The sequence below is a fragment of the Cytobacillus sp. FSL W8-0315 genome (genome assembly GCF_038002905.1).
GTDB lineage: Bacteria > Bacillota > Bacilli > Bacillales > Cytobacillaceae > Cytobacillus > Cytobacillus pseudoceanisediminis.
Genome location: NZ_JBBOOC010000003.1, coordinates 1 through 57671, shown reverse-complemented (window position 1 = coordinate 57671; position 57671 = coordinate 1). Strand labels below are relative to the sequence as shown.

The following is a 57671-nucleotide window of genomic DNA, read 5'->3' as shown; positions in this document are numbered from 1 at the left end:
CGGTGCATGGCAATGCTATTAATTAAATTTTCGCTTGCGGATGCATCGCCGGCTTTGATTTCGACGATTCCCATTTCCGATAGGGTTTGTGATTGCCCCAGCGTGTTCATTGCTTCTGGAGGCAGCAGTTCGGCTCCTTCGCCGCCAAACGCAATGGTTTTAAGATGCTTGTAGGCTTCGCTGACGAATTCCTTGGCCTGCGGCACCTTCTTCAGGGCTTCAGCACTTTCTTTTCCTCCTGCCACATAGATGCCGTCATACATTACTGAGTGAGAGGTCAGGAATGTTTTCACTGCTTCCAATTCTCCGCCGTCTCCTTTGATCATGCCCAGGTTTTTGCTGACAATCTCCGGCATGATTCCTGCACCTTTCAAAGCTTCCATTACGCTTTTGACTTCAGAATAGTTGAATCCATTATCAGCGAGAATGGCGACTTTCCGGGTCTTAGGTGATTTAGCTGTGTTCATTTGGCTAAGAGCAGGCGAAGAGAGCGTCACTTTGGATTCATTCGCAGCATCCGGCACTTTTACGCCAACTCCGAGGGCAATTTGCTCGGCAAGGAAGCTATCCACATTGCTGAACATGTCTACAACCTGCTGCTTCACATCCTTGTTCATCACCTTGCCCACTTCAAAGCGGAACGCCTCGATCATATGCTGCTTTTCCACTTCAGACATGCTGTTCCAGAACATTTTCGCCTGGCTGTAATGGTCTTTGAAGCTGTCGCTGCGCTCGCGCACCTTGCGTCCTTCGACTTTTTCCTGGTAATGAACATAGCCGCCCTCTTCTGCTGTGGCAGGGCTTGGATCATTATTCTGCATCGAGTTTTTATGATAGGCAACCGGCCCTTTATTAATCGTCATGCGATGGTAGCCGTCATACTGATTATTGTGGAACGGGCAGACCGGACGATTGATCGGGATCTCATGGAAGTTCGGACCGCCAAGGCGGATCAGCTGGGTGTCGGTATAGGAAAATAAACGTCCCTGCAGCAGCGGGTCATTTGAAAAATCAATGCCAGGTACGACATGTCCCGGGTGGAACGCGGCCTGCTCTGTTTCAGCAAATACATTATCCTGGTTACGGTTCAGGGTCATTTTCCCGATGATCTTAACCGGGACCATTTCCTCCGGCCATAGCTTTGTTGCATCCAGAATATCAAAGTCAAAGGAGAATTCATCTTCCTCCTCAATCATCTGAACTCCAAGCTCAAATTCAGGGTAATTCCCCATTTCGATGGCTTCCCAAAGATCACGTCGGTGGAAATCCGGATCCTTTCCGGCAAGTTTTTGGGCTTCATCAAAAACCAGGGAATGTGTGCCCAGAACAGGCTTCCAGTGAAATTTCACAAAACGTGCCTTGCCCTGCTCGTTCACAAATCGGAACGTGTGAACGCCAAAGCCCTCCATCATGCGGAAGCTGCGCGGGATGGCACGGTCTGACATTGTCCACATGATCATATGGGCTGTTTCAGTATTGTTGGCGGCAAAATCCCAGAACGTATCATGGGCCGTTGAAGCCTGCGGCATTTCGTTATGCGGCTCCGGCTTGAATGAATGAACCAGATCAGGGAATTTGATGGCATCCTGAATGAAAAACACCGGAATATTATTGCCGACTAAGTCGTAGTTGCCTTCTTCGGTATAAAACTTCGTTGCAAAGCCGCGGGCATCACGTACAGAGTCTGCCGAGCCGCGGGAGCCTGCAACTGTGGAGAAGCGAACAAAGACCGGGGTTTTCACAGATGGATCCTGCAGAAACTTTGCCCGGGTATATTCTGCCATGGGTTCATACACCTGGAAGTAGCCATGTGCGCCAAAACCGCGGGCATGGACAACCCGTTCCGGGATGCGCTCATGGTCAAAATGCGTCATTTTTTCCCTGAAGTGAAAGTCCTCCATCAAGGTCGGGCCGCGGGAACCAGCTTTTAACGAATGCTCATCCTCCGAAACCTTGACTCCCTGGTTCGTCGTAAGCTTCTTTCCTGTATTATCCATGCGAAACTCTTCAAGCTGCCTGTCCTTGCTGTGCTCATTTACACCTTTGTTTTCCGGATCTTGTTTCAAATGATTTTCCTCCTTATATATAAGAAGCAATTGCTTCTGGGCTACGATTCAAACTATGTATCTATATGTTGAAATACCCCAGAACTTAGGCGATAAACGGCAAAATAAAAGAAAGCAGCGGAAAACTGCTTTCTCTCAGGCTTGTGGGCTAATCTCTGTTTTAGGCTGATCTGCATCTCTCAGCAGCTGGATAAAGGTTCTTTTTTGCAGATGATACAGGATGAGCACCAGAATACAGCCTCCGCATGCAGCCATCAGGATCCAGACAGGCATTTTTTCAAGCAGGAAGCCAAAAAAGATAAAGCCGAGTGGTGTCATGGCACTTGCTCCTGTTTCAAGGAGTGACATAACCCTGCCCCGATAGGCATCAGGCGTGCCCTTTTGCAGTAAAACCATCACCGGAATATTGATTACCATGATAACTGATGATAACAGCAGGACCATACCAATTAAAAAAGGAAACATGATACTGTTTGAAATGCCCATTAAGCCAGGAAAATTCGGGAGGCCAAGCAGTGCAATGATGAGGGACATGGCCATTACGCCCCCAAAGATGGTTACTTCTTTTCTCTTTACCTCGGGACGGGCAGATAGAACGACCGACATAATCAGCATCCCGACGGAAAAGGCCCCTTCAATAATACCCAGCTGAAGGGAACTCATTTCCCGCACAGTCAGAACCAGATAAGGCATCGCAACGGGAAAAACCGCGAACCAAAAATTCAGCCAGATGCTAATGATAATGAGATTTTTAATGAACGGCTGATTTTTCACATATGAAACGCCCATTTTCAGATCGTAGATCATACTCTTTTCTTCTAGTCTTTCTTTTTTCTCTGCAAATAGATTGTATTGAATTAGTAAACTGGTGATGCCAGAGACTGTGAAGGCGATGATGTTGATAAGCATGAAGAATGATAAATGAAAGATGCCAAAGAAGACGCCCCCAAGAACAGGTCCCAAGATGGCGGATGATGAAGCTGCGGCCTGATTGAGTGACATCGCTTTTTGCAGAGTATCAGGACCGACCATGTTGTAAATCGCTGAAGTGACTGCCGCTGAATAAAAGGTATTCAAAATGCTTAGAACAGCTGTGGCTGTGTAGAGGAGCCAGATTTCCTGTGTGACAAAAAGATACAGCAGCAAAATGGCAAGCAGCCAGACGGCACAGGCAAAATCGGAAATAATGATGATTTTTTTGCGATTCCACCTGTCACTGAGGGCGCCCGCAACAGGGGAAAGCAGGATTCTTGGCAGTGCACTAAGAATGAGGGTTATGGCAAAGTTCAGACTGGATCCTGTTTCTGCAAGGATATATAAGCCAATGGCAAAACCGTAAATGGAGGAACCGAGCACTGCTGTCATTTTCCCTGTCAGAAACAGTGTTATATTTTTTTTAATCTGGGTTTCCATCTAATCTTCCTCCTCGGAATTAAGCAATTTGAAGCTGCAGGAGATTTCATATGAATTGCGCTTTATAGCCCCCTTTACGCTTTTTTCCATGTATTTAACCATCAGATCATACAAATCGTCCTGAAAATCCTTTAATTCATCATCTGTGAGGGAGATGCTTATTCCCATTGATCTGCTGGATCCTTTTTCCTGCCCTTTCTCTTCTTTCAAGTTGAATTGCGTCGCTTTTGAACGGTAATACTTCTCGATAATTCCCCTGTTTTCTTTCGTTTCCTCAATCTCCAGTATTTCGCCTTTATAAAGCTGCTGAATATGGTAATGAATGCTTCCTGCAGACTTCCCTAGCTCTTCAGCAACCTGTTTGGCTGTCATGGCTTTTTTAGCGAGGAGGTAAATAATTTTTATCCTTAGCGGGCTGGATATCAGCTTCTGCTGTTCCAGATTAATCTCCATCGTTTTTTTGATTAAATCCAAAGAGGATTTCACCCTTTCTAATCTATTTATTTATTTTAATTTTATTATATGTTCTAAAAATTTAGAATGATACATCTTTTTAAAATAAATAACAAAGAGGTTTCGGCAAACCATATTTCACTCGCATTGAAATATTAATCTTCACCCTCGACAATTTTGTATTTTCTGACAATATTATATAAAAAAAGCAAATGAGTATTGTCATAAATAGTAAAACAATATAGAATTTTCTTATAACCTCACAAAGAGGCAGGTGAAACGGTGGAAATCACAAAGCATTTTTTCTTTAATCTATCGCTCTTGATCGTCATCTTGTTTATTGTGCTGGTATGGGCGGAAAAAAGCTCTAAATTCCGGTTTTCCAAAGGCTGCTCTTTTATATGGCTTTTGTTCATGATCTGGATATGCTTTCAGTTTTCCTATCAGCCAAGCCCGCATTACTTTTTTGATTTACGATTGATACCTGTCATCATCGGCGGTTTATATGCGGGAATCGGCCCCGCATTGGCCGGGTCTGTGATTTTGATGAGAAGTTTTTATGGAGTAGAACCTGGGTTTTATTCTAATATTCTTTTATATTTGCCCCTCGGGATTATTCTTTGGAGACTCTATCCCTGGTTTTGGAAGCAGGTGCCGCGAAAAAGGATTCGCCTTTCGATTATCATAACCCTGATTTTAAGTGTGCTGACCGTTGTCGTTATGGAACTATCGGTGCCGCCACAGAACCGGTTTGATGCCTGGTTTGCCTACCTGGTGATTCCGCCATTGGGTGTCTTCATGATTTCATATGTATTCGAGTTTGCCAAAAGAAATCTGGATATCCGTGAAAATCTCGTAAGGGCAGAAAAGCTTGAAGCTGTGGAGCAAATGGGAGCAGCCATCTCACATGAAATCCGCAACCCCCTGACGGCTGCAATTGGATTTGTACAGCTATTACAGGAACAGCGGCTGCCGCCGCGAAAAAGGGTTGAGTATTTGGGCATCGTGAAAGCAGAACTCGAATCGGCGGAACAGGTCATTCAAAATTATTTAACCTTTTCCAAGCCTTCCTTAGATAAGATCGAAGAAATTAATGTAAAAAAAGAACTAATGCAAGTCATGAATATATTAAAACCGACCGCCAATCAGAATTCCGTAGAGATTAATGCCCATTTTGCCCTCCTCGGATCGATTAAAGGTGATCGGCAAAAATTCCACCAATGCTTTCTGAATGTAATTAAAAATTCAATCGAGGCCATGCCGCGCGGCGGGCAATTATACATAGAAACACACTATAGCAGCAGCCAGATCACCATCGAAATAAAAGACACCGGTGTCGGCATGACGTCCGATCAGCTTCAGCGTTTAGGTGAACCCTACTATTCTACAAAAGGCTCCAAAGGGACCGGTCTCGGTATGATGGTCGTGTTCAGTATTGTAAGGGCCATGGATGGCAATGTTCGCGTCAAAAGCGAAGTGGGTAAAGGCACTGTTTTCAGGTTTACATTTCCGAACTTTAAGTCGAAGATACATAATGAATAAAAAAACAGCAGCGGCAGCCTGCTGTTTTTTACTGGCTTAACATGATTCTATCTGCTTCACCTCAAGATGCTTCGTGCAGTTATACAGCTCACAGATCCACTGACTATCTTTGATCAAAAGCTTTGTGATGGATGTGTTTTTCAGCGGGGAGGACAGATCCGTGTGCGGCACAAGTTCCCTTAACAGATGGCGGATGAAGGAACCGTGGCTTACGATCAGCACGTTTTCGCCCGGGTGCTTATCTGTGATTTCCTGGAGGAACTCAAGTCCTCTATGAATGATGCTTTCTTTCGGCTCAAAACCGAGGTCCATTTCCCGCCAGTCTTTGCCCCATTTTTCAAGACGCTCTGCTTCGGTTGTGCCTTCAATCATCCCGCCGCCGACTTCCCTTATTCGGGGATCGAGGTGAAGGGGAATGGAACCGGTTTTCTCCTGGATGGCTTCCGCAGTCTGCTTTGCCCTCAGGAGATTGCTTGAATAAATCACATCCCAGCTTTCTCGGCCAAGCCGTTCTGCCAGGCGTTCCGCCTCAGCCAATCCTTCTTCATGGAGAGGAATATCCGAGCTTCCCTGTGCCCGTCCCTCCTTATTCCAGGCTGTAATCCCGTGCCTGATCAATCCGATTTTTGTCATCTGTAACACGCCCTTTCTTTTCACTTGTTTCGGTATTTAATTAAAATAGGCAATTTCCTTTTGGAGGATGCAAATAGAAGGGCAGCTTTCATAAATAGAATGTCGAAATCTGCAAATAGAATAGTGGCTCCAGCATACAGGCTTCACCCTCATCATCTGCCGAACCAGAAATATCCGCTCAGTATTAAGAAGCTGATCAAAAAGATAAATCTCTTGTGCCTTAGCGCGTATTTTCCAGCCGGTTTACTTACTCCGCCGAAAAAGAAATAAAAAAACCCGGCAGCAAAGATAAAATAGGCAGCTACCTGAAGAAACAATTCCACAAGATCCCCCCTATTATGTAAAAGGAGCGGTGCTTGCCGCTCCTGAAGCTAATCTACTTTTCTTACGTTTGAAAAAGGATACCAGACAAATTCGCTGACACCGATAATCCGCTCCTTCTCGATGTATCCGAGTCCATTACGGCTGTCCAGGCTGACAAGGCGGTTGTCGCCCATCACAAAATAGTGATCTTCCGGAACAGTTAGAGGGCCGAAGTCACCGGTCAGTTTGTTGACAATTCCTTCTGCTGCTTTGCGATTTTCCGAGAGATAGTCTTCATCCCACTGCTTGCCATTTATATACAGATGGTCATCTTTCATCTCCAATTCATCGCCGGGGAATCCTATTAATCTTTTAACATAGTTTTTTTCTTCGCCCTTGATGATGACAATATCGCCTCTGTCCAGTTCTTCAAATTTATTTACGAATATTTTTTCCTCGTCATGAAGGGTCGGATCCATGGAGGCTCCTTCCACATAGTAAGGTGAAAAAAGGAAGACCCTGATCACCATAGCGATTCCAAAGGCAATCAGAAGGGATTTCAGCCAGCTCACTATTTCATGCTTATTCAATGTGTTCCACCAAAGCCTTCTGCACCCATATACCTGTCTTTAATGAAGGTGCGGTGATGAAGTTCATGGCCGGCAATAATATAGGCGATGGCCCGGGCGGTTACTTCCGTGCCGTTTGCATTCCCTCTCCTTAGCAGTGACTCATCATCCATGCTTTTTAGTAGAGCAATCGTGTTTTGGCGTACATAGGACAGCTGCTCTACCAGTTCCCGGATGCTGAAACGGTTGAATTGCCCATTCTTCACATACTCATTATCATCATAGCCAGGCAGCTTGGCCATCTCCCCTCTGCCAATGCAAAGCAGGCGGTAGCTCATGATGCGTTCGGTATCTGTGATATGGCCGATAACTTCTTTAATGGTCCATTTTTCCGGAGCATAACGGAATTGAGCCTGATCTTCATTCAGGTCTTTTACCAGATTCATCGTTTCCTTTATTTGCACATCGAGGATCTGCAGCAGGTCCCCTTCCGGTACGGAGCTGACATATTTCTCATAATAGGGTGCATATTCATTGGATTTAGGTTTTTTTAACATCGCGTTCCCTCCCATTCTATTACCTTATTTTACTAAATATCTATTTACAGAGCCAATATTAGGTTTGAAAAAGCTCGCCCCGGACTGCTTTTATATAGCGTTTAGCTGACCGCTGCACTGCAAGGTCTGCCTCTTTTTCTATAACTCTGTGAAACGCGTTGTAGATCCGGTCAAATGATAGCGTTTTTATTCTGCCAGCCATTCGTTCTACCGTTTCAGCCGGAAGAGGGATGAGATTCGGGTAGCTGTACATGAAGCTGACCCACCCACTATCTGCGACAACCTGAATGATGTCGCCGGTGAGCAGAACGCCTTTGCCCTGGCTCCCATTTTCCCAATGAAGGACAGCACCGCCTTTAAAATGTCCGCCAAGGCGGTGGATGACCAGGCCATCTTGAACTTTGAGCGATTCTCCGCTCCAGAAAATAATATGTTCACTGTCCCTCATCACCCATTCCCTGTCGTCTTCGTGTATATAGATCGGCACATTGAATGTTTCCACCCATTCCGCCTGAGCTGAATAGTAATGAGGATGGGACAGTGCGATTGCGTCTAATCCGCCTAGATCTTTTATGGTGTCAATCGTGTGCTCATCGAGATAGGTAATACAGTCCCACATCAGATTAAAACCGTTATGCTGAATAAGATAAGCTGTCTGGCCGATGGCAAACTCCGGCACTGTTTTCATGCTGTAAAGATTGGATTCCTCCTTCTGTATTTCATTTATATAAATTTGGCTTTCCGTCATTTCATGTAATGTTGTCCATTCCTGGCCACGGGGTCCAACGTACTGGCGCTCTTCCATGCAGATCGGGCAGCTTTCAGGCTGATGGACCGAAGGCGGAAATTGCGTTCCGCACGTTTTGCATATATATTTTTCCATTAGAATTGCCTCCGTTTCTCATATTTTACATTACCCATTTTAATGCTGGAAACTTTATGCTAAATCGCCGTTCTGACTGAAAATGGCTACAACTTTAGCCTGAAAACTTATACTTCAAGCCTAAGGTAAAAACCTCAAAGTCCAGCTTTTCATAATAGCCCGCTTTCTCTTCCTCAGCCATCAATTGTACATGCAGCCGTGCCTTCGAGCACTCCACTGCCAGCCTGCGCACCATTTCCTTTCCGATGCCCTGGCTGCGATAACTTGGATCAACGATTAATCCGCAAAGATAGGCATTAATCACTCCGTCTGAAATAATGCGCCCTGTCCCGATCAGGCAATCTCCATCATAGGCACTGATCACCAGCCAGCTCTGCTCCATCGCCTTATGCAGTTTTTCTTTCGGCAGCTTCAAAAATTCATTCCAGCCGTCATTTTCATATAACTGAAATAATTGATCCTGATCCGGTAAGGCAAATTCATATTTGATCATAAAAAATCTCCTTAAGTATGTAATGCTAAACCTATTCTGGTTCAAGGCGGAAGAATCCTTTTTCTTTTAACGGTTATCCAGCATCGATACACAGACTTCTTCACTATGTTCCGTATTCCCCGTTACAAACTCATATGTGGAAGCGTCCTCTTTTTCACAAAACTGAACAACATCCCCAAACCACTTCTTTTTGCCATAGTAATAGATTATGTTCGGTTCATCTTTGAAAATGACATAATAATGGGTATGGTAAAAATCATGATTGATGTCCATCTTAGGTATGCTATAGCTGTGTTCCTGAAAATCACTTTCGTCATAGTCTGTTCCATCCAGATGCTTCTTCACCTCATGGGTTATCCACTTGTTCATGATGGGATTGCCATTATTTAATACATAAAGAAAAAGGACGGGTGAAGCCAGAATTAACAAGCCTGCTATTATCAGCAGTAATTTTTTCATATATTTGTCACTCCTAACCGTTTATATAGTGTAATTTTACACCGCAAGTAACTTGGAGTGGTAGTTTTTTCTATATGAAACTTTTTTGTCTGCCGTCCGTATTAAATAGTAAAGAACTTACTTTAGGAGAGATTCTTATGGGAAATATTTTTATTTTTTCACTGATTGCCGGACTGGCGGTTGCTATCCTGCTGATTCCGTTCAGCTATAAACCGAAGGCAAAGGCAAAGGAAAAGGAAGGCAGGAAACTGGGGACCGGAATTATGGCCTGCACCGCCGCTGTATCTGTGCTGCTTGTTTTTGCCGTGTATTATTTCACCAATCTGGACCGGAATTTGACCAGCTTATGGCTGTTTGCGGTTATCGCTTCATTAATTGGAGCTGTTCTTGCGACAGGCAGGGAACGAATGATAAAAACAGGTGTGTTTGCCGTCAGTCTGATTGCAGGGATTTTCTTTCTGACAGCTTTTCTATTCAACGCAGATGATAAATATGAAAGTGCCAAAATGAATGAAAAAACGGAGATTGAGACGTTTGATGAAAAAGAAACACCGGCAAGCGTGCCGCCGCAGTTTGCACGCAATAAGATGAAGAAGGCTTTCGGGCAGGTTCCGAATACGAGCTATTATGAGCTTGGCAGCCTGCAGATCCAGAAAGTCAATGGAGAATATGTTTATATAGCGCCTGTAGAGTTTTCGGGCTTTTTCAAATGGTGGAATGGAGATAAAACACCTGGCTATTTTACAATCAGCGCAACTGACTCCTCTGCCAATCCAAAGTTTGTGAAAAGTGATATGGTGTATACACCATCCTCTTATTTTAATAAAAATATTGAGCGCCATATTCGGATGCAGTATCCGCAGGCCATTTTTTACGGAGATGTGCAGCTGGAGGTGGATGACGACGGAAAGCCGTTTTATATCCGTTCATATGGAGAGTTTATTTCGGCGAGAAATGGCTTTGATGTTCAAGGGGTGGTCATGGTTGACCCGCTGAACGGACAGACGGAGTCCTATAAACTTGCGGATGTGCCGGCCTTTGTGGATGGAGCTGTTTCCCCTGAAACTGTCAGTCTGCAGAACAGCTATTTCGGGAATTATGTCCACGGCTTCTGGAACAGCAAATTCGGAAAGTCAGATGTTAGGCTTCCATCGGATGAAGGAACAGAAGCCAATGTGAGTCCGATTTTTGATGAAAATGGCGACATGTATTACTTCACAGATTTTACAAGTCCCAAAGAAGGCGTCGATTCGATGCTTGGCTATTCTCTGACAAATTCAAGGACGGGCGAAGCGACCTTCTTTACAGGTAATCTTGAGGAATCTTATATGGATTCGCAGGGTGCCCTCCAGATTATCGAGAAGAAATTCATCGAGAAAAAATGGAGCGGTGAAATGCCTGTTCTGTATAACTTCTACGGGGAAGCGAGCTGGCTGACGCCTGTGCTTGATGCCAACGGATTCCTGCAGAACTACTTTATTGTATCAGCTGCCAATCCGGAAATATCTGCTTACGGGACAACGCCAAATGAAGCATTGCGTTTATATAAAACCGCATTGCAGCGAGGCGGAGGCACGGTAGACGGAAGCTCAAAAGCAGAGGAGAAACAGGTGAGCGGCACTGTACTGCGGGTGTACAAGGAGAAATCCGGCGAATTCACAGTCGTATCATTCCTCCTGGATAACCGCCAGAGCTATGTGGTTTCATCTGAAACCGTGCCGATGGCCATTTATCTGAAGGAAGGCGATCAGGTGGACGTGAACTATCTGGATACAGGTGAGGCATTCCTGCCTGTGAAGGAAATGACCATTAAAGGATTGGAATAGACGCAAAAACACGATGAAGGCATCCTTCATCGTGTTTTTTATTACCATGCTATTATGTTTGCTGATTTAATGGCACTGGATAGTGTGGATTTGATGCTGACATGATCAAATGTCAAACCGAGCTGTACTGCAGTCTGGGCAATTTCCGGCCTTAAGCCGGAGATTGTCGTCTTTACGCCGATCAGGCTTAGCGCTTCTATCAGCTGGAAAAGCTGATGGGCTACCATAGTATCAATCATGACTACGCCTGAAAGGTCAAGGAACAGCTGGCTGACACCTAATTTATTGCACTGCTGAAGTGTATTTTCAAGCATGATTTTCGCTCGTGCTGTATCAATATCCCCGACAAGAGGAAGAAGTGCGATATCTTCTGTCAGGGAAATGACCGGGGAACTTAGTTCAAGGATTAAAGCCTGCTGTGCCTGCAGCCTCTTCTGGGAATGGTTATTATACTCCTCCGTGAACCAGGTTACCACCTCACCGATGGTTCTAATGATCATCCTGCGCCATAAGGCAATTTGTTTTTCATCATATTGACCCTGGCTGATTTCAACAAACTGCTCAAGCAGGTTCAAATACTGTTCCTGGGTGTTAAAGAACTCCTGCAGGATCATCTCCAGAGGCGTACGGAGGTGTTCATCATCCTGCGCCACTTTGACAATCCAGCTTTCCAGCTCACGAAAGAAAGCTTCTTCTTCTTTATGGAAGACTTCGGAGAACTGCTTGTGGAATTCGTAATTTTGCTTCTTTACTCGTTCAATCACAGCAGGGTCTTCTGATGTATATATCCCGCCGCTCTCTTCTTTGTCCACATTTTTATACCATTCTTCTGTTAAGTCCCAGGTTTTTTCAAGGAAAAATTGATATAGATCATGATTACGATGCATGCCTGTCTCCCCTAACCGAACTGTTATTTCAATATTAATATTTTAACCGATGAGAAATAAAGTGTCGATTTTAAGCTCCTAACGATTTTCCGCTAATTCCCTGCTGTTCGCATACTGATAGTCTGCTCCTGGTCTCGGAAGCATTATGCTTAAGGCGGATGCCAGAACAAGAAGAATGATGGATGCAATGAAAGAACTGTCATAGCTCCCTGTCAGATCAAATATGACACCAGGGACGAAGGAACCAAGAGCAGAACCCAGCTGATGGCTCAAATAAATCCAGCCAATCACCGCTCCGGCGGACAGATGCCTGAAATATTCCGCAGCCAGTTTCATGGTCGGTGCGACAGTGGCAAAATTGACAATCCCAAAGCTGATGGCAAACAGAATCAACAAATGAGATTGAGTGACGAAAAAGCCAAACAGGGAAGCATCATTTACGATGATGAGCAGAAGAACAATTGTCAGGGCCCGTACTCCGTAGAGAAAGGCAAGGATCCCTCTGCAATTCCACCTATCTGCAAGAAACCCGGATACGACTGTGCCGAGAATGTTGAAGCCGGCCAGCAGACTGACAGCGGCTCCGGTAACGCCAGGCGTAAATCCGCAATACTGGGCAAAGGGAATAAGATGGGTATCCATCAGGCCTGTAGTGGTGACGCCGCACACGAAAAACGGGAGCATGAGAAACAGGAATTCTTTTCGCTTTAAGAGCTGGAATATTGATAGCGTTCCTTTTGGTGCTTCCTTTTGCCTTCCCTTCTCATTATCACTCACCCTCGCTCCATAAGCCTCGATATGGAGATCAGCCGGGTTCGAACGGATAAAGAGCAGAAGAAGCGGAAAAATGAATACAATCAAAAAGCAGCCGAGCACGAGCACAGTTGTCTTCCACCCGAGCTGGTCAATTAGGAATAAGGACAGCGGGACAAGAATAAGCTGTCCTGCTGCAGTGCCTGCAGACATCAGTCCCATGGCCATACCCTTTTTATCGGCAAACCAGGTCGCCACCGCCATCGTTCCCGCAACATTGGATGCACCTCCAAAACCAACCGAGGCGATTACACCATAGATGATAATCAGCTGGACGGCATTAGTGGTGAAAAAGGTGAGAAGTGTTGAAAAACCGATCACCAAAATGCTGCAGGATAGAATATAGCGGATGCCATATTTGTCAATCAGCCTGCCAACATACGGCTGTGAAATGGCAAAAACAATATAGCTGACGAAGGCAATGAAGGATATGACACTGCGATTCGCAGAAAACTCATGCTCCCATGGCGCCATGAACGCCCCGAACGACAAACGTACACCCTGTGCAGCCAGCAACGCCAAGAACGTCAATATTAAAATAATCCACGCATAATGAACCTTAAGGCGCTTCACGATGTGAACCTTCTTTCGGGTGACAGGCACCTATACCAGTTAGCTTAAGTGGTATAGGCGCCTGTCACTTTTTTAAGAATAATCATATCATATAATTTTTATAACTTTCTAAATTTTGTCTGTTTTTCGCGGTAATTCAACAATTTACTTTTCAATCAAACGTTTGATTGAAAAGGCAGACAACCCTTCTTATACTTGATTTTTTCCCGGGAAATAGGTGCAGGAAATGTCGTCAGCTTAGGAAGGTTTTCGACAATGAATAAAGCCATTTCCTTGTTGGAAATGGCCTTTACCTTTTATACTGCCTGTTTTTGCTGTTCCTGCTTCATTAATTTCATTTCACTAATGGCTTTTTTAGCCTTATTTTCATCAAATTCATTTTCGCTCTTTGCTACAACCATCGTTGCGATTCCGTTTCCGATCAGGTTCACTATTGCTCTTCCTTCACTCATGAAGCGATCTACACCAAGAAGAAGCGCCAATCCTTCAAGAGGAATAACCTGCAGGGCGGCAAGCGTCGATGCCAATACAATAAATCCGCTGCCAGTTACTCCCGCGGCACCTTTTGAAGTCAGCATGAGTACTAATAGAATGGTAACCTGCTGGCCGATTGTCAGATCCACTCCGAACACTTGTGCAAGGAAGACAACTGCCATGGACAGGTAAATGGATGTACCGTCCAGGTTAAAGGAGTACCCTGTTGGAATGACCAGACCCACAACCGATTTGGAGCAGCCGATTCGCTCCATTTTATCCATCATTCTCGGAAGCACTGATTCTGATGAACTAGTGCCTAATACGATTAAAATTTCATCTTTGATGAACTTCAAATAATTCCATAAGCTGAATCCGTACATTTTGCAGATAATATTTAAAACAACAAAGATAAATAAGAACATCGTCACGTACACAGAAATCATCAGTTTGCCAAGCGGAACAAGTGATGCCAGTCCGAAATGCCCGATTGTATAGGCCATGGCTCCAAATGCTCCAAGCGGGGCTGCCTTCATTACATAGCCGATGATTTTAAAGAAGACCAATGATAGCTTATCCAAAAATTCAATGACGATTTTGCCCTTTTCACCAAGAGCAGCCAAACCGACACCAAATAAAATAGAGAAGAATAAAACCTGCAGGATATCCCCTTTTGCAAAGGCATCCACCATGTTGGAAGGAACAATATGTGTTACAAACTCAATCCAATTGATGCCCTCTCCGCCATTGGCTGTATACTGTGAAACATCTCCTTTTTCCAATTCATTAAAGTTCAGGCCTGCACCTGGTTTAATGACATTAACGACGATCAGACCGATCATTAAAGCAAGTGTAGTAACAACCTCAAAATAGATAAACGCTTTGCCGCCAACCTTGCCGACTTTTTTCATATCACCCATTTTGGCGATTCCAAGGACGATAGTCAGGAAAATAATCGGGGCGATGACCATTTTAACTGCGTTGATGAAGGTATCGCCTACCGGCTTCATCTCTTTTCCGACTTCCGGCCAAATCAGTCCGACCATTACACCGATAAAAATAGCCGTTAACACCTGAAAGGTTAAATTTTTATAAATCCGCTGCTTCTTCACTTTGATCTCATCTCCTTTTTTCTAACTATTCATTCTATTAGGAATGATAGCGTTTTCAGATAAAAGCGAGAAGTTTATGGTCATAACGGATGTTTTGTTCATTTTGGTCTCGGAATATAATAACTAAACTATGACATACCGATTGACAGGCCTGCCCACTCCTCCGTACTGCACATCCAGCCGGATTGCTCCGCTTTTTTCAAGGTAATCAAGATAGCGGCGGGCGGTTACTCTGGCAATGCCGATGCCGTTGGCAACTTCTTCGGCAGAGCGGGGTTCGGTCTGCTGCTGCATAAATGCAGTAATTTCATTTAAGGTGAATTCATTCAGCCCTTTTGGCAGACTGTTAGCTTCTTTCTTCGCCTGCTTTGCATAAATCAGGGCATCCAGCTGCTCCTGTGACAGTGTGCCTGATTCCTTCAGGCTCTCTCTGTAATGGCGGTATTTTTCAAGAGCCTGCTGAATTCTGTTCAGCTTAAAAGGTTTAATGATATAATCTCTTGCGCCATTTTGAAGCATCAGCTTGATGGTTTCCTTATCCTTTGCAGCGGAAACGACGATGACATCAGAATCGAGGTGCTGCTTTCTAAATTCCTGAAGGGTTTGAATGCCATCTTTTTTCGGCATAAAAATATCCAAAATAACCAGGTCAGGCTTCAGTTTTTTCGCAAGGCTGATTCCTTCCTCACCATTTCCGGCTGCCGCAATGATCGTGAATCCTTCCACACTTGCAATGAATTCTCTATTCACTTCCTGGACCATTGGGTCATCTTCAATCAGCAGCACATTGATTTCTTCTTTAACCGCCATATGCCTCTCCCTCCGCTTCCATTGGAAAAGTGATCGTAAAGGAAGCTCCTTCATCCCGGCCTGTTGAAACCTCGATCGCTCCTCCGCCTTTTTCTGTAATTTGTTTGACAAGGTAAAGCCCATAGCCTGTCCCGCCTGATTTATTGGCGGTAAATCCTTTTTCATATAGCTTCGGCAAAATCGCTTCCTCTATCCCGCTGCCGTTATCTTCCACCAGTACCGCACAAATCTCATCAGTCTGCTCAATACTGATATCTATTTTTCGATCTTCACGTTCACTATGCTCAAAAGCTCCAAACGCATTTTCAATCAGATTGCCCAGCAGCAAAACAAAGTCATGGTGGTCCAGGCGGCTTGGAAACTCCTCCAGATTGCTGTTTGGGTCGATGACCACTGTGATGCCCAATTCCTTTCCGCGCCGCACTTTGCTTAATAATAGGCCTGCAATGGCATCGTTCCTGATTTTATCGCTGAGGAAATTCGAGAGGTTTTCCTGCTCTTCAGACGCATCGAACGTCAGCTTTAAAGCTTTGTCTGCTTTCCCGAGCTGAATCAATCCGGCAATGGTGTGAAGCTTGTTCATATGTTCATGGTTCTGCACTCTCAGCGCCTCAACAAAGCTTTTTACACCGGTCAGCTCTTCGGCTAGCTTCGTGACTTCCGTGCGGTCCTGGAAAATAGCTACCGCTCCGATCATTTCGCTGTCTTTCCGGATGGGAATTCTGGTGCTTAAGATGACCTTGCCGCTTACAATGATTTGTTCATTATAAACTGCACGGCTGCGCTCCACTATTTCAGGGAGCCTGGTGTCTTTTAAAACAGATCTGATTTTTTTGCCGGCGACATCGCCAGTTACGTTAAAAATTTTCTTTGCCTTTTCATTGAAAATCGTAATGTTTTCCTGGTTATCGATCGCAATTACGCCTTCATTGATCGAATGAAAGGTGGCTGTCCTTTCCTCCAGCATCCGTTTGATTTCATGGGGCTCCAGCTGGAACATCTGCTTTTTAATATGATTGGCAAGCATCAAAGAACCGATCAGTCCAAATATGAGCGTCAGCAGGACAATAATGCTGATTTCGCCGGCCAGATCAGCGATAATTTCCGTAATCGAAGGGATCTTATTGCCGACAACGACCACACCGATTTGATTGAGGCTTTCATCTTTAATCGGGATGAATGCGCGGATAAAGGTACCGACGTCTCCCTCTGCCTTGGAAAAATAAATATGTTCGGCAAAAGCCGGTTTCTCATCCTCACCTGCAGATGGCTGGCCGATCAGTTCCCTGACCGGATGGGAATAGCGGATACGCTCCATATTCATGATTACGATATAGTCTGTTTCATTAATGATCCGGATTTCCTCTGCGACTTTATTAACCGTCTTCCAGCCCTGCGGCTGGAGGATTCCATTTTTTACATCTGACAGCTCTGCCACCGTTCTGGCTGTATTCATCGAGCGTATCCTCAGCTCTTTTTCTTCCTGCTCCTGGATGTTTGCAATAACCACCATTCCGCCAATCAATAAAGAAAAAATAACGACTGCATAAGACAGGATGGTAATCTTCCAGCGGATGGGCATCTGATTCACAAGGGACCCTCCCTTCTGTCTTTACGGATAGAATTCTTGTAAGTATGATAACATTAATAGTTTTAAAAAGGAGGATTCAAATGAAAAGCGCCACAGGCTATATTCTCCTTGCCGGTATGGTTTTGCTGCTGGCTGCCTTCTTTGGCTATCAAAGCTTTTTTCCAAGGGATGCGGTTCCCTACGATGATGACCAGGAAGGGCTCAAGGATCAAATTGTCTTCAAGTTCAGCCATGTGGTGGCTGAAAATACCCCGAAGGGCCTTGCAGCCCAAAAGTTTGCAGAGCTTGTCGCCGAAAAGTCGAATGGCCATATTAAAATAGAAGTGTTTCCAAATGGCAGTCTCTATTCCGATATTGAAGAAATTAATGCTCTTAAAGAAGGCCAGGTTCACTTTATTGCCCCCTCCACATCCAAGCTTGGCATGCTTTCACCGCAATGGGGAGTGCTGGATCTGCCTTTTGCGTTCCCTTCGCGTGAAGCTGCTATGGAAGGCCTGAACGGGCAAATCGGCGAGCAGCTGCTGAGATCCCTGCAGGGGGACGGCATAAAAGGGCTCGCCCACTGGCCAAATGGATTTAAGCAGATCACTTCAAATCAGGGTCCCATCCAAAAACCAGGGGATCTGAAAGGGCAATCCTTCCGGATTATGCAAAGTGATGTGATATCTGCCCAATTCAGCCGCCTGAAGGCAAAGGCAGTTCAGGATTCATTCAATTCCACTTATAAACTCCTGGAAGAAGGCGATGTGGATGGTGAAGAAAACACCATTTCCAACATCTACTCAAAGAAATTTTATAACCTGCAAAAGCATATGACAATCAGCAATCATGGTTATCTTGGATATGCAGTGATGATGAGCGAGAAGGTCTGGAATGAGCAGACAGAGGAAACAAAGAAGATTCTGCTCGAGGCAATGGAAGAAACAACCGCCTGGAACAGCCGGATGGCTTTTGAAATGAACGAAGAACTGCTTGAAAAAATCAGGCAGAATTCCTCCATTCAAATTCATGAGCTTACATCTGAAGAAAAACAGAAATGGCAGTCTAAGCTGGATCCTGTCTATGAAGACTTTTCACAGGAAATCGGGAAGAAACTTGTAGAAGAGATGAAGGAACTGCGGGCTAAATATCAATAAAAGGTGACAGGCACCTTTACCAATTGGTATAGGTGCCTGTCATTCTTTTATTTACAGCTTCTGTATGAATGCTACTTTAAGATAGTCTCCTTCTTTGAATTCCTTGTTGGTGCGGAAGTCTTCAGGAAGGGTGAATTCCTCAAGGATTTTGTAGCGGTCCCCTGTTTGTGTGAATGCTTTTTTGATAAAGTCTTTGAATTTTTTCATGTTGAATGTGCTGCAGTTTGATGATGCCACAATGATTCCATTCTTTTCAGTTATCTGAATGGCCTGTGCGAGCAGTTCCGGGTAATCTTTTCTGGCGCTGAATGTATGCTTTTTGGAACGGGCAAAGCTTGGAGGGTCAAGGATGACCATATCAAATTTCAGCTGCTTCCGAACGGCGTATTTGAAGTAGTTGAACACATCTTCCACAATAATATCCTGTGCCTCAAAATCAATGCCATTGACGCTGAACATTTCGATGGTTTTGCTTTTGCTGCGGTTGGCAAGGTCGACACTGGTTGTTTTCACTGCTCCCCCTAATGCGGCTGCCGCTGAAAAAGCGCCCGTATAAGAGAACGTGTTCAGTACCGTTTTTCCTTTAGCATACTTATCCCTGATTGTCTTCCGGACATGCCTCTGATCAAGGAATACACCTACCATGGCGCCATCATTGAGATAAATGGGAAAGCTGATTCCATTCTCCTTCACCATCAGCGGAAAAGATGTCCGTTCTCCTGCTGCAAAATCATCATCCTCTATATAGGTGCCTTTTACAGCAAACCGTTTCTTTTCATACAGGCCTTTTACTTCAGCACTGTTCATCAATGCCTGAATCACCGTATCCCTGAAGCTGTAAACCCCTTCACTGTACCAGCTGATCACGTAAAAGCCATCGTAATAATCAATCGTGATGCCTCCGATTCCATCTCCTTCTCCATTGAAAACCCGAAAAGCAGTTGTTTCGGGGTCACGGAAAAGAGCTTCCCGCCTTTTTAAAGCTTCTTTAAATTTATTTGCAAAAAACGCTTCGTTGAAGGTTTCCTGAGGATTACGCGAGAGAATCCAGCCTCTGCCTTTATTCTGCTTTCCATAATACCCTTTGCCGATAAACCGCCCGCTCTCATCAGTCAGTTCAATGACCGCACCCTCTTCAATCCCCTTAGGAATCCGCTGCACCGATTCCTCCGTTACCAGGGGATAGCCATCCTTAAACTCATTCTTATATTTAAAAGCTGCAATTAATTTGATAGCTTTACTCATATTTCCACCCAATCATTTTGTTAGTATAGCTATCATTGTAACATTAAAAGTGCCAGGCACCTATACCAGCTGAATGAAGCGGTATGGGTGCCTGGCACTGCCTGCTTTAGCAGAAGCTCCACTGAGGAGCAGCTGCTGCTGTTTCTTTTAGCATGGTTCCATTCCTTGTGAAGTCTGTGTGCCAGGAAAGGGCTTTTTCCAGTACGTGCGGAGTCTGTCCCCCTCTTGTGAGGGCTTCCCGGTAATATTCGCGAAGCTGGTTGCGGTACAGCGGGTGTGCGCAATTCTCGATGATCAGTTCGACGCGCTGCCTTGGAGCCAGCCCGCGCAGGTCTGCATAGCCTTGTTCTGTCACAATGACATCGACATCATGCTCGGTGTGGTCGACATGGGAGACGAATGGGACGATGCTTGAAATCTTGCCGTCTTTGGCAATTGATTTTGTCACGAAGATCGCCAGGCGTGCATTTCTGGCAAAATCACCGGATCCGCCGATGCCGTTCATCATTTTCGTTCCAAGGACATGGGTGGAGTTCACGTTTCCATAGATATCAAGCTCCAAGGCTGTATTGATCGAAATCAAGCCGAGGCGGCGGATGATTTCAGGATGGTTGGATATCTCCTGCGGACGCATGATTAAACGGTCCCTGTATCGGTCAAAGTTCTTGAAAACCTGTTTCATTTTTTCATCTGATAGAGTGATAGAACAGCAGGAAGCGAAGTTCACTTTTCCGGCATCCATCAAATCAAATACCGCATCCTGCAGCACTTCTGAATAGACTTCCAGATTCTCAAACTCAGAGTCGAGCATTCCATGAAGCACGGCATTCGCCACGGACCCAATACCTGACTGCAGCGGTGCCAGGCTTTTTGTCAGCCTGCCTGCTTCAATTTCCCCGCGGAGAAATTGACGCAGATACTGTGCCATGATGGCGGTTTCTTCATCCGGCGGCACGATCGTCGACGGAGAGTCCTGCTGATTCGTAAATACGATACCCCTCACCTTATCCAAGTCCACTTTAATTCCCGGAGCGCCGATCCGGTCGCCGGCTTTCGTCAGCGGAATCGGATTCCGTTCCCCCTGCCTGCCAGGTTCATATAAATCATGCAGGCCTTCCAGCTGCGTGGATTGGGCAAGATTGATTTCGATGATGATATGTCTGGCATTTTCAGCGAAAGATAGCGAGTTTCCTATTGAAGTAGACGGAATGATCAGCCCATCCTCCGCAATAGAAACCGCTTCCAAAATAGCGAAATCAATAGGATCCAAGACCTTCGCGCGCACAAGCTCTGCCGTGTGGGACAAATGCTGATCGATAAATAAGAAATCCCCCTGGTTAATTCCTTTTCTCATAGTCGGATCGGCCTGAAATGGCAGCCTTTTTCCCAAAATCCCTGCTTCCGCAAAAAGCTTATCCACATCAGATCCCAAAGAAGCTCCAGTATACACATTCACCTTAAAACTCTCATGCCTGGCACGATCAGCCAGCGCGAATGGCATCGCTTTCACATCGCCCGCACGTGTAAAGCCGCTTAGCCCCAGAGTCATGCCATCCTGAATCCAGGATGCTGCTTCTTCAGGTGTAACTACCCGGTCATGCAGGCGGCTGTCGCGAATCCGATCTAAATTTTTCTCCATGTTGCTCATCCCCTTTGCCATGATATATATAATCATTTTACCCGGATAAAGAGGGAGCCAGGACTTTCCCGATAATCTTACGGAAAATTCGGATAAAACAGCAAATTACAAAGCTGAAACAGAAAGAATTTTCTAAAAACCAAGCAATTTGCGGAAATAGCTGGAGTAAGACTGGCTGACAGGCACCCGGTCCCCATTTTTCATGACGAGGAGAAAGGTGGAATGCGTGTCAGGAAAGATTTCCTTGATATGATTAACATTTACAATGAAGGAGCGGTGACAGCGGATAAAACTGTCCTTCGGCAGCGAATACTCAAAATCCTGAAGCGAGTATTTATGGGTGCCTGAATTGCCGCCAGTATGTACATAGGTCTTCTTATCCTTTGCCTCAAGGTAGACTACCTCGGAAAAAGGAATCGGAATCCAGCCATCATTCGTTTTCATTGTCACAACCGATTTGCCGTCCGTCAAAGCCGGAAAAATAGCGGTTACGCAGCCTTCAAGCTTTCCTTCATGCAAAAATGGAACCGCCATGCCGTGGTACGGAACACCGAATACATCGCGATCAATAAACTCCGACACTCTTTGCTGTGTCCCTAAAGCCTTATAGGCGATGGTTCCTTCCTTCACCCTGTCACCCGGCCTGATTTTCAAATCGATGCGCTTGCTCGGCCGGTAATAAATATATTCACTTGTATTGGAAACCGCTATGGAAATCTCATCGGAAAACAGTTCTCCAATCACATCCAGCAGCGATACAACTGTAATGCTTTCCACGTTCTTTTCAGCACCTTTCCTGATGATGGCTTTTTCTTATTTTACAAGTTTTCGCAGGGGGATTCACTTAATTTCTTATCATTGCCAAAAAGGCACCGGCATAGAATAGAGAAGGTTAGGGGTAAAGGAGGATGCTGGAATGCTGATTCGCCATCAGATGGTAGAGAAAAGAGATGTCCGGTTTTGTGATGAAACCTTTAATTTGGAACAGGCGCTGCAGTTTCTAAACGAAACTGGTTACCGCTGTGTCCCTATTCTGGATGCCACACATACAAAGTTTGCCGGCAATATCTATAAGGTTGATATTTTAGAATATAAGGAGAATCATTCTTTGGATGAACCCATTACGGCCCTTGCTAAAGACCAGCAGACCGTAATTGATGAGGATGACTCTTTCATGAAAGCCTTTTTCACGCTGAAGAGATATCCTTATCTGCCGGTTGAAAATGAAAATGGGCAGTTTGTCGGTTTGCTGACACATGCGGCCGTACTGGAACTGCTGGAGGAAGCGTGGGGACTGAACCGCGGAAGCTATACCCTGACTGTGGGAAGCTATGGCACACAGGGAACACTGAAAAAGATAAGCAGCATCATCAGTAAATATAGCGATATACAGGGAGTCATTTCACTGGACTCATCCAACTTCCATGTCAGCCTGATCCGCCGTATCCTTTTTACATTGCCGAAGGATACCACAGAAGAAACCTTGGATAAAATCAAGAAAGAACTGGATGCAAATGGCTTCCGTGTGATCGGGGTCGAGTGTCATAATGGAGAATGCTGACGAGAAAAGCCGTTCCATGATGGAGCGGCTTTTTTCTTATCTGTGGTTACGATGAAAAAATTCCTGGTATCCATAAATAATCCATGCGTAGGTGGTGAAGAACAGGAAAATATAGATGCGCTTAAATTTGACCAGCTTATATAAATTAAATTTTTCATACAAATAATTAAGCGGATAGGCGAATAGAAAGTCCATGATAGCGTTGACAGCCAGATAACGCTTAAAGTTTCCGAAGGTAAAATGAAAAATCCATAAGGTCCCGATAAAAAACGGGCCCAGTATGAAGGTTAGATCATTGAGCAATTTCTTAAAGTGTCCGCCCTCAACTGTCCACCATTTAAAAGGAATGGCCAGGATGCTCATAATGAACACTAAAATTCCGGCAAAAACCGAGACGGTGGAAAATTTATTGAAGGACTTTTTAGGCAGAAAAAATATGGTCAGCCAAGGAATGACCAAATGAAGCAGCCTGATCACTGTAGTAGCTTTCATGTAAAAATCCCCTTTCTTCCATATTATGGTTCAGGGGATTTTGAATTATTCTCCAATTACTTAAACAGCTGATTCCATCTTTAACATTCCGTCCATCTTCCTGACGATTTCTTTTCCAATTTCAATGGATGCCGTCGCGGCCGGAGATGGTGCATTTAGAACATGAATGGAGCGTTTGCTCGGCACAATGAAAAAGTCATCGACTAATGAGCCATCATCCTTCAAGGCTTGCGCTCTGACACCGGCCGGCCCGGGAACAATATCATCCTTCTGGATATCCGGCATGAGCTTCTGGACATTTTTCATGAAGAGCTCCTTGGATGCTGAGCGGATCATTTCTTCCACTCCCTCTTTCATATATTTCTTTGCCAGCTTCCAGAAGCCTTTATAAGCCACAACCTCCATAAGGTCTGCCACATTGAGATCCGTCTTTTTATAGCCCTCCCGCTTAAAGCTTAGAACGGCATTTGGGCCAACATCAATGGCTCCGTTAATCATGCGGGTAAAATGGACCCCGAGGAACGGGAAGTTGGGATTTGGCACAGGATAGATCAGATTTTTGACGAGGCTGCTTTTCTCCGGTTTGAGCATGAAATACTCGCCCCTGAATGGCACTATTTTGACATCCGTTTTCAATCCGGCAAGCTTGGCGATCCTGTCTGACTGCAGGCCGCCGCAGTTTACATAGTATGCTCCCCTTATCTCTCCCATGCTGGTCTGGACGATTACTTCCTGAGCCGTTTCGTCAATGGCTAGTACTTTATGATTCAGCAGGATGTCCCCGCCTTTTGCTGTGATGATCTCAGCCATTTTTTCCGAAACCTGCTTATAGTTGACAATGCCAGCCATTGGCACATGAATTGCCTTTTTTCCATTCACGTGCGGCTCGATTTCATGGAGCTCTCCATGGTCAATCATCCGGATGCCAAGACCATTGTCTAAACCGCGCTGATATAGATCGTCCAATAGCGGGAGCTCGAAATCTTCGCTCGCGACAATGACTTTTCCGCAGATATCCACTTCAAGACCATGCTCCCGGCAAAACTCCGTCATGGATTCACTGCCTTTTTTGGCAAGCCTGGCTTTATAGCTTCCGGGTTTATAGTATATTCCGGAATGGATGACACCGCTGTTATGGCCCGTCTGGTGGGCCGCTACATGGCTTTCCTTTTCCAGGATGGCCACTTTTGCTGAAGGAAACCGGCTCAGCAGCTCCATTCCTGTTGACAGGCCAACAATGCCCCCGCCAATAATGATGTAATCATACATGATCCTCCACCCTTTCTCTTATTTATGATCAATCCCGCAGGCTTCTGCCAGTAATTCAATAATATGGACAACACGGACCTTGTCTTCAAGCCCTTCGCGTTTAACCCCGAGGCCCATCTGCAAATGGCATCCAGGGTTGGACGTGACGATGATGTCCGGCGAGATCTTTTGGACATGTTCCATTTTGGCATCAAGGATTTCCATGGATTCTTCGTAGTGGACAATATTATAAATCCCCGCCGATCCGCAGCACATATCCCCTTTCGGAAGCGGAACATATGTAATGCCTGGTATGCTTTCGAGGAGCTGAACGGGATCGTCCGCCACCTTCTGCACATTTAACAGATGGCAGGATGGCTGATAGGTCACAGCACCTGAGAGTTCCCGGCTGAAACTGATTCCGAGTTTGTTCAGTATTACACTTACATCCTTATTCTTTTGTGCGAACACCTTGGCACGCTCTGCCCATTCCGGATCATTTGCGAGAAGGTGATCATATTCAACGAGCATCGCACCGCAGCCGCCAATCGCATTAACCACATAATCAAAGTTCCCTTTTTCAAAAGCCGCAATATTTTCCTTCGCCAGTTTCCTGGATGTTCCCGTATCTCCGCTATGGTTCTGCAGCGCGCCGCAGCAGGTCTGTTCCTTGATCACAGTGACTTCACAGCCAGCATGCCTCAGCAGCTTGATGCTGAGGTCATTGATCTTGGCAAAAAACACATCCATAATGCACCCTGTAAAAAAAGCGACGCGGGCTTTCGGCTCACGCCGAAGGCTATGGCTGCCTGTTCTCAGCTGTTTATTTGGCATTTCCACAGGAGGTGCTATTTCTTCAAAAGCACGAAGCTGTTCGGGAAGAATGCCTAGCACCTTGCTTTTGCGGGCCAAGGTGTCCATACCCGTTTTTTGATAGGCCCGAAGTGAAGCTCTCATGGCTGACAGCAATTTTTTATTCGGCAATGCCTTCTGCAGAGCCAAGTTCTCCATGAATGGAGCTGGTGCTTCGGCAGCCTTTACTTCCTTAAATGATTCGAGAATTTTTCCATATTGCACATTCGTTGGGCATGCCGTCTCACAGGCGCGGCAGCCAAGGCAGAGCTCCATCGATTCTGTCATTTCATCGATGGTTATTTTTCCTTCCGCCGCCATTTGCACAAGATTGATCCGGCCCCGTGGAGAATGACTTTCTTTCCCCATGCTGGCGTATGTGGGACATGCTGGAAGACAATAGCCGCATTGGACACAGTCGAACGTTTCTTTATAGGCAAGCTGGCTAGTCATGGACTAACACCAGCTTTTGTCCTTTTGTCTCAGGAAAAATCTTGCCCGGATTCATAATGTTGTTCGGATCCCACGCTTTTTTCATTCGTTTCATCATGTCCAGTCCCGCTTCCCCAAGCTCCATCTCCATAAACGGCGCCTTCATGGTCCCGATTCCATGCTCGCCTGAGAGGGTTCCACCCAATTCAATCGCTGCTGTAAAAATCTCCTCTACTGCTTTTTCCACACGCTTCATCTCTTCTTTATCCTGCTTATCTGCAATGATATTCGGATGCAGATTTCCATCACCCGCATGGCCGAATACGACTAAGTCAATTTCATATTTTGCTTTGATTTCCTGAAGCCTTCTGAACATTTCAGGAATCTTGCTTCTTGGAATGGTAGCATCCTCGGAAATTTTCGTTGGCTTTTTCCTGACAATCGCAGGGGAAACGAGCTTTCTCGCTTTCCACAGGTTCTCGGCAGATTCCTCATCCCTAGCAATGATGGCTTTCCTTGCCCCGACGTCCAGGCACACCTGCTTCACCTGTTCGCTTTCATCCCTTATGGCAATTGGATGGCCATCAAGCTCAATCAGGATAATGGCATCCACATCTATTGGAAGACCGATCGGCTGAAACTCTTCCACCGCCCTGATGGAAGCCTGATCCATGATTTCCATTTTGGAAGGCAGGATGCCGGAAGTGAGCACAGCCGAGATCGCTTTTCCGGCATCAATAATGTCATCAAATATGACCATCATCGTCTGGGTGGCCTGGGGCCTTGGAATCAGCTGAAGGGTGGCCTCTGTGATGATGCCCAGCGTCCCCTCCGACCCAACGATCAGCTTCGTCAGGTCATAGCCTGTGACGTTTTTGACCGTCCGCCCGCCTGTTCGGATAACGTCCCCTTCTGGCGTGACGATCTCGAGGCCCAATACATAATCCTTCGTAACTCCGTACTTTAAACCGCGCGGCCCGCCGGCATTCTCAGCAAGGTTCCCTCCAATTGTAGAAACATGGGAACTGCTTGGGTCTGGCGGATACATCAGCCCATTCCGCTGCGCTTCACGGTCAATATCAGCTGTGATGACTCCGGGAGATACAATCGCAACGGTATCCTCCGGATCAATGATCAGCTTCTGTGTCCACCTGGAAAAATCAAGGACCATCCCGCCATGGACAGGGAGCGGGCCTCCACTTAGACTCGTTCCCCTGCCTCTTGGATAGACTGGTATTTTCATGTCATTGGCGAGCTTTACTATGCCTGCCACTTCCTCAGTCGAAACTGGCTGCAGGATGATCTCCGGAATATAGGCTCCAAATGAGCCATCGTATGAATAAGAAACCAGGTCTGCTTTTTCAAGCAAAACGCGATTTTCTGATCCCATGATGCTTTTCAGCCGCTCAACAATTTGTTCGGTGATCACAATGGCACCTTCTTTCCTTCCCCTTCGTTCACCTTCAATTTCTTTGTAACATTCTCAAGATGCACTCGCATCGCCTTTGCCGCTCTTTCTTCATCCTGTTCTTTAATAGCTGTAAAAATGCTCATATGCTCCTGAAAAACCTGTTCGCGCTTTGCCGGAAGACCCACATTCTTCTTAAGGGAAAAGGCAATTGCTTTTCGGTACAGATCATCGATATTTTCCATTACCTGTATCATGAAACGATTTTTCGTTGCTTCGATCAGGTGTTTATGAAAATTAACGTCTGCCAGATCGCCTAACGCTTCAGGATTCGTCAGCGTAATCTCAAATTGATCGAGCGCCAGTTTCATTTTTTCCAGATCGGCCTCATCACGACGCAAGGCAGCAATAGCTGCTGCCTGTGTCTCCATAATCCTCCGCATTTCCAATAGCTCAAAAATCTGTTCCACGGGGATATATTCAATCGCTAACGAACCAAGCATGTCTGCCATATTAACTTCTTTGACGAAGCTGCGGCCGCCTTGCCTGGATTCAATAATCCCGCTGGCAGATAATACGCTCAATGCTTCTCGAACAGGCGCACGGCTGACGCCAAACAGTTTGGCCAGCTCATTCTCGGATGGCATCGGCTCATTTGGCGGGAACTTGCCGTCTTTTATCATTTCCTTCAGCTGATCCAGCACCTGGGCCGAGATTTTTTTTCGTTCGATTTTCATGGATGTTAGCTCCTTATATGGTGATTTCGACTGAACTGCTTTTCTTTACTCTGATGATGTGGAAGAGAATCGCAAACACACAAAGCCCAAGTCCGGCAATATCTGTGATCATGCCTGGTTTAATCAGCATTAATGCCCCTGCAAACATTAGGAATCTTTCAAGTATCGTCAGCTTGGCATTCAGGTAATTTCCAAGCGAACTTGCTAGGGCGTAAATGCCCAGTGTGCTTGTGATGACCACTAATGCGACTGATAAAATGGATACCGTTTCTCCCTCTGCTGCCTGAAGCAGAATAATAGGGTTATAGGCAATCATGAACGGAATGATAAAGCCCGGAAGTGAAATTCTAAGCGCCTCCCATGATGTCTGCATCGCATTGGCGCCAGCCAGTCCCGCTGCGGTATATGATGCCAGAGCCACAGGCGGCGTAATGTTGGACAATGCACCAAACCAGAACACAAAGAAATGGGCAGCGATTGGATTAACGCCAGCCTCCACAAGTGCAGGAGCTGCCGTAACTGCAACGACGATATAAAGAGCTGTGGATGGGAGCCCCATACTTAAAACGATGCAGGTGAGCATGACGACGATTAAAATCAGCCAAAGCTGACCGCCCGTTAATTCGACAATATTATAAGCTAATGTAGATCCAATTCCTGTCATGGTGACAACGCAGATGATGATTCCGATAGCGGCACAGGCAATCCCGACTTGAATCGTCCCTCTTCCGCCTTCAATGAAAGCTTCAATTGTTTTAGAGATCGTGATTCTTGAAGATTTATCCTTTGCCAGCCAGCTCGCCACAATGACAGCACCGATTCCGGCAAATCCGGCAAATAGAGCTGTCTTTCCCATTAATAGTGTTGTGATGACAACAATGATCGGAATAAGCAGGACACCGCGTTCCTTCAGGATTTGGACGACATCCGGGATATTTTCTTTACTGATGCCTTTCAGGCCTTGCTTTTTCGCTTCAATATCAATGGCAAAAATCAGTGCGATATAGTAGAGAAAGCTTGGAATGATCGCTGCCAGGATGACCGTTGTATAAGAGATTCCAAGGAAACCGGCCATAATGAATGCGGCAGCGCCCATAATCGGCGGCATGATCATTCCGCCTGTTGAAGCAGCCGCTTCTACGGCACCGGCAAACTTAGGCTTAAGACCAATGGATTTCATCAATGGAATCGTAAAAGCTCCTGTTGTCGCGACGTTGGCCACTGCACTTCCGCTCAATGATCCTGTCAGTGCACTGGAGATGACCGCCACTTGGGCAGGGCCTCCACGCTTTCTGCCTGCAATGGAAAGGGCGAGATCATTGAAAAGCTGGGTGGCACCGCTGACAGACAGGAAGGCACCAAACAGGACGAACATGACGATGAACGTGGAGGCCGTCGAAAGTGTTAAACCCAGCACGCCCTCCGTCGTCATATAAAGACGGTACAGCAGGCGTTCCAGTGAAAAGCCGGCATGCCCGAAAATCCATGGGAAGTAGGTGCCAAACAGGGCGTATACAATAGCGCCTCCACACAGGATCGGGATAAAGATCCCAACTGCCCGTCTTGAAGCTTCCAGGAGGACGATGATCGTTATGGCTCCAAAGACATAATCAATCATAATCGGCTGGGAGCCCCGGTCCACATGAATCGTTGTGTAATTCAGGAGCAGGTAGCCAAGACCTGCAATGGCCAGCGCCGCAAATACGTAATCAGGGGCTGTAAACCTTTTTTGATTGGAAGATTTTCCGGCCGGATAATAGAAAAAAGTCATAACCAGCAGGATGCCCAGGAAAATCAGGTTTCTATAAATCTCTTGAATATTGGATAATCCATTCGAATAAATAGCAAAAACAGAAAACAAAACAGCAATGATGGCAGCCGCTTTTTTGTATGGACCCTCCAGCAGCCGCATGCCGCCGCCTGCTTCTTTATCCAGATTGGCTGGCTGTACAATGGGTTCGGTTGTTGATTTTGTCATCGATTTCCCTCCTTTATTTCGCTTCCGGCGGAATTAGATTTTCAGGTATATCAAGACCTGCTTCTTTAAAATATCTGTAAGCTCCGGCATGCAATGGAACAGATACTCCATCAAGGGCGGTTTCCAGTGTCATCTCCTTGGCAGAGCTATGTACCTCATACATTTCATCCAGATTTTCATAGAGCGTTTTGGTTAAAACATAGATTGTTTCTTCGTCCATTTCTTTTGTTGTGGATAAAAGGTTCGGCTGGGCAATGGTGTTGATATCTTCGTCAATACGCGGATATGTTCCTCCAGGAATCACATAGCGGTACCAGCTGTCAGATACTGCATTAATGGCATCCAGCTGCTCGTCAGTTACTTCCAAAATCGATGCTTTCACATTACTTGCATACATATCTGTTACAGCGGAAATCGGAATACCTGCCGGAAGGGAACCTCCATCCAATCTCCCGTCGCGCATCGCGGAAACCGTGTCACTGTAGCCAAGATACTCAGGAGAAATATCCTTTTTCGTGAGCGCAAGGCCTTCCATCATCACGACTGTAGATTGCTCCGTACCGCTTGCCTGCGGCCCTACAGAAAATTGCGTTCCTTTTATATCGTCGATAGTTCCGCTTTCGATCTTGCTGTTCATCAGCACAAAATGCTCCACATTTGGCCAGAGCATGGAGATCGTGCGCAAATCCTCATAGCGCTTGCCTTCAAAGGAGCCATCACCGGCATAGGCCTGGGACGAAATTAACCCCTGAAGAATGGCGAGCTGTGCTTCCCCTTCACGAAGCAGTTCAATATTTTCAATGGAGCCGGCTGAAGACTGGCCGCTCGCCTGGATTTTCTCTCCTTTTAAATGGCTGCTCCAAATATTAGCCATTCCAACCCCAATCGGATAATATGTACCTCCTGTTGAAGCGGTGGCAACGGATACGAACTTTTTATCCTTGTTCTCGGCCGCTGTCCGCACGCCAACAATGGCAATGAAAACAAGTGTCAGAACCGATATGATAATCTTCCACTTTTTTTGAATCATAAAATCCTCCCTTTCCATTAGAAATGTAAGCGCTTTTTCAAACTTGTATTACAAGTATACAAGATTACAGGATTAGAATTCAATTAAAATTCTGATTTTTTGTTTTATTCCGTGAAATTTTATGGGCCCTTCCCTTGATATTTCAGGGTTTTTAAATGTTAAAATAGGATATTTTACCTGGCAGAAGTACAAAAAAAAGAAAGGCCCATTTTCTGTGTTCAGAAAATGGCCTTTCTTTTATAACAGCTTACCCATATAGTATTCATCGACAAATTCACCGTTTATCAAAAGCGAATGTTTCTTAGTGCCTTCAATCTGGAATCCCGCCTTTTTGTAAAGGGAGACTCCTGCCTGATTACGGATAACAACTGTAAGTTCCAGCCTGTGGATATCGTGTTTACGCGCCCAGCGGTCAAGCTCTTCAAACAGCTTGGTGCCGATGCCCTGGCCTCTGTGTTCGCTGAGGATACCGGCAACGAGATAGGCTGAGTGCTTATTTCTCCTTGCCGCACCGCCAATTGCCATTACAAAGCCGATCAATCGGCTATCTTTTTCCGCGACGATGATGGTCGAATGATCTTCTTTTTGAATGGCTTCAATTCTTTTTCCTTGTGCCTCGGCTGAGGTCTTCCTTTCACCTGGCTCGAAAAGCATGTAGTCTGATTCGTTTTCTGCTTGTGTGATCAGGCCGGCCAGCGCCTCGGCGTCTGCTGGTTTTATATGGCGGATAATCATGGGGATTTCTCCTTTTTACTATTTTTTCATAAGCCCTTCAACAAAATCTTTCAAAACATGTACACCATGTACACAGTCATTTAATGATGTCCATTCCCGCGGATTGTGACTGATGCCATCCCTGCTGCGGACGAACAGCATGGCGGCTGGCATTTCCGTGCCGACGATCATCGTGTCATGGCCGGCTCCGCTCGGAATATAAACAGGATTAATATTGAACTTAGTCAGGGATTCTGCTATACCTGCCTGCAGACTTTCATGAATTGGAAGAGGTTTGATTTTGGCATTCAGCTTCATTTGCACATCAATACTTCGTTCCTCTGCTATTTTCACCGCTTTGGCCTTAATTTGATCAAGCAGCTGATCCCGGGTTTCTTCAAAAATATCCCTGATATCAACGGTTAGTATTACTTTCTGGGCAATGACATTGAAACCATTTGGATGCACGTTCAGCTTGCCGACAGTGGCAACAGCTGTATCACTGACCTGCTTTGGAAATTTCTCAATGGCAGCTACAAACAATGAGGCAGCCACCAGCGGATCTTTTCGTCCAGCCATCGGCGTATTTCCTGCATGTCCAGCTTCTCCTGTAAAGGTAACCTCCAGCGAGGCTGGCCCTGCAATGCCTTTTACCACTCCAACTGGCTGATTCTCTCTTTCCAGCACCTTCCCTTGCTCAATATGGACTTCCACAAAGGTCTCGATTTCACGTCTGTTTTCTCCTGCCTTTAAGCACGCTTCCGCACTGCTTCCATATTCGTTCAATACGTCGCGAAACGATTTGCCATTCTCATCCCGCAGGCTATCCATTTCTTCCGGCTTCAGTTGACCCATAAATGCCCGGCTGCCTGTTAAGCTGCTCTTGAATCTCGAACCCTCTTCATCTGAGAAAATCACAATCTCATACGGCTTCTCTGGTATGTATCCTGTTTCTTTCCATGACTCTACGACCTCCAAAGCCGAAAGAACACCCAATGGCCCATCAAAGTGCCCTCCATTTGGAACACTGTCAACATGGGAACCCGAAGCGATTGAAGGTCCTTCCGTGTTTCCTTCCAATCTGCCGAATACATTTCCTGCTCCATCTGCCGTCACAGTAAGACCAGCGTTTTTCATCCACTTGATTACTAGCTCTTTTGCTTCTTTCTCTTCGGCAGAATAGCCTAGGCGTGTCACCCCGCCGCTATCCAAGAGGCCTATCCTTGAAAGCTCATCAAGTCTTGAGGCCAATCTTTCACCGTTTACACCTGAGTGGGTTAGTTCCTGGTCATAATCTTTTATTAACTGTCCATAAAGGTTCATGCTATTCACTCTTTCTTATTTGTTTTTTTCTCTGTGAGATTAATAGATTGTTGATGGAACGCGAAGTAACCGATATATCGGAAAACCGGCCGATAAAATGGCATTTTTGACCGATATATTTTGAGGCAGTGCTAAAAAATGACAGATGCAGAGCAAAAAGCCCGGCAGATATCCGCCTGCCAGGCCGCAATTCATTAAATAATTCCCTGCATACGTAAAATAATCTCAGCAATAACTGCAGATCCGATGAAGGTTCCGAAAAACACGAAGACTGCAACAATAATGCTTCTCCAGCCCAGCTTGGAAAAATCAGCCCAGTTCTTTCCGATTGAGATGCCTGCATAAGCCAGAATTGGGGTAGCAAGAGCCAAAATATTGACCTGGGTTGTCCATTCGACAACATATTCAGATCCTGGTACTCCTGGAATGGAAACGATGATTCCGATAATCCCGATATATCCGACGCTCGGGATATTGCCTGGCAGCACTTTTTCAAGAATCAGCCCGAGCACACTGATGACAATTAATACAAGTATGCCTGGAATGGCTGCAGACGGCAGGATATCGTAGCCTACCCAGTTGCCTATCAGCGCCGAAAGACCGAATATGCCTAAAATCAGGAACCACTCTGTTATGTTTTTAAGCATGGATATCTCCCCCTTTTTCCGCAGCCTTTTTCTCTTTACGCTTCATCATGATGCTGTACAGCTTTTCAGTAAGAGGCAATCCAATGAAAATACTTGCATACAGCCCTGTAGAAAGTGAAAGCAGGTTACTGGCGCCTGCGAAGGCAACAATCTGCGCCTCCATTTCAGGGAAGGCAGCGACAAGCGATCCACTGGCAGCAGCCATCATGCTGCCGCTTCCCACCCCTGATGCCATCGCGAAAGACAGCGGATGGAGCGGGGTAATGGTGGCCAGAAATCCGGAAATCAATCCCAGGAAGGCAGCACCAAACACAGTACCGAAAATATAAATTGCCATTACTCCTCTGCCTTCTGGCGAATCAAATCCGTATTTATTCATAATCAGCCCGACGTTCGGCTCCCGGCCAATCGAGTGGGTCATGCCAATGGCTTCTCTTTTAAAGCCAAGAAAAATGGCCACTGGCAGTGCAAATAAGATCGTTCCCAAGTTACCAAGTTCCTGCAGCAATAATGATGGCCCTGCCGCAATGATTGCCTCGATTTGCGGCCCAATTGTTACGCCAATTTTCGCAATTAAAAGAGTAACCCCAAGCACGATGAGGGGCTCTGCATTTTTAGCCTGTTTTTCCTTAATAAGCGGAGTGAAATAAAGACCCAGCCCCAGGAAAAAAGCATAAAGCATAGGCAGCAGCAGAATAACCCCTGCGCCAACTTTAAAGCTGATCTGTCCAATCGCTTCGGTGGCCGCAACCAGAACCAGCACAACGGCATGCAAGCGCCAATCTTTTAAAATTTCTGTCTTTTCGTTTTTCATGTTCTCCCCCCTGGATTAAAAGATTACTAGATAGATCCGCACACGGCGGAAGAATCAAGCTTGCCCTTCCCTTGCTCCATCGCCTTTTCATAGATATCGCACACCAGCTGGCCCAAAGGAGAATCTTCGCTATAAAATTCAGCTGTGTCTTTGTATAAGTGAATATCCTTATTCATGTGCTCCAGGCTGAACAGCACATTCTCGTATGTATGCTGAAGGATATTTTCACCGAATACGGTCAGCACGCGATTATGCGCAGACCCGCTTTGAATAACTTCCGCCAGCTGAGACCGGCTGACACCTGCTTTCTCCCCCACTGCAAGGACCTCACCCAGGCCTGCAGTCGTTAAAGCAACCAGCATATTATGGCACAGCTTTGCCACCTGGCCTGATCCTGAAGGGCCGAGCAGAAAGATATCCTTTCCTATGCTCTCCAGGACTGGGCGAATGTCCGGCAAATATCTATCGTCTCCCCCAACCATTATGGTCAGCGTACCGGCATCAGCACCCTTAGGTCCCCCGCTTAACGGACAGTCATAAAAATGGATGCCTTGCTCCTTTGCAGCCTGATTCAACTCTTGGGCTGTTTTTGGGTCAATGGTGCTCATATCCAGCACGAAACTGTGAGGCTTTAAAGCAGGAAAGACTCCGCTTCCACCCATCATAACATCTCTCACAATACTTGGTCCAGGCAATGAAGAAATTACTAGATCCGCCTGTCTTGCTGCCTCGAATGGAGAAGGCTGGGGAATGGCCCCCAGCGTCTCACATTTCGCCAGTGCATCCTGACTTGGATCATAAGCAAACACCTTATACCCGTTTTTGATTAAATTTTTCACAATACCCTTTCCCATGGCCCCGCAGCCAATTACTCCTATGTTTTTCATCCTCTCCCTCCTTAAGGTTTTATATAAACTGTTTTTGTATCAAGCCAGAAATCCAATGCGGTGCTGCCCTGTTCACGCGGCCCAATGCTGGATGTTTTTTTGCCGCCAAACGGGAGCTGGTTTTCATAATGGTTGGATGGGATATTCACATGCGTGACCCCTGTTTCAATTTTCCGGACAAAATCGAATGCCTTCTGAAGGTCATTTGTAAAAATGGCGGATGACAAGCCAAATTCCGTATCATTTGCAAGCTCAATCGCCTCTTCGTAAGAATCCACTTCCATCACAGCCACAACCGGCCCGAAAATCTCTTCCTGGGCGATTGTAAAATCCTTCGTAACCTTACTGAAAACAGTCGGAGCGACGAAATAGCCATTCGCCATATCGCCATCTGTCAGCTGCTTTCCGCCATATTCGAGCACCGCTCCTTCTTCGATGGCGCTATTCACATAATGGAGATACGTATTCAATTGATGCTTATTCGCAACCGCACCGTTGTCATTTCCTTCCCGAACCCCATCGCCAACCTTTACTTGCTTCGCTTTTTCAACCAGCATCTCAATGACCTTTCGGGAAATGGACCGGGGCACAATCACGCGGCTGGTTCCCGTACAGCTTTGGCCGTTATTATAAAACCCGCTGATGACCACGCTCTGGACAGCCTCTTCCAGATTGGCATCCTCCAGAATAATTGTCGCATTCTTCCCGCCCATTTCAGCCTGCATTTTTCCGCCATGGGCTGTCACAAGCTTGCCAAGATGGATGCCGACATCGGAGGAGCCTGTAAACGAGACTGCCTTAATTTCCGGATTGGTTCCAAGCTCTTCTCCCACGACAGAACCCGGGCCCGTGATCATATTCAGCACGCCCGCTGGCATTCCAGCCTTTTCAAACAGCTCGACTACCTTCACTGCGATTAGAGACGTATCGCTTGCAGCCTTATAGATGATCGTATTTCCAGCCAGCATGGAAGGTGCAATTTTATAAATGGCGATTCCGAGCGGAAAATTAAATGGCGTAACAACAGCCACCACTCCCAGCGGCTCCTGTATCGTGCAGGCAAAGGTTTTCGGATCAATCGCAGGCACGGTTTCACCTGAAATCCGATTCGCCTCGCCGCTGAAATGCTTCAGAGCCTGAACCGTTGCATCCACTTCCTTTCGGGCTGCCCCGATCGTTTTGCCGACTTCCTTCGTAATGATTTCTGCTAATTCCTCTTTTTCCTGCTGGATGAGAAAAATCAGTTTAAAAAGGATGTCCCCCCGGCTGATTGGAGATGTATTTTTCCATTCGGGAAAAGCCCTCTTTGCACTCTCGATTGCTTTTTGCACATCAATCTCATTCGATTTCTGAAAGTAACCCAGTACCTCATCTGTATTGGCTGGATTCACACTCGGATACGTTTCCCCTGTCACTGAAGGAACCCATTCCCCGCCAATATAATTGTAAAAAGTTTCTGCACCAGCATTGACGGCCACTGTTTTCTGGCTATTAACCTCTGTACTCATCCAATCTCTCCTTATCATAACAAGTTTAGGTTATTATAATATTTTGAATATTCGATGTACATGTGCCAACAGCCAAATAATCCTTCTTTTCTTTGTGACTAGCACCAATTATGGGTTTAAAAAATCAAAGACCTGGAATGCCAGGACCACTGTAATCCAATCTTCTTTCCGGGAAAAATCCAGCTGCAGTTCACTCTCGATTTTTTTAAGCCGGTAGGCAAGGGTATTGGGATGAATATGCATCTCTTCTGCTGTTTGTTTATGGCTTTGATTATTTGCCAGAAAGGCTTGCATCGTTTTTAAGTATTCAGGCTCCATTTTTAAAAGAGAGCCTATTTTATCGGAGACAAATTTATTCAGCAAGCTGCGGTCGGTGTTGAGCCACAGTCTTTCAGCACCAAGCTCAGAATAAGTGATGTAGGTTTTGTGCTGATGGTTTTTGGCAAATGATAAAGCCTCGGCAGCTTCCTGATAAGTATCTGTCATATCTGTTAAAGCAACCTCTCTGCCCAAACCAATGACAGCTCTGCTCACTTTTCTCTGAATATCATCAGCTAGAGACTGGTCATACCGTTTTCGACCATTCACTAGAAGTGCAATGATTTGGTTTGATTTCGTAAAAACGATTGAGGTTTCACAGTATTTCATGATGATCTGCTCAATCGAGCGGATGAGTTTTTCTTTTTGAAGGATGGAGGCTGCATCCCATAAAAAACCAGACTTGCAGTCCACCATCATACAAGCGATGCTGCTTTTCTCATTCATGCGGAACTTTTCCAGAATCCTTGCATTCAGGCGTCCGCCATTGATCAAATCATGAAAGGCCTCTTCCCTTAGGTGCATTTCCTTTTCAAAAAGCGTATTCTGCCTGACAAACTCCAGTGACAAAGCCGTTGAAGCATGCTCAAGAGCAGCCTTCTGGATATTCGTCAAACGTTCAACCGGCCCATCAAGAAGGAAATATCCGAAAAGCTCGTTGGAGTTTATAATCGGAAAAGAACTGGATGGATTTATTGGTGACTCTGCAAAGATGACAGTGGAGCCCAAAATGTGACTGATGGTATCCAGGATATACGAAGTCCCCCTTCCCTCCAGCAGAATCTTCGTAAATTTCCGGTGGATATCAAGGGATTGGCTCAGTTCCTCATTTTTCCGCCTTACTTCTTCGTAAAGCTTCGAGTTCATGATGGCAATAGCCGCCTGGTCTGCCACCACCTCCAGCACTTGAAAGTCAGCTTCAGTAAACTGTACATCCTTGTCGAAGTTATCCACCACAAGCACACCGATGCAATTCTCCTTATAAACCAATGGGACAACGATACCGCTCTTTACTTCACGCCGGTAGACTCCATTAAAAAAATGAACATAATTTGTCTCAGACATACGGCTCATATGCTCCCTGAACTCAGGTCCTGATGCAATGACGCCCTTTTTAGTCAGAAATACCTGTCCCGTCAAGGATTCACCAGACTCAAACTTCACCTGGCTCATAAAGCCTGTCTCCACCCCAACCCCGCTGGAAAAATGCAATAATCCATCTTCCTTTAACGTGTATAGAATGGTCGTGTCAGCATGGTCTACTAAATCAAAGGCAGCTTGCACCAGCCTCTTTAGAATCTCCTCCAGGTCAAGAGACTGGGTTAAACTGCGGTTTATTTCCAGAAGGCTTGTGATTTTGTCCTGCATGATGGTCATGGCTGTTCTCCTATCTAATAAGTTTCGTGAAATTCACTCAAGGACATTACAATCTATATTGCTGCAAACTATCTATTTTTCAGCCAAACTCCCATCCTTATTCCTTCTTTTCCTGACTTCATCCATTTTCCCGTAAAAACTCTCCTCCAAGTCAATGCCAAAGAAGTTATAGAATTTAATCAGATAGGCCAGGCAGTCTGCGAGTTCTTTGCCAAGTTCTTCTTTTACTTGATCACTAGCTAATTGAAAGGCCAGTTCTTCATCCATTCCTTCTTCGGCATATTCGCGGACAAGGTTAAAGGCCTTGCGCAGCTCTTCAGCAACCTCCGCTACTTCGGTTGTCAGCAGCATATAGTTATTTAATAGGGAATCGCGGCTCCTGGCATAATTCTCATCGCTGATCTCCCAGCCCATCTCTTTTTGATACTCTCTCATAAAGCTTTGCAATTCTTTCAATCTATTAACACCTCTTCGATATATTCGCCAGATTTCGGGTGGTGCCTGTCAACCACTTATCTTTCTATTGTCCGGGCCAATACCGCCCCGGCAATGAGTCCCCAAACGGGTGCGCTGATATGGAGAAAGCTTATGCCTGACAAAGTGACGATGAAGGCTGCGAGCGCGCTTAGCCGGTAGCGGTTTTCAGAGAAGCCCATTTGCAGGCTGGAATGCAGGACGCCGATCAGAGCGAACCCGGCCAGCAATGAAACGAAGGCCTGCGGAAGCGATTGGATAAAGGGCACGATTTTCCAGGCAAATATGCCGAAAACAATCGTAATAGCACCTGAAACAACAGCTCCCATATACCGCTTTTCCTTAGGCCCTGAATCCGGCCCGGCACAGATGGCGCTCATCATGCCGGCGATATTGGCACACTGGCCGCCAAAGAAGCTGGTGATTATGGAGAAGGCGCCGCTTGACGAGACGATTTTACGAATAGGCGGCTTGAAATCCTCACTTTCCAGTGCCCCAATTCCTGGCGCAGCGTCATTGCTCAATATCAGCATCGCAAGCGGCAGGGCAATCGTCACAAACCCCATCCAGCTGAATTCCGGTACTTGAATAGATGGCAGGAAATAAGCAATCTCCTTAGCCGGATTTAAATCAGCTGTCAAATACAATACCGCAAAGGCAATCGCGACGGCCGCGAGCACAGGCGGGAACTTCTTCACATATCTCGTAAAAAGCAGAAAACTGATTAAAGCCGCTCCCCCGATAACAGGCATTTCCTGGATGGCCGGTACGAGCTTCACGACATAGCCGGCAACCAATCCGCCAAGCATGGATGCGATGACTTCTTTCGGCACCCAGCCAATGATTTTTGTAAACAGCCCTGAAATGCCAACCAGAAAAATCAGCAGCCCGGACATCACATACCCGCCTATCAGTTCCGGATACGAATATTGGGCAGTCACAGTCGCCAAAAAGGCCGCTCCAGTAATCGAATGCCCTCCTGTAATGGGAATCCTATATAGAAGCGGCAGGAGGATGCTGTATACACCCCCGAAAAAATAAACCGCAAACATCCAGTTAATCGTCTGCTGATCAGTAAATCCCCCTGCTGACGCAGCCTGTAAAATGATCAGGGCCGGCCCCGTCATAACCAGTGTGCTTGCAATGATTCCAGATGAAATGTTTTCCGCTGTCAGATCCCTTAAGAACGAACCCTTCTGTACTTCTTGACTGTATCCGCTATGCCTTTCCTTCGGCAAACCCATTTTTCCTGCCCCCGACTTCCGATTATTTTACTTACTATCATGATTTTAAATAAGGTAATTGTCAAACTATTTCGCATTCAGAAGTTTTGACAAAAAAAGGACCTCCTAAGAGGCCCCTAACTCATTCCGATTAAAATAAACATTTAAGACTTGCTTCAGGGATTGATCGATCTGCACCCATTCATCCAGCTTATAGGTATTCAGCACTTTTGCCAGGTTTGGCTTAATGCCAATCAATTTGATGATGCTGCCTGTCATGAAGTTGAGTGTTTTAAGCAGCTGGGTGAATTTCTCAATGCCTTTTCCTTCAATTTCCCCAACCGCCGTCAGATCAAAGAGAATTTCTTCATATTCGCCGGCAAAAACGGCTTTGAGACAGCTTTCGGAAATAACGTTTATTTTATCTGCTGTAATATCCCCAAATAAAGGAATCATGCAGAGCGTTTCCGACAGCGGAATAAACGGCCCGGACAGCTGATTTAAGCGGATCAGCACCTGCTCCAGCTCTTCTTTTTTCTCCAGAAGTTCAAAGTCTGTTGAGGACAGGCGCTGCTGCAGCTGCATCAGCTTATCCATCAAGTTTTCATTAGAGCTGTCTTTTGGCAAGAATAGCATATTGGCATAATCCTCGCTGTCCCATTGAATATGGACCTCAAATAAAGATAGCGGTGTTTCCCTGGTCTTCATATTCAGTTCCAGCTTCACAGGATCCAGCCCAGGCTCCCAGCTGTACTGAATCAGCTTTTCTATGCTTTCCTCATCGATGATTCCTTTTAAATGCCCCTCGCTCAGGTCAAAGCTTTCCCGTGCTATGCCAGAGTAGCTTACTATTTTTCCGTTCCTGTCAGCTTTTAAAAACGCAAGCGGAAGCGGCTGATCAAAATATTGCATTTTGCTGTCCTCCCGCTTCATTGTTTTGCAGCCATTCCTTTGTTTCCGGCAAATCCTTTAGAATGACCGTATGATCGGAGCAATAAGGAAGCAGGTCATACTTCCCGGCTAAGCGCCCGCCAAGAAGAACAGCCGGCTTATGCGTCAGCTTGGCAAAGGCTTCGGCATATTCCTTCAGCTTCGGCAGGTGATAGACGATGCTGACCGATAGACCGATTACACTCGGCTTCCAGTCCTTTGCCGTTTTCAGTGCATATTCCAAAGGAAGGCTCGGGCCAAAGTACTTTGTCTCCCAGCCGTGCTCTTCAAAAAGGCTGTTGACCATTTTCAGGCCAATATAATGCTGTTCCCCATCCAGGCAGAGAAACATGGCTTTTTGGTTTGATTGTCTTTTTTCCTGCCGGTATGCGAGCTTTGAGAGGACAAAATCACATGTTGCTGTTGCCAGATGTTCATCTGCCACAGTGATTTGATTCGTCTCCCATAGGTGGCCGATGTGCTGCATCGCAGGTGTAATCAGATTTTGATAAACTTCAAGGCGCGATAGCTGCGGTTGCTTTTGAATGTTCTCCCAAACTTTCGCAGAATCACCTTGAAGCAATAAGGAAGCGAGTGTTTCAGCGTGGTTCATCTTACACTCCTCCCTTAACAGGTTCACCTTTCAAAACAGCAATGGCTTCCGCCAGATAAAGATGGAATCTCTCTGCCTTTTCAGGAGAATCGTTATCTTCAGCCAGCACAGCCTGAATGATTTCGAAATTGTCGATCAGATGCCGGGTATTCATCCCATGCTTCTTTAAAATGCCATCAAGCCATACGGCATAATCAGTGAAAAAAGCAGATTGGTTCAGCTCATACGCTGTCTCGAGATGCTTCATATGATGATGGTTATCTTCGCGGCACTTCTCTTTTCCTTGTTCGCCAAACCGCTCCAGCAGGAAAGGCTCGCGTTCATAGATCTTTTCGGTTACATGGTTTACGATCTTTTCAAAGCTCACTTAGCCACCACCTTGAATTGCGAAACTTTTGGAACCACTGCTGCCAGTTCCTGATCCGGATACTTTTTCTCTAAATCATGGATTCTCTTAAAATCCTCGCTGCGAACCCAATTTAAATAATTTTCCTTTGTATCAAAGATGAGCTGCACCGTCAGTTCGCCAGGGCGCTTATCATTCTGCAGCAGCAGAAAATCGATAAACCCCTCCGCCTGATCGACCGACCGCGAGCGATTTTTATATATGCTAATGACTTCCTCCGACTTTTCGTCGGGTACGTCAAATGTTGAAAAGACTGTATACATGAACTCTCCTCCAAACTTGGGAGTTTTCTGTTTTTTTTTCAGTATAACATACTGATTGGGATTGTCATTTTGGAAGGGTTATAGGGAATGGCTGAAGTTTTTTGTTTGCTGGAGGAATAACTGAAGCTTTTTCGTCGTTATTTTGGATGATTAACTAGCATTTTCTCGCTGCTCTCCACATTTTCCTCTATAATCCGCTTGATTAGCTACCATTTTCTCTACTCTCTCCACGTTTTCGTCGTTGATCCGGTTGATTAGCTACCATTTTCTCTACTCTCTCCCCGTTTTCGTCGTTAATCCGGATGATTAACTACCATCTTCTCTCCTCTCCCCACTTTTCGTCCTTAATCCGGATGATTAACTACCATTTTCTCTACTCTCTCCACGTTTTCGTCGTTAATCCGGATTATTAGCTACCATTTCTCCTACTCTCTCCACGTTTTCGTCGTTAATCCGGTTGATTAGCTACCATTTTTCTACCTCTCTTCACGTTTTCGTCGTTAATCCGGATGATTAACTACCATCTTCTCTCCTCTCCCCACTTTTCGTCGTTAATCCGGTTGATTAGCTACCATTTTTCTACCTCTCTCCACGTTTTCGTCGTTAATCCGGTTGATTAGCTACCATTTTCTCTACTCTCTCCACGTTTTCGTCGTTGATCCGGTTGATTAGCTACCATTTTCTCTACTCTCTCCACGTTTTCGTCGTTAATCCGGATGATTAACTACCATCTTCTCTCCTCTCCCCACTTTTCGTCCTTAATCCCCCTTCTTCTCAGCCTCAAGCCCGATGCCAAGATATGTCTCTGGCTCGTTATGACTCGAGTTAATCCCGGTTAAGATAGTATTTGTAAGAATTGTTAAGTTTTTCCTGCAAACAAGATCATATTTTGCCGAATTAGGTCGGTCGAATTATTGGAAAATTAAAGAAAGAGCAGTTATTAATACCTATTTTCCTCTGTATAAATAGGTCTTGGGTGCAAATTTTCACTATTAGGGAGTAAGGAGACTGTTTATGAAATTATTAAAAATGATTGTGCAGAGAAAGATTTTGGTTGCCCTTATGACGGTGCTGATTTTGGCCATCGGCAGCTTTTCCATTATCGAATTGGATAAAGAGCTGATGCCGCCGGTAACGATGGATGGCGCTTATGTGGAGGTCAATGCCGGTGAAATGGCAGCTATTGAAGTGGAGCGATCGATAACCAACCCCCTGGAGCAGCAAATCAGGGGGATTGAGGGAGTAGAATCGGTTGACTCCACATCGGCGATTGGACGGAGCTCACTTCAAATTACGTTTGAACAGGGTCGGGGCGATGAACTTTTTAAAGAAGTAGAAACGGCTGCAAACGCCGCTAAAGGTGAGAATGCCGCGATCACGGATGTTACTTCAGGGCAGTATGGGACCACGCAAAGCTATGAATTCTATATGGATGTATCCGGCGGCAGCATGGAGGATATGACCGCTTTTGCCAAAAAGGTTCTTGAACCGCGCCTGGAAGCATTGCCGGAAGTCCGCGACGTATCGCTTGCAGGAGTTCAGGAGCACGAGGTAATCATTGAACTGGACCGCAGCAAATTGGCTGAAAAAGGGCTGGATTCTACAGCTGTGATTGGTGCGATTCAGCAGGTTAACAGCGAAGCCACACTGGGAGAACTCAGCAGGGATGCCAGCTCTCCTTCCCTCCGCTGGAATACGAAGCTCGAAAATGTGGAGGATGTACAGAATATTAAAATCCCATCACCAAATGGATTTGTTGATTTGAAAGATGTTGCAGATGTTCAATTTCAGCCGATTGAAAGCTCATCGTTCGTCTGGAAAAACGGAACAAAGGATTTCATCTTTGTCCAGGTTGGCCGTGCTGCTAATGCCACGCAAATTGAAATGGCAGCTGCGGTCCGCGATGAAGTGAAAAACATCCGCGAAGACGGGCTGGTAAAAGGCTTTGAGCTGAACGAAATGGTGGCACAGGCAGATTATGTGCAGGAATCAATTGATGGCGTGACCGGCAACATTTTAACCGGCGGCGTCATTGCCATTGCCATTCTTTTAATCTTTTTGAGGAATGTAAGGGCCACCTTTATCATCGGACTGTCGATCCCCACTTCCATCCTTCTGACGTTTACGGCGATGTGGGTTTTTGATTACAGCTTTAATATCCTGACCCTGATTGGGCTTGGCCTGGGGATCGGGATGATGGTGGATTCTTCGATTGTCATCATTGAATCCATCTATCGAAAAAAGGAACAGGGACTTGGCAGGCTTGAGTCCGTTTTGGAAGGAACGAAAGAGGTTTCATCAGCAGTTATTGCTTCGATGCTCACTACGATCGTGGTATTCCTGCCGATCGGCCTCATTGGCGGCGATGTGGGTACATTCATGATCATGCTGTCTGCAGTTGTAGCCATTACACTCATCAGTTCGGTTATTGTCTCGTTTACTTTGATCCCTTCGCTTTCAGAAAAATTGCTGAAACTGCGCAAGCCGAAGAAGGAGCGCAAAGAAGGGCCGATTATGCGCCTTTATAGCCGGATTGTGGCCTGGACCATCCGGAAAAAGCGGTACAGTTTTGCAGTCATTGCGATTTTCTTCCTGATGTTTGCCGGTTCATTAACGCTTGTGACGAAAATTCCGATGACGATTATGCCGGATATGTTTAACCGGTACACAGAGCTGATGGTTGACCTGAAAACAGGTATTTCTGTTGAAGATAAAGAAGACATCGCTCAAGGAATCAATCAGAAACTGCAGTCGATTGAAGATGTAGAGTCCAATTATGTCATGGACAGCGGCGGCATGTTCTATACGATCATCAATATGACAAAAGGCGATGACATTTCAAGAGAGCAAAAAGATGTCAATGAAGATATTATGAAGCAACTTCGCAGCCTATCGGATTCCCTTCCGGTTAAAAATGTCCAGAGTGCGATGTCGGCTGGCGGCGGATCACCGGTCCAGGTGAATATTACGGGCGAAGATTTTGCAGATCTGCAGAAGCTTACCGGTGATTTTTCTGAGGAGCTCGAAAAGATTGACGGCATCGTCGGTGTGACCAACTCAATGGAGCGTACGTCTGAGGAGCAGGTTGTTGTATTAAAAGAAGAAGCGATTGAAACGGCAGGCTTAACCCAGCTGCAAATCAGGCAGTTTATTGAGCAGGCGTTCATGGAAATGCCTGTCGGGGAAATGTCCATGAATGAAGAAAATGTGCCGCTTGCCTTGAAATGGGCTGAGAAGACAGATTCCAGGTCAGATCTTCTGGATTTAAAGGTTCCAACTGCCCAGGGCGAGAAAGCATTATCTTCCTTTATTGAATTGAAGAGTGTAGATACACCAAATGAAATTTCCCATCATGACGGGGAGCGCTTCATCTCCATTTCAGCTGATATTGAAGGCAAGGACCTTGGTGCCGTGAACCGGGATGTCCAAAAGCTGATCAATGATTTTGATGCACCTGCTGGCTATAGCGTGGCAGCTGCCGGGGATCTTGAACAGCAGCAGGAATTAATCATGGATATGGTGTTTGTTTTAGCAATTGCGATTTTCCTTGTGTACCTGGTGATGGCTGTCCAATTTAACCACCTTGGCCATCCGCTGATCGTCATGTCTGTCATTCCGATGACCATCGTCGGCGTCATTCTCGGTTTGTTTCTGACACAGATGGAGCTTAGCGTAATGTCAGGAATGGGAATTGTGATGCTGATTGGGATTGTGCTCAATAACGCCATCCTGCTGATCGACCGTACGAATCAGCTCCGCCTGGAAGGCTTCTCTGTTGAAGTGGCCCTTCTGGAAGCAGGCAAAAACCGGATCCGGCCGATATTCATGACTACCCTGACAACGGTTGGCGGAATGCTGCCCCTTGCCCTTGCATCGGGAACTTCCGGCAACTATCAGGCGCCAATGGCAACGGTCATTATTTCCGGCCTGCTGTTTGCGACCTTTATCACGCTGCTGCTGATCCCGGCGGTTTACCGCTTGTTCACAACATCCAGCCTCCGCTTTGGCTGGCTGAAGAAAAAGCAAGAAAAGAAAAGCAGCGATGTTAAAGTGATTCCTGAGACCATTAAATAACATACTTCCGCCCCCTCAAATACTGAGGGGGCTTTTGCGGATTTTCAAGCACTATGGACAAGGGCTCTTTCCTTCTGTTTTTTCCTTCATATATTAGTAGGAGAGAAAGGAGTGAATCCCATGTGCCAATATTGTGTTGAAGAATATTATTATAAGAAGAAAGTCTGCTGCAAAAAGAAGGACAAACATGAACATCACGGCTGTATGAAATGCACGAGTGATTTTAAACCTCACTGTCCCTGTAAAAAATGCTCTGATGAGCATAAAAGATGTTCCTGCCAAAAATGCTCACCGGAAATTCATCATTGTCCATGCAAGAAATGCTCATTCGAACACCTGCATTTTTGCTGCTGTAAAAAATGTTCCCATAGATATGACTATTAATCCAGTAAAACAGCGGCCAGCTTTGCTGACCGCTTACTTTATTTTTTCTGCCGCACGCTTTAAGGAAACCATTAAGAGGCGGACGCCAAGAAAAAAGATGATAAAACCGATGAAGGAATAGGTGTGCTTCCAATTGATAAGGACAAACATATTCAAAAAGCTGAATAACGGTTCAAAGATATAAGCAAACAGGATTCCAAGGCCTACCGCTGCAGCTGCATAGCTTTTCCACGTATTAAAATACTGATAAATCAGCATTCCCGATATGGGTATCACCACAAAATCTGCAGGCACTAACGGCGGAATAAAATGGAACAGCTTATCCGGATATCCCCACAAAATAAAGTTCAATCCTACAACATCAAGAAAACAGGCGAAGATTGCACATAGCAGCCCGAAAGCAAGTATTTCAAAGAACCGGCCCTTATCCACCAGCCTCCACCAAATAAAAAACGGCAAAATGCTCGCAGCCAGCAGCAGCCACCAATTAAAGCTGAACAAATCCTCATTCAGCCAATGCTCAAAAGAAACATCTCTTAACTTTTCCCTTAGGTTTTGCTCATCTTTATATGAAGGAATGCGGCTCATCTCATCACCTGCCTGCCCGAGTTGGTATCATGTTATTCATCTTTCCCCATGCAGTGAGTTACATACAGTAAGCCGATGGTTTTAGTGAAATATTGGCGGGTTAGTGGGATTCCGCAAATATTCTGCTGGCGGGCGCAATTATGGTGGGGATGGCGCAATTGTTGATTGAATCGGCATATATTTGGTGTGATGGCACAATTACAGGTGATGCATACGCATTTAATTGGGCGGAAGTTGCGGATCGGCGCATTTATTGGATGAAGCGGCGCATATCTGGCATGATGGCGCATTTACTGGTGATGTTGACGCATATTACTGGGCGAACGGCGCAATCACGTTGCGGGTCGGCGCACATATTGGATGAAGCGGCGCATTTCTGGTATGATGGCGCATTTAATGGTGATGTTGACGCATTTTACTGGGCGAACGGCGCAATCATAATGCAGAATAGCGCAATGATCCATCAAAACAACGCAATAATCAGCAGCAGCGGCGCATAAAGTTTTCACACAAAAAAGCAGCTGGCAGAGCCAGCCGCTTTCATTTCTATTGCTGTCCAGTATACATGTTAATCGCATCTCTTAAAAACTCGGCCGCACCTGGACGAATTTTATCATAATAGGCTTTAAACCTTTCATCTGCCACATACATTTCCGCAAGACCGGCGTGGGCCTCTTTGCTGTATTCACTCCAGTAGAAAGTGATCCACTGCTTGTGCAGATCGGCTGCTTTTTGTGCAAGCTCGCCTGCCGGATCGCCAGTTTGCATGGCTTCGGCTAGAGCAGTGTTCACCTCTTCAGCCAGTTTCGTTACGGCCTCATGCTCCTCCTGGGTCATGTTCATGAGTTTGGCATTGGATTTATCAACCGTCTCATCACCATATTTCTCACGGATTTCTTTTCCGTATTGTTCCTCATTATCTTCAATCATTTTCTTTTTGAATCCTTCAAACTTCTCTTTGTCTGACATGGTCGTTCTCCCTTCAGCTGACGCTATGGTTTTTTCTACATTCGTAATAAGCAGATCGAGCTGCTTTCTTTTCTCAAGGAGTTTCTCGCGGTGCTCCTTCAGTGCATCGGCAGCATCGAAAGCGGGTGCTGAGATAATTTCCTTAATTTGATCAAGGCTGATGCCAAGTTCTCTGTAAAACAGAATCTGCTGCAGTCTGTCAACTTCCTGCTGGCCATAAATCCGGTATCCTGACGAATTGGTTCTTGCCGGCTTAAGAATGCCAATTTCATCATAATACCTGAGGGTTCTCGAGCTGACCCCGGCCATCTGCGCAAGCTTCTGCACTGTGTATTCCATGCGATTGCCTCCTCTCAAGAAAAGCGGAAGCGCCTTGCACAGTAAGACGAAAATACTGGTTAGGCGCTGCAGCTAGACATTGAAAAATCTAGAAAGTACTTTCTGTTTATTACGATACACCTTTACGCAGCGTGAAGGTCAAACACTTTTTATAAAAAAATGATTAATCCAGCTTTTTAATCAGGAGAGCTGCGGTCGTCTTGGAAATTCTGCATCCTTCCAGGTCTGACTCCTTAATCAATCCCAGATCCACAGCGGATTTTATTTTCCCTTCATCAGGTCGCTTTTGAATCAGGTCGAGAAGATTCAGCTCCTCCAGTTTGCTGACAGTTGGAGCGGGGTCGAATTTTTCTGTCCTTCTAATCTGCCTCTGCAATTTGTAGCTGCCAATCTTCACTTCTCCTTTTTCATTCTGTCCCACTGCTGTATCGAAATACTGGTGGAACATGTCTTTAAGTTTATCGAGTTCGGCTTCCAAATCTTTCTTCCTGCGGTTCAGCTCATCAAAACGGACCAGCATCTCTTTTGTAATCATGTGGATCGCCTCTTTTCTTGGATGATATTTCATCTTATTTTGGAAGAGGGAGATTTATGCATAAACAAAGAACATATGTTCCTGAATACAAACACAAAAGATTTGGTGTAAAATGGAATTAAATAGGAGGGGACATGATGCTTTTAAACATTTTTTGGGGAATACTCGGACTTTATGTATTGCTATCTCTCCTGATCCTGCCGATGCAATACCGCTATTTAACCGCTATAAAAAAAGAAGAAGCCAAAAATAAGGCGAAGGGGAAAAGACAGGGAGAAATGTATGACAATATGAGAGCAGGCGAACTGGTTCTGCATGAAAACATTCAGGGAAACCCGGTTTTTTTTCTGGCTAATTTCCTGGCATCGGTTATCTATCGGATTAAGCATTGACCGGTTTCCCGGATAAGATTTAGATTTCGCGTTTATATTGAAAATTTCGCGATTAAGTACTCAAATAGCCTGGCGCGCTTCCGCCAGGCTTCTCTTTTTACTGCAATTCTTCCAGCGCAATTTTCTGATACGCTTTAAAAATGGAATCACAGAACACATCCCATTCTTCAGCCGCTTCCATGGAAGCTTCGCTGACTCCCCCGCACACCGGTCGCTGGAGCAGATCTGTCAGCTGCTCGGCAAATCGATCAATCGTTGCCTGAGATGCACCTTCCAGCACGTTCGCAACAAAATCAGCTGGCGGATACCAGTCTGTCACTCTCTGAATATCGCGGTAAATTTGCGTCAGCAGCAGATTGCGCGGGCCTTCCCACTGTTCATTGACGACAATATCGCGGAAAATGCGCGGCAGTGAGGAGAATTCCTCCATGACGCCATGGCCGGCAAAGACGGAGATGGCATCGCGCAGCACCTCTGCTCCTTCGTTTGTTGCACAGATTTTCTGCAGAAGCACAAGCTCCCTCAGGTTAAACAGCTGTTTTCTCAGTTCAATTGGCTGATCAACCGGAATACCGGCATTCAGCGGCTGATCAAGAAGCAGGAATTGATCATAGATTTTAAAAGCGCCTGCCGCTGTGCGGTGTGCAGCGTTTTCAATTTTCTTCAGTGTTCTCGCTGATAGCGGATAATCTTTTACCTTTTTGCCAAAAACAGTCCGGAAATTGCCATACAGACTGGCTTCACGTGCTGCCCGGAGCATGAATCCTGCGCAGGCAATGCCAATTTCAAGGCGGGATAGTGTCAGGACGATACCGACCGCAACGGCCACCCCTTTTCCTGCCGGGCCAACCGGATAAGCAAGAGCCCCATTATACAGGAATTCCCCTGTCGGAAGCTCGGCCGTTCCCATTTTCCACTTGATCCGGTTGATTTCATACCCATTGCGTTTTTCTTTTTCTTTATCTCCCGGAAGCCAGGACGGAACAATAAATGTCGATACTTTATCAGTGCCGGAAATTTTCGCAGTGACCACCGAATAGTCGGCATGGGCAACCGAACAGAAAAATTTATTGCCGTAGAGGCGATAGTTTTTTCCATCTGGAACAGCCTCAAGTACATTGGCAGGCAAATCCGATCCTCCCTGGATTTCTGTCATGAATTGGGCACCTATCGCAAAGTCCCCACCCAGCCCCTCTTTCGTATGCTGTAAAATTTGCTCCAGCTCTGGAATATCTTCATTCGGATATTGTTCAAGGAGTGCAATTAATCCAATCGTGCATGTCAGCGGGCAGGCGACACCGGCTTCCCCCAGCTGATGTATCAGCATCCGCTTGGCAAAACTTTCCCAGGCTGGCATTTTGCTTGAAAAGAGACCTGTACTGAACACTTCTTTTTCCAGCTGATGTGTTTCCATTGGACGGATGACACGGTCAATGCGGTGATTGAAGGCATCAAAATGAAGCAAATACGGACGGACTTCCGGCCTTGCCGCTCTTTCTGCAAGGGTGCTCCATCTGGAAGAAACAGCAGGAGAAAAATGCTGCAGCTCAATATGTATCTGTTCATATTGTGAGCCTGCATATTTCTTTAAGGCCTTTTGCAAAAATGGATCATCCTTATACCAATCCAGATTGCTGCGCTTCTCTAAAAATTCATCAAATGTGTATGAATTCTTTCCTCTTATCTGCTGGTCCTGGGAAGTTATCGTCATGGAAAAATCACTCCTTTTTTGATTGACAAATACTAATTTTCAGAATTATTATAAAACCGAGCTAACGTTAACGTCAACTAGGAGGATACATAATGACAGCAGAAAAGATTTTCACCATCAGCGAGCTTGCGACGATGTTTGACATCAGCTCAAGGACGATCCGCTATTACGAGGAAATTGGCATGCTGACTTCGGAGAACCGTGACAGCATGACTAAACAGCGCAGCTATACGAATCGTGAGCGCCGGCGGCTGAAGATGATTCTGCGCGGAAAAAAACTAGGCTTCAGCCTTCAGGAAATCAAGGAAATGATTGATCTTTATGAATTAAATCCGGAAGGTGAAGCGGAAAAAAGCAGGATTATTGCATTCGCTGACAGCAAGCTAAAGGAAATTGAAGAGCAGATCATGCAGCTGCAGATGCTGCGGGAAGACATTCTGACTTACAAAGAAAAGTATGAAAACAGCCGGGTGAAAACATAAATTATTCATTTAAAAGGGGCTGAGCTAAGTGGGAGCAACGATTCACGGAGTATTGGAGAGAAATGCAAGGAAGTTTCCTGAAAAGGACTCCTTTATTACGGCGTCGAACCGCCTTACTTACGCAGACATGAACCGTACATGCAACAGACTGGCACGATATCTTCAGGGTGAAGGTATCCGGCGGGGTGACCGGATTGCAGTGATGTCCCGCAATAATGAGCACTTCTTTTATGCTTTTTTTGCCTGCATGAAGATCGGCGCCATTCCAATGCCGATGAATGTCCGTCTGACACCGAAGGAATTGGGGGCTATTTTTCAAAACGCGAGTGCTGCAGGGGTTCTGTATGAGGATGAGCTTACTGAAACGGTGACAGCATTAAAAGAGAATTTGAATTTCTATGTTTCGATTCAGGATGCGGTTGAGGCTTCAGTTCATCTTTCTGACGGCAATCTTGATGTGCCAATTGATTCACGGGATGTCTGCGAGATTCTTTTTACATCCGGAACAACCGGTACGCCAAAGGGAGTTGTGTTTAACCATGAACGCATACTTTCGATTGCCGCCGCGGTTTCGGTTAATTTCAGCTTATCGCATTGTGATTCCATGCTTACCCTAATGCCGCTCTCCCACTCTGCTCCTTTGAATACTTTTTTCATGAGCGGGTTTTACTGCGGCGCCTCTCATGTAATTGGGGACTTTACGCCTAAAGGGTTCCTGAACTGGATTCAGCAGGAAAAGACGACCTTCTCATTTGCGGCTCCGGTTGCCTATTTGCTTGCGGCAAAGGATCCAGATTTGGCTTCTTATGATTTATCCAGCATGCGTGTTTTTGCATATGGCGGCGGTCCGCTGGCACTTGCCTCCTATCATCATGTAAAAAAAGCATTTCAGAACGAAAACTTTTATCAGGTTTACGGGTTGACGGAAGCGGGCCCGAATGGAATTTTATTATATCCGGAAGAGCATCTGGAAAAGGCGGGAAGCATCGGCAAAAATCCGACGGTTAATATGGAAATCCGGGTCGTCCGTCCGGATGGCACCGATACGGCTCCCAATGAATACGGCGAGATTCTTCTGACAGGTGACAGCCTCATGCTGGGGTATGACAATAACCCGGATGAAACAAATGCCGCGATGAAGGATGGCTGGCTCTATACTGGCGATATTGCCTATCGGGATAAGGATGGCTACTTTTACATCGTCGACCGTAAAAAAGATGTCATCATCTCGGGCGGCGTCAACATTTATCCGCGTGAAGTCGAAGAAGTACTCGCGAAGCATGACGCGGTTTTGGAATCCTGTGTGGTCGGTGTGCCGCATGAAGAATGGGGCGAAACCGTTAAGGCTGTTGTCGTGCTGAAGGGAGATGCTTCAGAAGAGGAATTGCGCGCATTTGCGGCTGAACATCTGGCTGAGTTTAAATGTCCGCGGATATATTCCTTTGTGGATGAATTGCCGCGGAATGCGAGCGGGAAGATTTTAAAGCAGCAGGTGAAATTGGTGCATGCTTAATTGTATTGGGGATCAGGAGCTTAGGAAGGCACCTGGTTCTTTTTTTATGGAGGATTTATGGCGGCCGTTTTTCTGGCTCTGGCTCCTTTTTCGGCTTCATGAGAGCTTCATGGCGACCATTTTTCTGGCTCTGGCTCCTTTTTCGGCTTCATGAGAGCTTCATGGCTACCATTCTTCTGCCTCTGGTGCCTTTTTCGGCTTCATGAAGGCTTCATGGCGACCATTCTTCTGCCTCTGGCTCCTTTTTCGGCTTCATGAGAGCTTCATGGCGACCATTTTTCTGGCTCAGATGCCTTTTTCGGCTTCATGAAGGCTTCATGACTACCATTTTTCTGCCTCTCGTGCCTTTTTCGGCTTCATCGGCGATTCATGGCGACCATTTTTCTGGCTTTGGTGCTTTTTCGGCTTCATCGGCGATCCATGGCGACCATTCTTCTGCTTTTGGTGCCTTTTCGGCTTCACGAAGGCTTCAAATTATTTAATCTCAAGGTATAACGACAAAAAGGGAAATCCATCCATGAGGAATGATCGTTAGTCCATGCTATTAACGACCAAACAAGAGATACACCATGAAATATGGAAGTTAATTCTAATCATTATCGACCAATTGAGTGATGCCTCATGAAATATGGAAGTTAATCCTAATCATTATCGACCAAACAAGAGGTGCCACATGAAATATGGGAGTTATTCCGAATCATTATCGACCAAACAAAGGTGCCACATGAAATATGGGAGTTAATCCTAATCATTATCGACCAAACAAGAGGTGCCACATGAAATATGGGAGTTAATTCTAATCATTAACGACCAAACAAGAGATGCCACATGAAATATGGGAGTTAATTCTAATCATTAACGACCAAACAAGAGATGCCACATGAAATATGGGAGTTATTCCGAATCATTATCGACCAATTGAGAGATACACCATGAAATATGGGAGTTATTCCGAATCATTATCCGCCAAATGAGGGATTCAGCAGCAATACTGAAGCCCTTCCCTCCCACTCAGTTGCCCTTTTTCGGGTTTATGATGAAAACAGGAGGAATTCCCCCTTAAAGAAAGTATCTTAATAGTATAACCAAACAATCCAGGAGGCCACATGAAATCAAGAACCGAAACCGAGATGATGAATCTGATTTTATCAACAGCCCGGGAAGATGAACGGGTGCGCGCGGTTATTCTGAATGGCTCGCGCGCGAATCCGAATGTGAGGAAGGATATTTTCCAGGATTACGATATTGTGTACATAGTTAGGGAAATGGAGTCCTTTACCTGTGATCATAGCTGGGTGGATGTATTTGGCGAGCGGGTTATGATGCAGATGCCGGAGGAGAAGGTGCTGCCGCCTGCCGATGGGCACGGACGCTTCCCCTATTTGATGCAGTTTATGGACGGGAACAGGATTGATCTGACTTTGATTCCGGCTGACGAGATGGATGAGCTGCTGGAGCCCGACAGTCTGAGTGTGCTGCTTCTTGATAAGGATGGACTGATTGGGTACCTGCCGCCAGCCAGTGACCGGGATTATCTGATCAAGAAACCGGATGCCCAGGAATTTGCAGATCTCTGCAATGAATTTTGGTGGATCACGATGAATATCAGCAAAGGGCTTTGGCGCAGGGAGCTTACTTATGCGATGTTTATGCATGAGCAGATCAACCGCAATGTGCTAATTACCATGCTCGAATGGAAGGTTGGCATCACAGACGATTTTACAAAGAGCGCAGGCAAAGCCGGCAAGTATCTGCCCGATTTTCTTCCTGACGAGGTATGGGAGCAGTTCGAATCCACCTATTCAGACGCCGATTTTCATCACATATGGGAAGCCCTTTTTACAATGTGCTCCCTTTTCAGAGAAACGGCCGTCGAGGTCGCAGAAAAGCTGGGCTTCGAATACCCGTTTGAAGATGATAAGCGTGTAACTGCTTTTTTAAAGCATGTCCGCATCCTGCCTGCCAATGCATCATCCATCTATTAAAAAAATCCCCTTCACAGGGGATTTTTCTAGTTATTCTTCAATTCCAGCTGTTCGAACGCAGACCAGTTCACCATTTTTTCAAGAAGAATGGAGATCAGGACGCCCATCAAAAGCCCGTTGGATAGGAATGGCTGAATCAAAACCGGCAATTCTGCGAATACCGCGGCCGGTGTATTCATCAAACTGATGCCGATCAGGACGGGTGCGGCTAAACGGAATATTGTGTCTGAGTTGAACACTTTTCCGCTTAAGCTGTTGAAAGCTGTCCCGAATAACTGCAGATATGCGACAAACAGCACGGCGTTCCCGACTGTTACCGGCATGCCGTCCAGCCATGACCCGAGATGCGGAATCAGGCCAATGACCGTCAGGAGCGCGCCGCCGATGAAGAATGGTGTTCTCATCAATATTCTCGTGCTTTGCAGAAATCCGATCGATGAGGTGAATGGCGTATACGGCACGAGACCAAACCCGCTTCCCATCACTGTGAAAACTGCGGTGATAAAAATCGATCCGCGGTATTCGCGTTTCCCGGATTCTTTTTTAAATAAACGGTCACTGGAGCTGATGGAAGCGACTGTGTTGCTCAGGTTCATCAGACTGGCAAAAAAGGCGACGGCCACAATTCCGATTTCGAGGTTAGGCTGTCCCAGCGGAAACAGTGTAAAGCTCACATCTCCGGACGCTGTCCCCTGCATCGCTTGACCGGCAAACAGTAGATCATAGCCTATCCATCCTGCCAGCAATCCTATTAAGATGGAAAAATTGCTGATGACGGCGTTCCCTTTTAATTTTAATAAACTCACAAAAATGACGAGTGCAAAGGAATAAAGGGTGATGGGAACATCAATGGTGCCCTGTTCACTGACCTTCATCATGCCTTTGAAAAAGATGAAAATCAGCTGGAAGGTTAATAGGAACAGGTAAACGGACATCACCATCGGGCTGAATATCGATTTTAGCAGAGAGATGCCGTTGAAGGCTGCTAGAATTAGAGTGACAGCCGAAGCGAGCAGTACGCCTGTCGCAATTCCGCCCCCGATTTCCGTATAGCTCATGCCAAGGGACGATGCCGACAGTCCAAGGTTTAAGATGACTCCCCACAATAAGCCGGAATGGCCTTCCATGAGCGGATACCGATGCCCTTTCCAGCCTTGAAAAATGGTTGCCAGCCCCGTAAAGATAAGCGAGGCTCTCAGCATCATCGCAATCGTTTCTCCCGGCAGCCCGAAGACTGTTCCAACCGAAATTGGGACCATCACTGTATTAGCAAAAATAAAAAATAGCCATTGAACAGAAGAAAATATCGTTACGGTACCAAACCGTTTATCCAAGGTATCAACACCGCTTTCTATTATTTCGTTTCTCTAAAAATAAACCAGCTATTATTATAGTACAAATCGCGAAAAATTTCTTTGGATTTTTCTTGCAGAAGGATGGAATTTGGAAGAAAGCGGAGCTGGAGCCTGGAATATCGGCGGCTGAGCGATATATTGAAAAGCTGACCGATAAAGTGAAATTTTGACCGTTATCCATTAATTGACCGAAATACTAGAGATGTTAACGGCCATGCAAAATAGAAAAAACCCGCAAAATCCATTGCGGGCGCTTCTCCATTTTTACATAAACCCCGAAAACCACAGTCCGAGCGCGGTTCCAACGTAGTTGCCGATGATATAGCCCAGCGTTCCGACGACGAGTATCGGTCCGATCAGATCCTTCCAGCCTTTGGCGATGGCCATGGCGGCAGCGGTAGTCGGGCCGCCGACATTGGCATTGCTGGCCAAAAGGATTTCTTCGAGGTCATATTTTAGCAGTTTGCCTGCTGTTAAAGATACAGTCAGGTTCACTACGACGATAATGAACACAAACACCAGCAGCAGCGGGGCATTTTCGATAATCAGCGGAATCGATGCCGGGATGCCGATCACGACAAAGAACAGGTAAATCAGGAATGTGCCGATTTCCTGGCTTCCGTTAATAGACT

General features: G+C 45.8%; 55 protein-coding genes (1 of these 55 running past the window's edge). 11 read left to right on the top strand and 44 right to left on the bottom strand.

Going from position 1 to position 57671, the window contains the following annotated elements:
• From MKY20_RS26060 to MKY20_RS26050, 3 genes are all read right to left on the bottom strand, one after another.
• Positions 1 to 2066, bottom strand: the 5' portion of a protein-coding gene (locus tag MKY20_RS26060; RefSeq protein ID WP_251156775.1) for a catalase. The gene continues 22 nt to the left of window position 1, outside the view; 2066 of the gene's 2088 nt are visible here — the first part of the coding sequence; its start codon is at positions 2064 to 2066; the stop codon falls past the left edge of the window.
• Between the two features lie 135 nt (positions 2067 to 2201).
• Positions 2202 to 3479: an MFS transporter gene (locus tag MKY20_RS26055; RefSeq protein WP_251156774.1), complete on the bottom strand. Its 1278-nt coding sequence runs from the start codon at positions 3477 to 3479 to the stop codon at positions 2202 to 2204.
• Positions 3480 to 3953 (bottom strand): ArsR/SmtB family transcription factor, encoded by a 474-nt coding sequence (locus tag MKY20_RS26050; RefSeq protein ID WP_019382628.1) that lies wholly within the window; start codon positions 3951 to 3953, stop codon positions 3480 to 3482.
• A 261-nt stretch (positions 3954 to 4214) separates the two neighbouring features.
• Between MKY20_RS26050 and MKY20_RS26045 the strand changes: the two genes are divergently transcribed.
• Positions 4215 to 5474 (top strand): sensor histidine kinase, encoded by a 1260-nt coding sequence (locus MKY20_RS26045; protein WP_009335053.1) that lies wholly within the window; start codon positions 4215 to 4217, stop codon positions 5472 to 5474.
• A gap of 36 nt (positions 5475 to 5510) precedes the next feature.
• Here MKY20_RS26045 and MKY20_RS26040 read toward each other — a convergent pair whose 3' ends face one another.
• From MKY20_RS26040 to MKY20_RS26010, 7 genes are all read right to left on the bottom strand, one after another.
• Positions 5511 to 6107, bottom strand: coding sequence for a histidine phosphatase family protein (locus MKY20_RS26040; protein WP_034297348.1), 597 nt, complete (start codon positions 6105 to 6107; stop codon positions 5511 to 5513).
• Positions 6108 to 6259: 152 nt separating this feature from the next.
• Positions 6260 to 6430 carry a hypothetical protein gene (locus MKY20_RS26035; RefSeq protein ID WP_251156773.1) on the bottom strand — a complete coding sequence of 57 codons (171 nt, stop codon included), beginning with the start codon at positions 6428 to 6430 and terminating at the stop codon, positions 6260 to 6262.
• Positions 6431 to 6478: 48 nt separating this feature from the next.
• Positions 6479 to 7000 carry a signal peptidase I gene (lepB, locus tag MKY20_RS26030; protein WP_009335055.1) on the bottom strand — a complete coding sequence of 174 codons (522 nt, stop codon included), beginning with the start codon at positions 6998 to 7000 and terminating at the stop codon, positions 6479 to 6481.
• The gene (locus tag MKY20_RS26025; protein WP_019382633.1) at positions 6997 to 7536 is read right to left on the bottom strand and encodes a DinB family protein; all 540 of its coding nucleotides are present in this window, start codon (positions 7534 to 7536) and stop codon (positions 6997 to 6999) included. Before MKY20_RS26025 ends, lepB begins: the two co-directional genes overlap by 4 nt.
• Before the next feature lie 58 nt (positions 7537 to 7594).
• Positions 7595 to 8419 (bottom strand): MBL fold metallo-hydrolase, encoded by an 825-nt coding sequence (locus MKY20_RS26020; RefSeq protein WP_251156772.1) that lies wholly within the window; start codon positions 8417 to 8419, stop codon positions 7595 to 7597.
• Positions 8420 to 8513: 94 nt separating this feature from the next.
• Positions 8514 to 8912, bottom strand: coding sequence for a GNAT family N-acetyltransferase (locus MKY20_RS26015; protein WP_217025807.1), 399 nt, complete (start codon positions 8910 to 8912; stop codon positions 8514 to 8516).
• A 66-nt stretch (positions 8913 to 8978) separates the two neighbouring features.
• A complete protein-coding gene (locus MKY20_RS26010) occupies positions 8979 to 9371 on the bottom strand; it encodes a DUF3139 domain-containing protein (protein WP_217025808.1) in 393 nt (130 codons plus the stop codon).
• A 137-nt stretch (positions 9372 to 9508) separates the two neighbouring features.
• On the opposite strand from MKY20_RS26010, the gene MKY20_RS26005 reads away from it, so the two are divergent.
• Positions 9509 to 11197, top strand: coding sequence for a hypothetical protein (locus MKY20_RS26005; RefSeq protein ID WP_251156771.1), 1689 nt, complete (start codon positions 9509 to 9511; stop codon positions 11195 to 11197).
• Positions 11198 to 11238: 41 nt separating this feature from the next.
• Here MKY20_RS26005 and MKY20_RS26000 read toward each other — a convergent pair whose 3' ends face one another.
• From MKY20_RS26000 to MKY20_RS25980, 5 genes are all read right to left on the bottom strand, one after another.
• Positions 11239 to 12084, bottom strand: coding sequence for an STAS domain-containing protein (locus MKY20_RS26000; RefSeq protein ID WP_009335061.1), 846 nt, complete (start codon positions 12082 to 12084; stop codon positions 11239 to 11241).
• Positions 12085 to 12162: 78 nt separating this feature from the next.
• Positions 12163 to 13470, bottom strand: coding sequence for an MFS transporter (locus tag MKY20_RS25995; RefSeq protein WP_256816157.1), 1308 nt, complete (start codon positions 13468 to 13470; stop codon positions 12163 to 12165).
• Between the two features lie 296 nt (positions 13471 to 13766).
• Positions 13767 to 15056 carry a C4-dicarboxylate transporter DctP gene (gene dctP / locus MKY20_RS25990; RefSeq protein WP_009335063.1) on the bottom strand — a complete coding sequence of 430 codons (1290 nt, stop codon included), beginning with the start codon at positions 15054 to 15056 and terminating at the stop codon, positions 13767 to 13769.
• A 123-nt stretch (positions 15057 to 15179) separates the two neighbouring features.
• Positions 15180 to 15866: a response regulator gene (locus tag MKY20_RS25985; RefSeq protein WP_009335064.1), complete on the bottom strand. Its 687-nt coding sequence runs from the start codon at positions 15864 to 15866 to the stop codon at positions 15180 to 15182.
• A complete protein-coding gene (locus MKY20_RS25980) occupies positions 15856 to 17448 on the bottom strand; it encodes an ATP-binding protein (protein ID WP_285855052.1) in 1593 nt (530 codons plus the stop codon). The genes MKY20_RS25985 and MKY20_RS25980 overlap by 11 nt, the downstream gene beginning before the upstream one ends.
• 89 nt (positions 17449 to 17537) lie before the next feature.
• Here MKY20_RS25980 and MKY20_RS25975 point away from each other — a divergent pair, with 89 nt between their 5' ends.
• On the top strand, positions 17538 to 18593 hold the full coding sequence (locus MKY20_RS25975) for a TRAP transporter substrate-binding protein (RefSeq protein ID WP_192908249.1): 1056 nt from the start codon (positions 17538 to 17540) through the stop codon (positions 18591 to 18593).
• A gap of 51 nt (positions 18594 to 18644) precedes the next feature.
• Here the strand turns inward: MKY20_RS25975 and MKY20_RS25970 are convergent, their stop codons facing one another.
• The 3 genes from MKY20_RS25970 to MKY20_RS25960 all read right to left on the bottom strand — a co-directional run bounded on the left by MKY20_RS25970 (position 18645) and on the right by MKY20_RS25960 (position 22254).
• Positions 18645 to 19838 carry a class I SAM-dependent rRNA methyltransferase gene (locus MKY20_RS25970; protein WP_341004284.1) on the bottom strand — a complete coding sequence of 398 codons (1194 nt, stop codon included), beginning with the start codon at positions 19836 to 19838 and terminating at the stop codon, positions 18645 to 18647.
• 106 nt (positions 19839 to 19944) lie between these two features.
• Entirely contained in the window at positions 19945 to 21477 is a 1533-nt protein-coding gene (locus MKY20_RS25965; RefSeq protein WP_251156767.1) for an acetyl-CoA hydrolase/transferase family protein, read from the bottom strand.
• Between the two features lie 132 nt (positions 21478 to 21609).
• Positions 21610 to 22254 (bottom strand): LytTR family DNA-binding domain-containing protein, encoded by a 645-nt coding sequence (locus MKY20_RS25960; RefSeq protein WP_009335069.1) that lies wholly within the window; start codon positions 22252 to 22254, stop codon positions 21610 to 21612.
• A gap of 139 nt (positions 22255 to 22393) precedes the next feature.
• On the opposite strand from MKY20_RS25960, the gene cbpA reads away from it, so the two are divergent.
• The gene (cbpA, locus tag MKY20_RS25955; RefSeq protein WP_009335070.1) at positions 22394 to 23038 is read left to right on the top strand and encodes a cyclic di-AMP binding protein CbpA; all 645 of its coding nucleotides are present in this window, start codon (positions 22394 to 22396) and stop codon (positions 23036 to 23038) included.
• A 36-nt stretch (positions 23039 to 23074) separates the two neighbouring features.
• Here cbpA and MKY20_RS25950 read toward each other — a convergent pair whose 3' ends face one another.
• The 20 genes from MKY20_RS25950 to MKY20_RS25855 form a co-directional block, all read right to left on the bottom strand.
• A complete protein-coding gene (locus MKY20_RS25950; RefSeq protein WP_251156766.1) occupies positions 23075 to 23530 on the bottom strand; it encodes a hypothetical protein in 456 nt (151 codons plus the stop codon).
• A 60-nt stretch (positions 23531 to 23590) separates the two neighbouring features.
• Entirely contained in the window at positions 23591 to 24799 is a 1209-nt protein-coding gene (lhgO, locus tag MKY20_RS25945) for an L-2-hydroxyglutarate oxidase (RefSeq protein WP_341004279.1), read from the bottom strand.
• A gap of 18 nt (positions 24800 to 24817) precedes the next feature.
• Positions 24818 to 26083 (bottom strand): (Fe-S)-binding protein, encoded by a 1266-nt coding sequence (locus MKY20_RS25940; protein WP_009335073.1) that lies wholly within the window; start codon positions 26081 to 26083, stop codon positions 24818 to 24820.
• The gene (locus MKY20_RS25935) at positions 26076 to 27491 is read right to left on the bottom strand and encodes an FAD-binding oxidoreductase (RefSeq protein ID WP_251263870.1); all 1416 of its coding nucleotides are present in this window, start codon (positions 27489 to 27491) and stop codon (positions 26076 to 26078) included. Before MKY20_RS25935 ends, MKY20_RS25940 begins: the two co-directional genes overlap by 8 nt.
• Entirely contained in the window at positions 27488 to 28207 is a 720-nt protein-coding gene (locus MKY20_RS25930) for a FadR/GntR family transcriptional regulator (protein WP_251263871.1), read from the bottom strand. Before MKY20_RS25930 ends, MKY20_RS25935 begins: the two co-directional genes overlap by 4 nt.
• A gap of 13 nt (positions 28208 to 28220) precedes the next feature.
• The gene (locus MKY20_RS25925; RefSeq protein WP_341004271.1) at positions 28221 to 30185 is read right to left on the bottom strand and encodes a TRAP transporter permease; all 1965 of its coding nucleotides are present in this window, start codon (positions 30183 to 30185) and stop codon (positions 28221 to 28223) included.
• Positions 30186 to 30198: 13 nt separating this feature from the next.
• On the bottom strand, positions 30199 to 31215 hold the full coding sequence (locus tag MKY20_RS25920; RefSeq protein ID WP_009335077.1) for a TAXI family TRAP transporter solute-binding subunit: 1017 nt from the start codon (positions 31213 to 31215) through the stop codon (positions 30199 to 30201).
• Between the two features lie 237 nt (positions 31216 to 31452).
• Positions 31453 to 31950 (bottom strand): GNAT family N-acetyltransferase, encoded by a 498-nt coding sequence (locus MKY20_RS25915; protein WP_341004268.1) that lies wholly within the window; start codon positions 31948 to 31950, stop codon positions 31453 to 31455.
• 18 nt (positions 31951 to 31968) lie between these two features.
• Positions 31969 to 33252, bottom strand: a complete 1284-nt coding sequence (locus MKY20_RS25910) for a M20 family metallo-hydrolase (protein WP_341004265.1) — start codon at positions 33250 to 33252, stop codon at positions 31969 to 31971.
• Between the two features lie 194 nt (positions 33253 to 33446).
• Positions 33447 to 33899, bottom strand: coding sequence for a hypothetical protein (locus MKY20_RS25905; protein WP_341004262.1), 453 nt, complete (start codon positions 33897 to 33899; stop codon positions 33447 to 33449).
• Positions 33892 to 34713: a DUF3100 domain-containing protein gene (locus MKY20_RS25900; protein WP_009335081.1), complete on the bottom strand. Its 822-nt coding sequence runs from the start codon at positions 34711 to 34713 to the stop codon at positions 33892 to 33894. The genes MKY20_RS25905 and MKY20_RS25900 overlap by 8 nt, the downstream gene beginning before the upstream one ends.
• Positions 34714 to 34739: 26 nt before the next feature.
• Entirely contained in the window at positions 34740 to 35600 is an 861-nt protein-coding gene (locus MKY20_RS25895; protein WP_341004257.1) for an NAD(P)-dependent oxidoreductase, read from the bottom strand.
• A gap of 11 nt (positions 35601 to 35611) precedes the next feature.
• The gene (locus tag MKY20_RS25890) at positions 35612 to 37108 is read right to left on the bottom strand and encodes an aldehyde dehydrogenase family protein (protein WP_341004256.1); all 1497 of its coding nucleotides are present in this window, start codon (positions 37106 to 37108) and stop codon (positions 35612 to 35614) included.
• 108 nt (positions 37109 to 37216) lie between these two features.
• Positions 37217 to 38803 (bottom strand): helix-turn-helix domain-containing protein, encoded by a 1587-nt coding sequence (locus tag MKY20_RS25885; RefSeq protein ID WP_341004252.1) that lies wholly within the window; start codon positions 38801 to 38803, stop codon positions 37217 to 37219.
• Between the two features lie 72 nt (positions 38804 to 38875).
• Positions 38876 to 39259, bottom strand: a complete 384-nt coding sequence (locus MKY20_RS25880; RefSeq protein WP_009335085.1) for a MazG nucleotide pyrophosphohydrolase domain-containing protein — start codon at positions 39257 to 39259, stop codon at positions 38876 to 38878.
• Positions 39260 to 39315: 56 nt separating this feature from the next.
• Positions 39316 to 40521: a benzoate/H(+) symporter BenE family transporter gene (locus MKY20_RS25875; RefSeq protein WP_019382655.1), complete on the bottom strand. Its 1206-nt coding sequence runs from the start codon at positions 40519 to 40521 to the stop codon at positions 39316 to 39318.
• A 105-nt stretch (positions 40522 to 40626) separates the two neighbouring features.
• Positions 40627 to 41412 (bottom strand): STAS domain-containing protein, encoded by a 786-nt coding sequence (locus tag MKY20_RS25870; protein ID WP_009335087.1) that lies wholly within the window; start codon positions 41410 to 41412, stop codon positions 40627 to 40629.
• Positions 41399 to 42043 (bottom strand): cobalamin B12-binding domain-containing protein, encoded by a 645-nt coding sequence (locus tag MKY20_RS25865; RefSeq protein WP_019382657.1) that lies wholly within the window; start codon positions 42041 to 42043, stop codon positions 41399 to 41401. Before MKY20_RS25865 ends, MKY20_RS25870 begins: the two co-directional genes overlap by 14 nt.
• A gap of 1 nt (position 42044) precedes the next feature.
• Positions 42045 to 42410: a hypothetical protein gene (locus MKY20_RS25860; protein ID WP_019382658.1), complete on the bottom strand. Its 366-nt coding sequence runs from the start codon at positions 42408 to 42410 to the stop codon at positions 42045 to 42047.
• Positions 42407 to 42712: an antibiotic biosynthesis monooxygenase family protein gene (locus MKY20_RS25855; protein ID WP_009335090.1), complete on the bottom strand. Its 306-nt coding sequence runs from the start codon at positions 42710 to 42712 to the stop codon at positions 42407 to 42409. Before MKY20_RS25855 ends, MKY20_RS25860 begins: the two co-directional genes overlap by 4 nt.
• Positions 42713 to 43726: 1014 nt before the next feature.
• Between MKY20_RS25855 and MKY20_RS25850 the strand changes: the two genes are divergently transcribed.
• Positions 43727 to 46786 carry an efflux RND transporter permease subunit gene (locus MKY20_RS25850; protein ID WP_341004235.1) on the top strand — a complete coding sequence of 1020 codons (3060 nt, stop codon included), beginning with the start codon at positions 43727 to 43729 and terminating at the stop codon, positions 46784 to 46786.
• Positions 46787 to 47203: 417 nt separating this feature from the next.
• Here the strand turns inward: MKY20_RS25850 and MKY20_RS25845 are convergent, their stop codons facing one another.
• Positions 47204 to 47758: a CBO0543 family protein gene (locus MKY20_RS25845; RefSeq protein ID WP_009335093.1), complete on the bottom strand. Its 555-nt coding sequence runs from the start codon at positions 47756 to 47758 to the stop codon at positions 47204 to 47206.
• A 140-nt stretch (positions 47759 to 47898) separates the two neighbouring features.
• On the opposite strand from MKY20_RS25845, the gene MKY20_RS25840 reads away from it, so the two are divergent.
• Positions 47899 to 48258, top strand: a complete 360-nt coding sequence (locus tag MKY20_RS25840; RefSeq protein ID WP_341004227.1) for a hypothetical protein — start codon at positions 47899 to 47901, stop codon at positions 48256 to 48258.
• A gap of 46 nt (positions 48259 to 48304) precedes the next feature.
• On the opposite strand, the gene MKY20_RS25835 is transcribed toward MKY20_RS25840, so the two are convergent.
• Positions 48305 to 49066, bottom strand: coding sequence for a MerR family transcriptional regulator (locus MKY20_RS25835; protein ID WP_341004223.1), 762 nt, complete (start codon positions 49064 to 49066; stop codon positions 48305 to 48307).
• Between the two features lie 163 nt (positions 49067 to 49229).
• Positions 49230 to 49601: a hypothetical protein gene (locus tag MKY20_RS25830; protein ID WP_256816142.1), complete on the bottom strand. Its 372-nt coding sequence runs from the start codon at positions 49599 to 49601 to the stop codon at positions 49230 to 49232.
• 137 nt (positions 49602 to 49738) lie between these two features.
• Between MKY20_RS25830 and MKY20_RS25825 the strand changes: the two genes are divergently transcribed.
• Positions 49739 to 49993 (top strand): DUF3949 domain-containing protein, encoded by a 255-nt coding sequence (locus tag MKY20_RS25825; protein WP_019379354.1) that lies wholly within the window; start codon positions 49739 to 49741, stop codon positions 49991 to 49993.
• A 97-nt stretch (positions 49994 to 50090) separates the two neighbouring features.
• Here MKY20_RS25825 and MKY20_RS25820 read toward each other — a convergent pair whose 3' ends face one another.
• Entirely contained in the window at positions 50091 to 51704 is a 1614-nt protein-coding gene (locus MKY20_RS25820; protein ID WP_341004211.1) for an acyl-CoA dehydrogenase family protein, read from the bottom strand.
• A 92-nt stretch (positions 51705 to 51796) separates the two neighbouring features.
• Here MKY20_RS25820 and MKY20_RS25815 point away from each other — a divergent pair, with 92 nt between their 5' ends.
• From MKY20_RS25815 to MKY20_RS25800, 4 genes are all read left to right on the top strand, one after another.
• Positions 51797 to 52186, top strand: coding sequence for a MerR family DNA-binding protein (locus MKY20_RS25815; RefSeq protein WP_256816140.1), 390 nt, complete (start codon positions 51797 to 51799; stop codon positions 52184 to 52186).
• 28 nt (positions 52187 to 52214) lie between these two features.
• A complete protein-coding gene (locus MKY20_RS25810) occupies positions 52215 to 53699 on the top strand; it encodes a class I adenylate-forming enzyme family protein (protein ID WP_341004201.1) in 1485 nt (494 codons plus the stop codon).
• Between the two features lie 317 nt (positions 53700 to 54016).
• Positions 54017 to 54181, top strand: coding sequence for a hypothetical protein (locus tag MKY20_RS25805; protein ID WP_341004196.1), 165 nt, complete (start codon positions 54017 to 54019; stop codon positions 54179 to 54181).
• 624 nt (positions 54182 to 54805) lie between these two features.
• Complete coding sequence (locus MKY20_RS25800; RefSeq protein WP_019379358.1) at positions 54806 to 55684, top strand: aminoglycoside 6-adenylyltransferase; 879 nt, start codon at positions 54806 to 54808, stop codon at positions 55682 to 55684.
• Positions 55685 to 55710: 26 nt separating this feature from the next.
• Here MKY20_RS25800 and MKY20_RS25795 read toward each other — a convergent pair whose 3' ends face one another.
• Together MKY20_RS25795 and MKY20_RS25790 are read right to left on the bottom strand one after the other, a co-directional pair.
• Entirely contained in the window at positions 55711 to 57018 is a 1308-nt protein-coding gene (locus MKY20_RS25795) for a uracil/xanthine transporter (RefSeq protein ID WP_341004188.1), read from the bottom strand.
• A gap of 285 nt (positions 57019 to 57303) precedes the next feature.
• On the bottom strand, positions 57304 to 57671 hold a 368-nt coding region (locus tag MKY20_RS25790; RefSeq protein WP_341004183.1), incomplete at its 5' end, for a DUF819 family protein.

What these genes read in the sequence shown, in the direction of transcription:
- MKY20_RS26055 (WP_251156774.1), bottom strand. Translation starts at nt 3,479, where the DNA reads ATGGAAACCCAGATTAAAAAAAATATAACACTGTTTCTGACAGGGAAA.
- MKY20_RS26040 (WP_034297348.1), bottom strand. Translation starts at nt 6,107, where the DNA reads ATGACAAAAATCGGATTGATCAGGCACGGGATTACAGCCTGGAATAAG.
- MKY20_RS26025 (WP_019382633.1), bottom strand. Translation starts at nt 7,536, where the DNA reads ATGTTAAAAAAACCTAAATCCAATGAATATGCACCCTATTATGAGAAA.
- MKY20_RS26020 (WP_251156772.1), bottom strand. Translation starts at nt 8,419, where the DNA reads ATGGAAAAATATATATGCAAAACGTGCGGAACGCAATTTCCGCCTTCG.
- MKY20_RS26015 (WP_217025807.1), bottom strand. Translation starts at nt 8,912, where the DNA reads ATGATCAAATATGAATTTGCCTTACCGGATCAGGATCAATTATTTCAG.
- MKY20_RS26010 (WP_217025808.1), bottom strand. Translation starts at nt 9,371, where the DNA reads ATGAAAAAATTACTGCTGATAATAGCAGGCTTGTTAATTCTGGCTTCA.
- MKY20_RS26005 (WP_251156771.1), top strand. Translation starts at nt 9,509, where the DNA reads ATGGGAAATATTTTTATTTTTTCACTGATTGCCGGACTGGCGGTTGCT.
- MKY20_RS26000 (WP_009335061.1), bottom strand. Translation starts at nt 12,084, where the DNA reads ATGCATCGTAATCATGATCTATATCAATTTTTCCTTGAAAAAACCTGG.
- MKY20_RS25985 (WP_009335064.1), bottom strand. Translation starts at nt 15,866, where the DNA reads ATGGCGGTTAAAGAAGAAATCAATGTGCTGCTGATTGAAGATGACCCA.
- MKY20_RS25980 (WP_285855052.1), bottom strand. Translation starts at nt 17,448, where the DNA reads ATGCCCATCCGCTGGAAGATTACCATCCTGTCTTATGCAGTCGTTATT.
- MKY20_RS25975 (WP_192908249.1), top strand. Translation starts at nt 17,538, where the DNA reads ATGAAAAGCGCCACAGGCTATATTCTCCTTGCCGGTATGGTTTTGCTG.
- MKY20_RS25970 (WP_341004284.1), bottom strand. Translation starts at nt 19,838, where the DNA reads ATGAGTAAAGCTATCAAATTAATTGCAGCTTTTAAATATAAGAATGAG.
- MKY20_RS25965 (WP_251156767.1), bottom strand. Translation starts at nt 21,477, where the DNA reads ATGGAGAAAAATTTAGATCGGATTCGCGACAGCCGCCTGCATGACCGG.
- cbpA (WP_009335070.1), top strand. Translation starts at nt 22,394, where the DNA reads ATGCTGATTCGCCATCAGATGGTAGAGAAAAGAGATGTCCGGTTTTGT.
- MKY20_RS25950 (WP_251156766.1), bottom strand. Translation starts at nt 23,530, where the DNA reads ATGAAAGCTACTACAGTGATCAGGCTGCTTCATTTGGTCATTCCTTGG.
- lhgO (WP_341004279.1), bottom strand. Translation starts at nt 24,799, where the DNA reads ATGTATGATTACATCATTATTGGCGGGGGCATTGTTGGCCTGTCAACA.
- MKY20_RS25940 (WP_009335073.1), bottom strand. Translation starts at nt 26,083, where the DNA reads ATGACTAGCCAGCTTGCCTATAAAGAAACGTTCGACTGTGTCCAATGC.
- MKY20_RS25930 (WP_251263871.1), bottom strand. Translation starts at nt 28,207, where the DNA reads ATGAAAATCGAACGAAAAAAAATCTCGGCCCAGGTGCTGGATCAGCTG.
- MKY20_RS25925 (WP_341004271.1), bottom strand. Translation starts at nt 30,185, where the DNA reads ATGACAAAATCAACAACCGAACCCATTGTACAGCCAGCCAATCTGGAT.
- MKY20_RS25920 (WP_009335077.1), bottom strand. Translation starts at nt 31,215, where the DNA reads ATGATTCAAAAAAAGTGGAAGATTATCATATCGGTTCTGACACTTGTT.
- MKY20_RS25915 (WP_341004268.1), bottom strand. Translation starts at nt 31,950, where the DNA reads ATGATTATCCGCCATATAAAACCAGCAGACGCCGAGGCGCTGGCCGGC.
- MKY20_RS25910 (WP_341004265.1), bottom strand. Translation starts at nt 33,252, where the DNA reads ATGAACCTTTATGGACAGTTAATAAAAGATTATGACCAGGAACTAACC.
- MKY20_RS25905 (WP_341004262.1), bottom strand. Translation starts at nt 33,899, where the DNA reads ATGCTTAAAAACATAACAGAGTGGTTCCTGATTTTAGGCATATTCGGT.
- MKY20_RS25900 (WP_009335081.1), bottom strand. Translation starts at nt 34,713, where the DNA reads ATGAAAAACGAAAAGACAGAAATTTTAAAAGATTGGCGCTTGCATGCC.
- MKY20_RS25895 (WP_341004257.1), bottom strand. Translation starts at nt 35,600, where the DNA reads ATGAAAAACATAGGAGTAATTGGCTGCGGGGCCATGGGAAAGGGTATT.
- MKY20_RS25890 (WP_341004256.1), bottom strand. Translation starts at nt 37,108, where the DNA reads ATGAGTACAGAGGTTAATAGCCAGAAAACAGTGGCCGTCAATGCTGGT.
- MKY20_RS25885 (WP_341004252.1), bottom strand. Translation starts at nt 38,803, where the DNA reads ATGACCATCATGCAGGACAAAATCACAAGCCTTCTGGAAATAAACCGC.
- MKY20_RS25875 (WP_019382655.1), bottom strand. Translation starts at nt 40,521, where the DNA reads ATGGGTTTGCCGAAGGAAAGGCATAGCGGATACAGTCAAGAAGTACAG.
- MKY20_RS25870 (WP_009335087.1), bottom strand. Translation starts at nt 41,412, where the DNA reads ATGCAATATTTTGATCAGCCGCTTCCGCTTGCGTTTTTAAAAGCTGAC.
- MKY20_RS25865 (WP_019382657.1), bottom strand. Translation starts at nt 42,043, where the DNA reads ATGAACCACGCTGAAACACTCGCTTCCTTATTGCTTCAAGGTGATTCT.
- MKY20_RS25855 (WP_009335090.1), bottom strand. Translation starts at nt 42,712, where the DNA reads ATGTATACAGTCTTTTCAACATTTGACGTACCCGACGAAAAGTCGGAG.
- MKY20_RS25850 (WP_341004235.1), top strand. Translation starts at nt 43,727, where the DNA reads ATGAAATTATTAAAAATGATTGTGCAGAGAAAGATTTTGGTTGCCCTT.
- MKY20_RS25845 (WP_009335093.1), bottom strand. Translation starts at nt 47,758, where the DNA reads ATGAGCCGCATTCCTTCATATAAAGATGAGCAAAACCTAAGGGAAAAG.
- MKY20_RS25840 (WP_341004227.1), top strand. Translation starts at nt 47,899, where the DNA reads ATGGTGGGGATGGCGCAATTGTTGATTGAATCGGCATATATTTGGTGT.
- MKY20_RS25835 (WP_341004223.1), bottom strand. Translation starts at nt 49,066, where the DNA reads ATGGAATACACAGTGCAGAAGCTTGCGCAGATGGCCGGGGTCAGCTCG.
- MKY20_RS25830 (WP_256816142.1), bottom strand. Translation starts at nt 49,601, where the DNA reads ATGATTACAAAAGAGATGCTGGTCCGTTTTGATGAGCTGAACCGCAGG.
- MKY20_RS25825 (WP_019379354.1), top strand. Translation starts at nt 49,739, where the DNA reads ATGCTTTTAAACATTTTTTGGGGAATACTCGGACTTTATGTATTGCTA.
- MKY20_RS25820 (WP_341004211.1), bottom strand. Translation starts at nt 51,704, where the DNA reads ATGACGATAACTTCCCAGGACCAGCAGATAAGAGGAAAGAATTCATAC.
- MKY20_RS25815 (WP_256816140.1), top strand. Translation starts at nt 51,797, where the DNA reads ATGACAGCAGAAAAGATTTTCACCATCAGCGAGCTTGCGACGATGTTT.
- MKY20_RS25805 (WP_341004196.1), top strand. Translation starts at nt 54,017, where the DNA reads ATGACTACCATTTTTCTGCCTCTCGTGCCTTTTTCGGCTTCATCGGCG.
- MKY20_RS25800 (WP_019379358.1), top strand. Translation starts at nt 54,806, where the DNA reads ATGAAATCAAGAACCGAAACCGAGATGATGAATCTGATTTTATCAACA.